The sequence below is a fragment of the Rhizobium sp. 01N48 genome, from assembly GCF_056399145.1.
In genome coordinates, this window is sequence record NZ_JBFTQT010000008.1 from 111,314 (window position 1) to 168,164 (window position 56,851).

General features: G+C 62.9%; 52 protein-coding genes (2 of these 52 cut by a window edge). 20 read left to right on the forward strand and 32 right to left on the reverse strand.

Going from position 1 to position 56,851, the window contains the following annotated elements:
• Window positions 1–243 carry the 3' end of a serine hydrolase domain-containing protein gene (locus AC1DOG_RS16625; protein WP_477929513.1) on the forward strand. The gene continues 765 nt to the left of window position 1, outside the view, so only the last 243 of its 1,008 coding nucleotides appear in the window; its start codon lies beyond the left edge, outside the window; the stop codon is at window positions 241–243.
• A gap of 102 nt (window positions 244–345) precedes the next feature.
• Entirely contained in the window at window positions 346–1,503 is a 1,158-nt protein-coding gene (locus AC1DOG_RS16630; protein WP_477929515.1) for a GGDEF domain-containing protein, read from the forward strand.
• An 11-nt stretch (window positions 1,504–1,514) separates the two neighbouring features.
• Here the strand turns inward: AC1DOG_RS16630 and cysE are convergent, their stop codons facing one another.
• From cysE to AC1DOG_RS16660, 6 genes are all read right to left on the reverse strand, one after another.
• Window positions 1,515–2,324, reverse strand: coding sequence for a serine O-acetyltransferase (cysE, locus tag AC1DOG_RS16635; protein WP_477929517.1), 810 nt, complete (start codon window positions 2,322–2,324; stop codon window positions 1,515–1,517).
• Window positions 2,325–2,510: 186 nt separating this feature from the next.
• Entirely contained in the window at window positions 2,511–3,500 is a 990-nt protein-coding gene (locus AC1DOG_RS16640; RefSeq protein WP_477929519.1) for a WD40 repeat domain-containing protein, read from the reverse strand.
• Window positions 3,500–4,642 (reverse strand): CobW family GTP-binding protein, encoded by a 1,143-nt coding sequence (locus tag AC1DOG_RS16645; protein WP_477929521.1) that lies wholly within the window; start codon window positions 4,640–4,642, stop codon window positions 3,500–3,502. The genes AC1DOG_RS16640 and AC1DOG_RS16645 overlap by 1 nt, the downstream gene beginning before the upstream one ends.
• Before the next feature lie 118 nt (window positions 4,643–4,760).
• Window positions 4,761–5,159 (reverse strand): type II toxin-antitoxin system VapC family toxin, encoded by a 399-nt coding sequence (locus tag AC1DOG_RS16650; RefSeq protein WP_047509652.1) that lies wholly within the window; start codon window positions 5,157–5,159, stop codon window positions 4,761–4,763.
• Window positions 5,156–5,416: a type II toxin-antitoxin system Phd/YefM family antitoxin gene (locus tag AC1DOG_RS16655; protein WP_018901933.1), complete on the reverse strand. Its 261-nt coding sequence runs from the start codon at window positions 5,414–5,416 to the stop codon at window positions 5,156–5,158. The genes AC1DOG_RS16650 and AC1DOG_RS16655 overlap by 4 nt, the downstream gene beginning before the upstream one ends.
• Window positions 5,417–5,488: 72 nt before the next feature.
• Window positions 5,489–6,280: a creatininase family protein gene (locus AC1DOG_RS16660; protein ID WP_477929523.1), complete on the reverse strand. Its 792-nt coding sequence runs from the start codon at window positions 6,278–6,280 to the stop codon at window positions 5,489–5,491.
• A 185-nt stretch (window positions 6,281–6,465) separates the two neighbouring features.
• Between AC1DOG_RS16660 and AC1DOG_RS16665 the strand changes: the two genes are divergently transcribed.
• The 4 genes from AC1DOG_RS16665 (at window position 6,466) to AC1DOG_RS16680 (ending at window position 10,463) form a co-directional block, all read left to right on the forward strand.
• On the forward strand, window positions 6,466–6,978 hold the full coding sequence (locus AC1DOG_RS16665) for a MarR family winged helix-turn-helix transcriptional regulator (RefSeq protein WP_026283624.1): 513 nt from the start codon (window positions 6,466–6,468) through the stop codon (window positions 6,976–6,978).
• A 136-nt stretch (window positions 6,979–7,114) separates the two neighbouring features.
• Complete coding sequence (locus AC1DOG_RS16670) at window positions 7,115–8,137, forward strand: LacI family DNA-binding transcriptional regulator (RefSeq protein WP_018901930.1); 1,023 nt, start codon at window positions 7,115–7,117, stop codon at window positions 8,135–8,137.
• 56 nt (window positions 8,138–8,193) lie between these two features.
• Window positions 8,194–9,141: a 2-hydroxyacid dehydrogenase gene (locus tag AC1DOG_RS16675; RefSeq protein WP_477929526.1), complete on the forward strand. Its 948-nt coding sequence runs from the start codon at window positions 8,194–8,196 to the stop codon at window positions 9,139–9,141.
• Between the two features lie 320 nt (window positions 9,142–9,461).
• Window positions 9,462–10,463, forward strand: a complete 1,002-nt coding sequence (locus AC1DOG_RS16680; protein ID WP_477929699.1) for an adenylate/guanylate cyclase domain-containing protein — start codon at window positions 9,462–9,464, stop codon at window positions 10,461–10,463.
• Between the two features lie 69 nt (window positions 10,464–10,532).
• Here AC1DOG_RS16680 and AC1DOG_RS16685 read toward each other — a convergent pair whose 3' ends face one another.
• Window positions 10,533–11,312 (reverse strand): gamma-glutamyl-gamma-aminobutyrate hydrolase family protein, encoded by a 780-nt coding sequence (locus tag AC1DOG_RS16685; protein ID WP_477929527.1) that lies wholly within the window; start codon window positions 11,310–11,312, stop codon window positions 10,533–10,535.
• A 291-nt stretch (window positions 11,313–11,603) separates the two neighbouring features.
• Here AC1DOG_RS16685 and AC1DOG_RS16690 point away from each other — a divergent pair, with 291 nt between their 5' ends.
• Window positions 11,604–12,710 (forward strand): TRAP transporter substrate-binding protein, encoded by a 1,107-nt coding sequence (locus AC1DOG_RS16690; protein ID WP_477929529.1) that lies wholly within the window; start codon window positions 11,604–11,606, stop codon window positions 12,708–12,710.
• 192 nt (window positions 12,711–12,902) lie between these two features.
• Here AC1DOG_RS16690 and AC1DOG_RS16695 read toward each other — a convergent pair whose 3' ends face one another.
• Window positions 12,903–14,411 (reverse strand): TRAP transporter large permease, encoded by a 1,509-nt coding sequence (locus AC1DOG_RS16695; protein WP_477929531.1) that lies wholly within the window; start codon window positions 14,409–14,411, stop codon window positions 12,903–12,905.
• Between the two features lie 21 nt (window positions 14,412–14,432).
• The gene (locus AC1DOG_RS16700) at window positions 14,433–14,972 is read right to left on the reverse strand and encodes a TRAP transporter small permease subunit (protein WP_113197887.1); all 540 of its coding nucleotides are present in this window, start codon (window positions 14,970–14,972) and stop codon (window positions 14,433–14,435) included.
• Window positions 14,973–15,303: 331 nt separating this feature from the next.
• On the opposite strand from AC1DOG_RS16700, the gene AC1DOG_RS16705 reads away from it, so the two are divergent.
• From AC1DOG_RS16705 to AC1DOG_RS16720, 4 genes are all read left to right on the forward strand, one after another.
• Entirely contained in the window at window positions 15,304–17,610 is a 2,307-nt protein-coding gene (locus AC1DOG_RS16705) for a putative bifunctional diguanylate cyclase/phosphodiesterase (protein ID WP_113009249.1), read from the forward strand.
• 189 nt (window positions 17,611–17,799) lie between these two features.
• Window positions 17,800–18,552, forward strand: coding sequence for an N-acyl amino acid synthase FeeM domain-containing protein (locus AC1DOG_RS16710; protein WP_113009250.1), 753 nt, complete (start codon window positions 17,800–17,802; stop codon window positions 18,550–18,552).
• Between the two features lie 174 nt (window positions 18,553–18,726).
• A complete protein-coding gene (locus AC1DOG_RS16715) occupies window positions 18,727–18,951 on the forward strand; it encodes an aa3-type cytochrome c oxidase subunit IV (RefSeq protein WP_477929534.1) in 225 nt (74 codons plus the stop codon).
• A 226-nt stretch (window positions 18,952–19,177) separates the two neighbouring features.
• On the forward strand, window positions 19,178–19,525 hold the full coding sequence (locus tag AC1DOG_RS16720; RefSeq protein ID WP_477929536.1) for a DoxX family protein: 348 nt from the start codon (window positions 19,178–19,180) through the stop codon (window positions 19,523–19,525).
• Window positions 19,526–19,544: 19 nt separating this feature from the next.
• On the opposite strand, the gene AC1DOG_RS16725 is transcribed toward AC1DOG_RS16720, so the two are convergent.
• From AC1DOG_RS16725 to rpsU (AC1DOG_RS16740), 4 genes are all read right to left on the reverse strand, one after another.
• Entirely contained in the window at window positions 19,545–21,203 is a 1,659-nt protein-coding gene (locus tag AC1DOG_RS16725; RefSeq protein ID WP_477929538.1) for a sensor histidine kinase, read from the reverse strand.
• Window positions 21,204–21,418: 215 nt separating this feature from the next.
• Window positions 21,419–22,480: an NAD(P)/FAD-dependent oxidoreductase gene (locus tag AC1DOG_RS16730; RefSeq protein WP_477929540.1), complete on the reverse strand. Its 1,062-nt coding sequence runs from the start codon at window positions 22,478–22,480 to the stop codon at window positions 21,419–21,421.
• A gap of 32 nt (window positions 22,481–22,512) precedes the next feature.
• On the reverse strand, window positions 22,513–23,376 hold the full coding sequence (locus AC1DOG_RS16735) for a tetratricopeptide repeat protein (RefSeq protein WP_113197885.1): 864 nt from the start codon (window positions 23,374–23,376) through the stop codon (window positions 22,513–22,515).
• Window positions 23,377–23,510: 134 nt separating this feature from the next.
• The gene (gene rpsU / locus AC1DOG_RS16740) at window positions 23,511–23,756 is read right to left on the reverse strand and encodes a 30S ribosomal protein S21 (protein WP_113197884.1); all 246 of its coding nucleotides are present in this window, start codon (window positions 23,754–23,756) and stop codon (window positions 23,511–23,513) included.
• Window positions 23,757–24,166: 410 nt separating this feature from the next.
• Here rpsU (AC1DOG_RS16740) and AC1DOG_RS16745 point away from each other — a divergent pair, with 410 nt between their 5' ends.
• From AC1DOG_RS16745 to AC1DOG_RS16760, 4 genes are all read left to right on the forward strand, one after another.
• On the forward strand, window positions 24,167–24,313 hold the full coding sequence (locus AC1DOG_RS16745) for a hypothetical protein (RefSeq protein ID WP_018899826.1): 147 nt from the start codon (window positions 24,167–24,169) through the stop codon (window positions 24,311–24,313).
• Window positions 24,314–24,452: 139 nt separating this feature from the next.
• A complete protein-coding gene (rpsU, locus tag AC1DOG_RS16750) occupies window positions 24,453–24,692 on the forward strand; it encodes a 30S ribosomal protein S21 (protein ID WP_018899825.1) in 240 nt (79 codons plus the stop codon).
• Window positions 24,693–24,726: 34 nt separating this feature from the next.
• A complete protein-coding gene (locus AC1DOG_RS16755) occupies window positions 24,727–24,951 on the forward strand; it encodes a hypothetical protein (protein WP_112982644.1) in 225 nt (74 codons plus the stop codon).
• Window positions 24,952–25,158: 207 nt separating this feature from the next.
• On the forward strand, window positions 25,159–26,340 hold the full coding sequence (locus tag AC1DOG_RS16760; RefSeq protein WP_477929543.1) for a vWA domain-containing protein: 1,182 nt from the start codon (window positions 25,159–25,161) through the stop codon (window positions 26,338–26,340).
• Window positions 26,341–26,407: 67 nt separating this feature from the next.
• Here AC1DOG_RS16760 and AC1DOG_RS16765 read toward each other — a convergent pair whose 3' ends face one another.
• Window positions 26,408–27,148 (reverse strand): SDR family oxidoreductase, encoded by a 741-nt coding sequence (locus tag AC1DOG_RS16765; RefSeq protein WP_477929545.1) that lies wholly within the window; start codon window positions 27,146–27,148, stop codon window positions 26,408–26,410.
• A gap of 121 nt (window positions 27,149–27,269) precedes the next feature.
• Here AC1DOG_RS16765 and AC1DOG_RS16770 point away from each other — a divergent pair, with 121 nt between their 5' ends.
• Window positions 27,270–28,193 carry a LysR family transcriptional regulator gene (locus AC1DOG_RS16770; RefSeq protein WP_477929547.1) on the forward strand — a complete coding sequence of 308 codons (924 nt, stop codon included), beginning with the start codon at window positions 27,270–27,272 and terminating at the stop codon, window positions 28,191–28,193.
• A gap of 56 nt (window positions 28,194–28,249) precedes the next feature.
• Here AC1DOG_RS16770 and AC1DOG_RS16775 read toward each other — a convergent pair whose 3' ends face one another.
• The 3 genes from AC1DOG_RS16775 to AC1DOG_RS16785 form a co-directional block, all read right to left on the reverse strand.
• Entirely contained in the window at window positions 28,250–28,687 is a 438-nt protein-coding gene (locus AC1DOG_RS16775; protein WP_477929549.1) for a VOC family protein, read from the reverse strand.
• A 14-nt stretch (window positions 28,688–28,701) separates the two neighbouring features.
• The gene (locus AC1DOG_RS16780; protein ID WP_113237479.1) at window positions 28,702–28,968 is read right to left on the reverse strand and encodes a DUF2277 domain-containing protein; all 267 of its coding nucleotides are present in this window, start codon (window positions 28,966–28,968) and stop codon (window positions 28,702–28,704) included.
• A gap of 106 nt (window positions 28,969–29,074) precedes the next feature.
• Entirely contained in the window at window positions 29,075–29,305 is a 231-nt protein-coding gene (locus tag AC1DOG_RS16785; RefSeq protein ID WP_477929551.1) for a DUF930 domain-containing protein, read from the reverse strand.
• A 398-nt stretch (window positions 29,306–29,703) separates the two neighbouring features.
• Between AC1DOG_RS16785 and AC1DOG_RS16790 the strand changes: the two genes are divergently transcribed.
• From AC1DOG_RS16790 to AC1DOG_RS16805, 4 genes are read left to right on the forward strand one after another with little or no spacing between them, the layout of a single operon-like run.
• Window positions 29,704–30,957 (forward strand): sarcosine oxidase subunit beta family protein, encoded by a 1,254-nt coding sequence (locus AC1DOG_RS16790; protein WP_477929553.1) that lies wholly within the window; start codon window positions 29,704–29,706, stop codon window positions 30,955–30,957.
• Window positions 30,958–30,969: 12 nt separating this feature from the next.
• Complete coding sequence (locus AC1DOG_RS16795) at window positions 30,970–31,311, forward strand: sarcosine oxidase subunit delta (RefSeq protein WP_016557053.1); 342 nt, start codon at window positions 30,970–30,972, stop codon at window positions 31,309–31,311.
• Entirely contained in the window at window positions 31,308–34,301 is a 2,994-nt protein-coding gene (locus AC1DOG_RS16800; RefSeq protein ID WP_477929555.1) for a sarcosine oxidase subunit alpha, read from the forward strand. The genes AC1DOG_RS16795 and AC1DOG_RS16800 overlap by 4 nt, the downstream gene beginning before the upstream one ends.
• Window positions 34,294–34,842 (forward strand): sarcosine oxidase subunit gamma, encoded by a 549-nt coding sequence (locus tag AC1DOG_RS16805; protein WP_477929557.1) that lies wholly within the window; start codon window positions 34,294–34,296, stop codon window positions 34,840–34,842. Before AC1DOG_RS16800 ends, AC1DOG_RS16805 begins: the two co-directional genes overlap by 8 nt.
• A 267-nt stretch (window positions 34,843–35,109) precedes the next feature.
• On the opposite strand, the gene AC1DOG_RS16810 is transcribed toward AC1DOG_RS16805, so the two are convergent.
• The 15 genes from AC1DOG_RS16810 to AC1DOG_RS16880 form a co-directional block, all read right to left on the reverse strand.
• On the reverse strand, window positions 35,110–35,235 hold the full coding sequence (locus AC1DOG_RS16810) for a hypothetical protein (RefSeq protein ID WP_402931316.1): 126 nt from the start codon (window positions 35,233–35,235) through the stop codon (window positions 35,110–35,112).
• Window positions 35,232–35,465 (reverse strand): hypothetical protein, encoded by a 234-nt coding sequence (locus AC1DOG_RS16815; protein WP_113197877.1) that lies wholly within the window; start codon window positions 35,463–35,465, stop codon window positions 35,232–35,234. The genes AC1DOG_RS16810 and AC1DOG_RS16815 overlap by 4 nt, the downstream gene beginning before the upstream one ends.
• 31 nt (window positions 35,466–35,496) lie before the next feature.
• Entirely contained in the window at window positions 35,497–35,982 is a 486-nt protein-coding gene (locus tag AC1DOG_RS16820) for a MaoC family dehydratase (RefSeq protein WP_477929560.1), read from the reverse strand.
• An 89-nt stretch (window positions 35,983–36,071) separates the two neighbouring features.
• On the reverse strand, window positions 36,072–38,027 hold the full coding sequence (glgX, locus tag AC1DOG_RS16825; protein WP_477929562.1) for a glycogen debranching protein GlgX: 1,956 nt from the start codon (window positions 38,025–38,027) through the stop codon (window positions 36,072–36,074).
• A gap of 498 nt (window positions 38,028–38,525) precedes the next feature.
• The gene (locus AC1DOG_RS16830) at window positions 38,526–40,157 is read right to left on the reverse strand and encodes an alpha-D-glucose phosphate-specific phosphoglucomutase (protein ID WP_111563428.1); all 1,632 of its coding nucleotides are present in this window, start codon (window positions 40,155–40,157) and stop codon (window positions 38,526–38,528) included.
• A 6-nt stretch (window positions 40,158–40,163) separates the two neighbouring features.
• The gene (gene glgA / locus AC1DOG_RS16835) at window positions 40,164–41,606 is read right to left on the reverse strand and encodes a glycogen synthase GlgA (RefSeq protein WP_047509604.1); all 1,443 of its coding nucleotides are present in this window, start codon (window positions 41,604–41,606) and stop codon (window positions 40,164–40,166) included.
• Between the two features lie 3 nt (window positions 41,607–41,609).
• Window positions 41,610–42,872 (reverse strand): glucose-1-phosphate adenylyltransferase, encoded by a 1,263-nt coding sequence (gene glgC, locus AC1DOG_RS16840; protein WP_018899809.1) that lies wholly within the window; start codon window positions 42,870–42,872, stop codon window positions 41,610–41,612.
• 19 nt (window positions 42,873–42,891) lie between these two features.
• A complete protein-coding gene (gene glgB, locus AC1DOG_RS16845) occupies window positions 42,892–45,099 on the reverse strand; it encodes a 1,4-alpha-glucan branching protein GlgB (protein WP_477929565.1) in 2,208 nt (735 codons plus the stop codon).
• Entirely contained in the window at window positions 45,096–47,558 is a 2,463-nt protein-coding gene (locus AC1DOG_RS16850; protein WP_477929567.1) for a glycogen/starch/alpha-glucan phosphorylase, read from the reverse strand. Before AC1DOG_RS16850 ends, glgB begins: the two co-directional genes overlap by 4 nt.
• 276 nt (window positions 47,559–47,834) lie before the next feature.
• Window positions 47,835–49,106 carry a pilus assembly protein TadG-related protein gene (locus AC1DOG_RS16855; RefSeq protein ID WP_477929569.1) on the reverse strand — a complete coding sequence of 424 codons (1,272 nt, stop codon included), beginning with the start codon at window positions 49,104–49,106 and terminating at the stop codon, window positions 47,835–47,837.
• Complete coding sequence (locus AC1DOG_RS16860) at window positions 49,103–49,237, reverse strand: hypothetical protein (protein ID WP_477929570.1); 135 nt, start codon at window positions 49,235–49,237, stop codon at window positions 49,103–49,105. Before AC1DOG_RS16860 ends, AC1DOG_RS16855 begins: the two co-directional genes overlap by 4 nt.
• Before the next feature lie 98 nt (window positions 49,238–49,335).
• A complete protein-coding gene (locus AC1DOG_RS16865) occupies window positions 49,336–50,307 on the reverse strand; it encodes a TadE/TadG family type IV pilus assembly protein (protein ID WP_477929571.1) in 972 nt (323 codons plus the stop codon).
• Window positions 50,308–50,458: 151 nt separating this feature from the next.
• Window positions 50,459–51,337 carry a transglutaminase family protein gene (locus AC1DOG_RS16870; RefSeq protein WP_477929573.1) on the reverse strand — a complete coding sequence of 293 codons (879 nt, stop codon included), beginning with the start codon at window positions 51,335–51,337 and terminating at the stop codon, window positions 50,459–50,461.
• A 4-nt stretch (window positions 51,338–51,341) separates the two neighbouring features.
• Entirely contained in the window at window positions 51,342–53,759 is a 2,418-nt protein-coding gene (locus AC1DOG_RS16875; protein ID WP_477929575.1) for a circularly permuted type 2 ATP-grasp protein, read from the reverse strand.
• Window positions 53,760–53,779: 20 nt separating this feature from the next.
• Window positions 53,780–56,851, reverse strand: the 3' portion of a protein-coding gene (locus tag AC1DOG_RS16880) for a transglutaminase family protein (RefSeq protein ID WP_477929577.1). 249 nt of this gene lie beyond the right edge of the window; only the last 3,072 of its 3,321 coding nucleotides appear in the window; the start codon falls outside the window, past its right edge; its stop codon occupies window positions 53,780–53,782.

A 56,851-nucleotide genomic window follows, 5' to 3' on the forward strand; every position in this document is an offset into this window, starting at 1 on the left:
CACCGCACCAATTCGCGCTTCTCGGGTGATGACTACGGTTACGGCTGGTTCTCGCGGCAGATCGGTGGCGAGCAAGTGCATTTCGGTTGGGGCTATGGCGGCCAGATGCTCTATATCGTGCCCTCGCTGAAGCTCACCGTCGTGATGACTTCTGACGAGAACGGCCCCTCGGCCAGGACCGGCTACCGCGATGCGCTGCACGGACTTCTCTCCGAGATCATCGCCGCCGCACGCCCTGTCTGAGCGGGGTTTTCAGCGCATTGGTTAAAATGCGACCAAGCGTTCCAATCAAAACGCAATAGCGATCTCGTAACGTGTCCGCGCCGGTGGATTGGAGGCGCGTACATGATTTTGGATCTGCGGACGATCTATGTCGTCTCCGCCATGACGCTCCTGGTTCTCGGAAGCGCGCATTTGGTGAGTTATTGGACCGGGCGGTTCGGCCGTTGGCCGGCATGGTGGGGCGCCAGCTATCTGGTGCTTGGCGTCGGCACGCTGCTTGTCTGCCTGCGCAATTACATCCCCTATGTGCTGTCGATCCAGCTGGGCAATGTGCTGACGATCGCCGGCTACCTGCTGTCGTTCTTCGCCATCCGCGTGCTCGCCGGCCGGCCGGTGTCGATGCTTGCCTGCGCGCTGGCGCTCGTCTGCATCAGCCTCCCGGTCGCGGCTCTACCATCAGGCGACATGGCCGTGTCGACGCGGCTGTTCTATGTCTCGGCCATCTGCTGCCTGTGCGATCTGGCGGTGCTGCGCGAGGGGATCGGCATCTACAGGCGCGAGAAGCTTTTCTCTGCTGGCCTGCTCGCATGGCTCTATCTACCTACGGCGGCGATTTTCCTGGTGCGGAGCGTCATGGCGGCAACGGGGGAGATTGCGGGCCCGGATCCCTACGGCGCAACCGTCGCCCATAGCTGGATGGCATCGACGGCGGTCATCTTCCTGGCGCTGCGCAGCATGCTGATCGTGCTGATGGCGGCCGAGCGCAACAGGAGCGAACTGATCGCGCTGGCGCATCATGATCCGCTGACGGGAGCGCTCAACCGCGGCGGCCTGGCGCAACGGCTGCCGGTGCGCGACGCCCACGCCTTGGCGCTTCTGGTGGTCGATATCGATCACTTCAAGCAGTTGAACGACCAGCATGGCCATCCCGTCGGAGACGATGTGCTCCGGCTGTTTTCAAGTGCGGCGCGGAGCGTGCTGCGGCCAGATGATCTCCTGTCTCGCCACGGCGGCGACGAGTTTCTCGTGGTGCTGAAGAATACCGCCGAAGACGGGGCGATCGCGGTCGCCGAGCGGATGCGGCTGGCGTTTTCGGAGGAGGTTTCGGCGATGGCGGTCTTCGCGTCGCTTCCGACGCTGAGCATCGGCGTCGCTGCCTGCAGCGGCCCGGATGTCGATTTCAAGAAGCTCCTGGAGCGGGCCGATACCGCGCTCTACGCTTCCAAGCGGCGGGGCCGCGACCGGGTCGAGGCGTCGCCGGCGCAGGAGCAGGCCGCCTAGCCCGCTTACGCTCAGATATTCTGATCCATGCTCTCGGCGGGGATTTCGCTGGCCGAATGGATGCGCACCACCGCTGCCGGGACGCCCGCCACCGTGCAATGCGCCGGAACCGGCTTCACCACCACGCTGCCGGCCGCCACCTTGCTAAAGGCGCCGATCTCGATATTGCCGAGGATCTTGGCGCCTGCGCCGATCATCACGCCGCGGCGGATCTTCGGGTGACGGTCGCCGGTTTCCTTGCCGGTGCCGCCGAGCGTAACGCCCTGAAGGATGGAGACCTCGTCCTCGATGACAGCAGTCTCGCCGATGACGATCCCGGAGCCGTGGTCGAGCATGATGCCGGAGCCGATCCTCGCGGCCGGATGGATATCCGGGCCGAAGACCAGTGAGGCGAGATTAGCAAGCCAGCTGGCGACCTCGACGCGGCCGTCGTTCCACAATTTATGAGCGGCGCGGTGGATCTGCAGGGCGTGGAAGCCCTTCAGATTGAGCAGCGCATGCAGATAGGTTGTGCAGGCGGGATCGCGCTTGCGCACCGCCATAAGGTCGGCCTGGATCTCGGTCAGAATATCAGATGTCAGCGTTTCCTGGAGGAGCGTCGTCAGAGCCGCCGTATCGACATCGGCGCGCGAGAGGCGCGCGGCGAGCACGCGGGCAACGATCGTCGCGCTATCCGCAGCCTCGATCACCTGCGATGTCAGGAGAGGCCGCAACACCGGTTCGCGTTCGCAGAGCGCCAGGGCCTCGGCGCGGATCAACACCCATGCCGAGGCATCGTTGGCGGCTGCGGTTTCGGCGATGGCGGTTCTGGTCTGCGACATCTGGTTAGGCTCTCTGTTTCACGCCAATTGTTTTCAAGCGTGTCTTATCCTGAAATCGGTGGCCAGTCTCGGGATATGTGTCTTAAAGCGTGTCGCGATCCTTCGGATTCCCGCGTCACGCTTTAAGTTTTTGTTCTGTCGCATGTCGGTGCCGCAAAACCGCTGCACAGTTTTGCGCGACATGCTTTAGGCGGCGATATCGACCACGCCGCAATCGCCCGCTTCCGAGGCGAAGGCCAGCAGCTTGCCGTTCTTGCTCCAGCTCATGGCCGTGATCGCACCCTTGCCGGGGCGGCGGATCAGCGCTTCCTTGCTGTCGGCGAGGCGAACGGCGAGGATCATGCCGTCGATGAAGCCGATGGCGAGGATATCCTCGGCCGGATGGAACTTGACCGAGGTTGCCATGATGTTGGCGCGGGTGCCGAGTTCCAGCGGCGCCTTGCCCATCGGGCCATCCTTGCCGGAGAACGGCCAGACGATGGCAGCGGGAGCGCCCGAAGACGCCAACCACTTGCCCTTGACCGACCAGGAGAGCGATTTGACCTTGGCGGGGTAGCCGGTCATGCGCATGTGGCGGGCTTCGGAGCCGGGCTTGATGTCGAGCTTCCAGCCGTGCAGCGCGTTTTCCTGCATTGTCGTGACGAGGAAGTTGCCATCCGGCGAGAAGGTGACGCCGGTATGGGCGCCTTTCCATTCGAGATCGACGGGCTTGGCATCACCCGCCACCCAATGCAGCGATACGCCATTATAGCGAGCGGCGGCGACGCGCATGCCCTTGGGCGCGAAGGCAAGGCCTTCGACGGTGCGTTCCTCGGTGAATTCGCGGGTGGTGCCGTCAGAAAGGCGAACGATCGCGCTCTTGCCGTGGGAATAGGCGATGGCGCCCTGCGGGCCGGCGGCGAGCTGCGAAATCCACTTGCGCGGCGCATGCGCCAGCTCGGTGACGCTGCCATCGGCCGCAATCCGCAGCACCTTGCCGTCTTCGCCGCCCGAGATCAGGCTTTCGCTATAGGGATCGCGGATGCAGGTGAGCATGCCCTGATGGGCTTCGGTGACCTTCTCCGAGCCATCCAGCCGGTGAAACGTGCCGGTGGCGCTGGCGAAGAAGGGGGTATCACCTAAAAATTCGACGGCCAGGATATGGCCGTCGATATCAAACGGGGCAACAGTCGGCATCAGGCAGAGGCCTCGCACGCCTTGAAGGAAGCTTCGAGCTTTTCGCGGTCAAGCTCGCGGCCGATGAAGACGAGGCGGGTCTCGCGCTTCTCGCCGTCCTTCCAGGCGCGCTGATGGTCGCCTTCGATGATCATGTGCACGCCCTGAACGACATAGCGCTCCGCATCGTCCTTGAAGGCGATGATGCCCTTGAGGCGCAGGATGTTCGGGCCCTGCGTCTGGGTAATCTTCTGGATCCAGGGGAAGAAGCGGTCGGGGTTCATCTCGCCGCCGCGCAGCGAAACCGACTGCACCGTCACGTCATGGATCGGGGAGACGGCGCCATGGTGATGGTGGTCGTGCCCGTGATCGTGGTGGTGATGGTCATGCCCGTGGTCATGATCATGGTGGTGATGATCGTGATCATGATCGTGCGCATGGTGATGGTGGCCATGGTCGTGGCCGCAATCGGGACCGCAGACATGGTCGGGGTGATCGTGGTCGAGGAAGTGCGGGTCGTTTTCCAGCGCGCGTTCCAGGTTGAAGGCGCCCTGGTCGAGCACGCGGGCAAGATCGACGCCGGAGCGGCTGGTCTTGTAGACGCGGGCCGACGGGTTGATCGCGCGTACGACGTCTTCGATCTGCGCCAGCTCTTCCGGAGTGACGAGGTCGGTCTTGTTGATCAGGACGACGTCGGCAAAGGCGATCTGGTCTTCGGCCTCGCGGCTGTCCTTCAGGCGCAGCGGCAGGTGCTTGGCATCGACTAGGGCGACCACGGCATCGAGCTCAGTCTTGGCGCGGACGTCGTCATCCATGAAGAAGGTCTGTGCGACCGGTACCGGATCGGCAAGGCCCGTCGTCTCGACGATGATGCCGTCGAAACGGCCGGGGCGGCGCATCAGGCCTTCGACGACGCGGATCAAGTCGCCGCGCACCGTGCAGCAGACACAGCCATTGTTCATCTCGTAGATCTCTTCGTCGGATTCGACGATCAGATCATTGTCGATGCCGATCTCGCCGAACTCGTTGACGATGACGGCATACTTCTTGCCATGCGCTTCCGTCAGGATGCGGTTCAACAGCGTCGTCTTGCCGGCGCCGAGGTAGCCGGTGAGAACGGTGACGGGGATGGGCTTGGGTTGCGTCTGGAGAGCGTCGGTCATGAGAACCTCGATAGGTGGGGGCTTGCTCGGGTTTCTATCCCGGGCCTTTCAAATTCGTCGTCTCATATAAGGGGTGCGGCGCGGCAGTTCAAAGGGATTCGTATGTTATAAGATCACATTAGGATGTGGCGCGCGGAATCGCCGATTTCACGTCGGTCTTTGAGAAGTCGTTGCCGATGTAGAGCAGCGGGCAATCGAACTCCTTGGCGGTGGCATAAGAGAAGCAATCGCCGAAGTTAAGATAGGCTGGGTGAAAGCCTTTGCCCCACGAGCGATAGGCGTCCGCTGCAAGTTCGGCGCGGATTGATGTCAGCTCCACGATCTCAGTGACTGATGTCTCGATGATATAGCGCATATCGGCTGAGATGCCTCGCCCTTCAGCCACGATCAGCGCCTCCGTCACGGTTGCCGCTGACATCAGTATCTCCCGCTCTCGCTCCAGGATAGCCTGGCACTGTTCTGCGGCCGGCTCGCTCGCGATGAAGGCCATGAGTGCTGATGTGTCGACCACAATCACTTCGGCAGACCGTACTCGTCATACAGAAAGTCCTGGCTGTGAGCGGCGTCGGGACCCGGGGGAAGATCCATCTTTCTGACGCGCTCCCTGACCTCATTGAAGATTCGTGACTTCTCTTCTGCGCTAAGGGGCTTTTTCAACGGTGTTATACGCGCGCTAGGGCGACCATCCTGCGTCAACACAATCTCTTCGCCCTGATTGGCTAGGCGGACCAGTTCTGTCAGCTGTCCTTCAGCCTCTTTCACGGAAATACGCATGCGGGCCTCCTGTGTCAGCCACTGCGATTGCAATCAATATGATGAAAACATCGGGCCGATACAAGCGGCCCGCTATGTCAGCGTGTCCACGTCGAAGGCGTCCACATCCTCCAGCAATTCCACCAGGCCCTTCACCGCGTGGGCGATCAGCGCGTCGCCTTTTTCGGCCGTTGCCTTGGCGGAGTTGCCGGCGACGCCTTTATCGTTGAGGTCGGACATCTTCCAGCCGAAGGCGTGGGGGCCGTAGGCGCGCAGGTGCTTGTAGCGGGCGGCGAAGTCGGATTGGCGGGAGGGGAAGTTTTCGGCTTTCGACATGTCCACCTTGTCCGGGTGCAGCGCCAGCATCACCGAGGTCTCGATATCGCCGCCGTGGATGTCGATCGCCTTTTCTTCCGGCGAGATCACCCCAGCGGGCAGGCCAAAGCGGGTCCAGCTGGTGGCGACGGCGAGCATGTTGAAGCGCACGCGGGCTTCAGTCGCGACAACAGTCATCAGCGGGGAGTTGCCGCCATGAGCGTTGAGCATGACGAACTTGCGGATGCCCTGCCGCGACAGTTTCCCGGCGATGCCGAGCCAGCGCTCGATCGCCTCGCCGTAGGATAGCGTTTGCGTTCCTGTCACATCCATATGCTCGATTGAGTAGCCGACTGATTCCGTCGGCAGGAAGGTCACCGGAAGCTTTTTAGGAAGCGCGGTTTTGAGCCTGCTAACGATGCCGTTGGCGATCAGCGTATCCGTGTCGGAGGGAAGGTGGGGGCCGTGCTGTTCATGGGCGCCGAGCGGCAGGACAACGATGTGCCGGTCGCGCTCCGCACCAGAAAATTGCGGATCGTGGTCGTCGAACTCGGTCGCTGGCGCGTTCATCCGGCTAAGGCCTCTTGTTTATGACGAGATCATGCGCAATGTCATAACGCAACGATCTCAATGCTTAATGCATAAGCCTTTAAATCAAAATGGATTTGGAGGAAGGCTTAGGCGCCAAATGAAACTGTTGCCGTCCCTCACAACCTCAATTGGGTGCAGGGCGCGGCAAGATCAAAGGGACGGCAATGGGTAAGAAGCACAAGGACGGCAAGAAGCAGAAGTCGAAGAAGAAGGACCAGACCGAATATACGGTGGTCGATCTTTCGCCGGCTTTGACGCAGGCCGCCCGCTCCATGCGCACCGTGCTTTCCCGCAACCTTCTGGAGAGCGGGCTCTATGCCGGGCAGGATGGCGTCATCACGTCTCTCGCCGAAAGCGACGGCATGACGGCGGGCGCGCTGGCGCACAAGCTCGGCGTCAAGGCGCCGACCATGACGCGCACGATCGGCCGCATGGAGGCGCAGGGCTTTCTCGAGCGCAAGGCCGATGCCGACGACGCGCGCCTCACCAAGGTTTACCTCACCGATCTCGGCCGCGGCAGTGTTGCGGCCATCGAGCAGGCCGCGACAGCCTGCGACCGGCTGGCGACGCTCGATTTTTCCGAGAAGGAAATCCGCAATCTGGTGCGGCTCCTGAAGGCGATCGACGGCAATCTGCAGGCCGATGCCATCGTGCTCGACGAGCCGGATGAAATCTGACGGTTTTGTGAAATTAGAAATTGCCTGCTCCGGTTTAATCTTTTAATTAAACATTTTAAGGACGCTCGGCTCACAGCTGGCCGGGTGCATATGTTCATCGCGCGTCACAGTCCTTCCGCGCGATCCGGGAGGCACAGTGGCGCAGAAGATCAAGCTTTCGACGATCGCCGAAACGCTCGGCATTTCCACCGCAACCGTATCCCTTGCGCTTCGCGACAGCCCGCTGGTCGCCGGCGCCACCCGCGACAAGATCAAGGAACAGGCGCGCGCTCTCGGCTATATCTACAATCGCCGCGCCGCCAGCCTGCGCACCTCGCGCTCGGGCATCATCGGCGTCGTCGTGCATGACATCATGAACCCGTTCTACGGGGAAATCCTGAAGGCGATTGAAAGCGAGCTCGACCGCAGCCGGCACACTTTCATTCTCTCTAATCATTACGATTCCGTCGAAAAGCAGCGCACCTTCATCGAGACGCTGCTGCAGCTCGGCGGCGATGGCGTCATCATGTCGCCGGCGATCGGTACGCCGCCGGAGGACATGCAGCTTGCCGAGGATAACGGCATGCCGGCCATTCTCGTCGCCCGCTCCATGGACGGATCGGAGCTGCCGACCTATCGCGGCGACGACAGCTACGGCATCTCGCTTGCCACCAACCATCTGATCGGCCTCGGCCACCGCTCGATCGCCATGATCGGCGGCACCGACCAGACGTCCACCGGCCGCGACCGTTACCAGGGTTATGTCAACGCGCTGCGCAAGGCGGAGATCGAGGTCGATCCGGGCCTGCGCATTCCGGGCCCCCGCTCGATGCAGGGCGGCTTCGAGGCGGCGGTGCACTTCCTGTCGCTGCCGCAGAAACCGACTGCCGCCGTCTGCTGGAACGACCTGGTCGCCATCGGCCTGATGAACGGCATCGCCCGCGCCGGCCTGGTGCCAGGCACCGACATTTCCGTTACCGGCTATGACGATCTCGAGGAGGCGTCGATCTCGATGCCGGCGCTGACAACCGTGTGGAACGGCCAGGCGGAAGTCGGCCGGCTCGCCGCCCGCGCGCTGCTCGATCGCCTCGCCGGCAGCCACGAACCCGACGGCATCCATCTCATCAAGCCCGAGATGCGCATCCGCCAATCGACCAGCCCCTTCCGGCCCCGGTCATAATCCCCGCCCTTTATCCCAAGCTCCAAGGGCGCGCGACAAATCGAAGAGGAAAAGCAATGTCCCGTACCGCTGTTCTCGTTCCGGGGAAAATGCACGAGCGCGTTCTGGCACGCCTGAAGGAAGGCTTTGACGTCATCGAGGCTGACGCCAAGTCGCTCGACGCGCAGACCGCAGGCCGCATTCGCGGTGTCGCCGTATCCGGCACCTTCTCCGCCGCCGATATCGATGCGCTGCCCAATCTGGAGCTGATTTCCAGCTTCGGCGTCGGCTATGACAATGTCGATGCCAAGCATGCGGCGACCAAGGGCGTGGTGGTGACGAACACGCCTGACGTCCTCAACGACGAAGTGGCCGACACAGCGATCGGGCTGCTGCTCAACACCATCCGCGAATTTCCGCGCGCCGAAAACTGGCTGCGCGCCGGCAACTGGAAGCCGGGGCAGGGCTATCCGCTGTCGCGCTTCTCGCTGAAGGGCCGCCATGTCGGCTTCTACGGCCTTGGCCGCATCGGCCAGGAGATCGCCAAGCGGCTGGAGCCGTTCAAGGTGAAAATCAGCTACCACACGCGCTCGCGCAACGAGGCGCTGCCTTATGATCACTATCCGACGCTGGAAGGTCTCGCCGAAGCCGTCGATACGATGATCGCGATCGTCCCGAAGACACCGCAGACGCACAGAACCGTCAATGCCGATATCCTGAAGGCGCTCGGGCCGGATGGCGTATTCGTCAATGTCGGGCGCGGCTGGACCGTCGATGAGGATGCGCTTGTTGAGGCGCTGTCCTCCGGTGCCTTGGGTGCTGCGGGTCTCGATGTGTTCTACGACGAACCGAACGTTCCAGCGGCTCTGATGGCGCTCCCCAACGCCGTGCTCTTGCCGCATCTCGCCTCGGGCTCGGTTCCGACCCGCAATGCGATGGCTGATCTGGTGGTCGACAATCTGGTTGGGTGGTTCGATGCGCGCAAGCCGCTGACCCCCGTGGCCGAGACGCCTGTCAAGGGTTGATGGGTTTGGGGCGGTGCTTGCTACGAGCCCGCTCACCTCTCCGCCTTCATTCTCGCCCTTGTGGCGGGAATCCAGCCGACGCGCGTCCGCGCGGCGGGAGACTCTTTTTCTGACACGGCATGGGTTGGTTATTCACGGCGCAGACGCGCCGTGGCTGGATCCCCACCACAAGGGTGAGGATGAGGGCGTTTGGGGTTGCCGTTTGCGCACAACGCTCGCCTAAGCCGTTCACCAAGCGCACAAGAGTGGGCTCCGTGCGCGTTTGCCTCCGGCGCGCCGTGGTGTGTAAGATGCAGCGCCAGGATTCGACGCACGAAACCATGCGAGAGGGAGCCGAGGTGGCGGATAGTTCGGGTGAGACGCAGCGCAAGCTGACGACGATCTTTTCGGCGGATGTGCAGGACTATACGCGGCTGATGGGCGTCGACGAGGAGGGGACGCTCGATACGCTGAAGCGGTATCGCGACCGGATGTCCCGGCTGATTGAGGCGCATGGCGGACGGGTGGTCAATACCTGGGGCGATGGGCTGATCGCCGAGTTTCCGAGCGTGGTCGAGGCGGTGCGCGCCGCCGTCGACGTGCAGAACGAGCTCGCTGGGCTGAATGYCGCCCGGCCCACCGATGGCCGCATGCTGTTTCGCATCGGCATCAACCTTGGCGACGTGATCGTCGAGGGCAGCGATATCTATGGCGACGGCGTCAATATCGCCGCGCGGCTGCAGGCACAGGCGCCGGCCGGCGGCGTGGTGATTTCGAACACGGTTTACGACCAGGTGCGCAACAAGGTGGCGGTCGGGTTCGATTTCCTCGGGCCGCTTAACGTGAAGAACGTGGCCGAGGCGGTGCCGAGCTATGCCGTCAGGATCGGGGAAGGTGCTGGCGATGCGGCGGCGGGGCATGTGCGGGCCGTCGGGTCGCCTTCGGGTTCTGCGGCTCAATCGGCGGGGCCGGGGCCGTTGGCCGGTGATCGACCGGGTCCGTTGGCCGGCGTGTTGCCCGGTCAGCGCGGGGGGCAGAGCGTAGATCAACGGCGGAACCTTGCGGTGCTCGGCGTGATCGCGGCAGCACTCGTCGTCATCAACACGCTGACATGGCACGGTGTCTTCTGGGCCGCTTGGCCGCTCTTGGCGTTGGCCTATGTCGCGGCCATGCGCTGGGCGCATCTACAGGAGCGGTTCGATCCACGGCTTGTGTCGCTCGCCATCTCGGCGCTCGGGCTGATCGGCATCAACCTTCTCTCCTGGCACGGCAATTTCTGGGCAATCTGGCCGCTTCTTGCCATCGCCGTCGTGGCTGGTCTGCGCTGGGCGCGGCGGGGCTAAAGCATGTCGCGCAAAAGTGTGCAGCGTTTTTGCGGCGACGACATGCGATGAAAAAGACTTTTTCTCGGCCTACGCCACCACCTTCGCGGCCTTGGCCGGCAGCTTGGTCGCTGCATAGTCGCGGACGGCGTCCCCGAAGGCGGTGAAGAGCTGGTTGGAGGGCTTGTCGGTTTCGGCCCAGTATTCGGGATGCCATTGCACGCCGACGGCAAAGGCTTTTGCGTCGATGACGGAGACGGCTTCGACCGTGCCGTCTTCGGCGACCGCTTCCACGGCAAGGCGGGGCGCTGTCTCGGCGATCGCCTGGCGGTGTAGCGAGTTCACCTTGATCTCGCCCGATCCGACGATGCCAGCAATACAAGAGCCTTCGCGAACGATGACGTTCTGGCGGATGGCGTACATGCCGTCTCGGTCGACATTATCGGGCTTGCGGTGGTCCCAGATGCCGGGCTGGTCCTGGATTTCGCTGGCGAGCGTGCCGCCGAGCGCGACGTTCAATTCCTGGATGCCGCGGCAGATGGCGAGCAGCGGAATGGCGCGGTCGATGGCGCGGCGGATGAGCGGCAGCGAGGTGGCGTCGCGGGCCGGATCGAAGGGGCCGTCGGCTTCGGTCGCTTCCTTGCCGTAGCGCGCGGGGTGGACGTTGCTGGCCGAGCCGGAGACCAGCACGCCGTCGACGCGGTCGAGAATGGCGTCGATGTCGTAACCTTCCTCGAAGGCCGGGATGATGAAGGCCATGACGCCCGAGGCGTTGAGAGCCGCGCGGACATATTGGTGCTGCACGGCATGCCAGGTGGCGCCGTCAAAGCTGCGGATATCGGCGGGAACGGCGACGATAGGCTTGGTCATTGTCTATCCTGAGGGCGATCATCTCTTGCCAATGAGAGAAACCAGAACGGCTTTCCTGTCAACGTGTGCCTGATGTGCCCGGCCAAATTGCGGCAAGGCCGTGCGCCGGCCTCGCTCCATCCATGGCTAAGCGGCTGATTCCGATCGAAATGCTGTACTCGCCATATTGGTGTCGTGATCCCAAAGACTAATAGGCCGGCGCTTGAATCACCTGCGTCCGCATGCTTAGCTTCCCTCGTTCCGCGGGTGGGGAGAGTTTGGCCCCGCAGAACCAACAATGGGAGGTTTTTGATGGATCGTCGTTCATTCTTCAAGAAGGCAGGAACAGCGGGCGTCGGCGCCGTTGCTGCCTCGGCTCTGGCGGCCCCCGCCATCGCCCAGGAAAATCCGAAGATCGCCTGGCGCATGACGTCGTCGTTTCCGAAGAGCCTGGACACGATCTATGGCGCAGCCGACGATATCGCCAAGCATCTGGCCGCATCGACCGACGGCAACTTCACTATCCAGCCCTTTGCCGCCGGCGAGATCATTCCCGGCCTGCAGGCAGCCGATGCCGTCAGCGCCGGAACGGTAGAAGCGGCGCACACCTGCTCCTATTACTTCGTCGGCAAGGACCCGACCTACGCGATCGGGACCGCCATCCCCTTCGGGCTTAACGGGCGCCTCACCAATGCCTGGTTCTACGAGGGCAACGGCAACACGCTGATGAACGAATTCTACGCCACGCAGGGCATTTACGGCCTGCCGGCGGGCAATACCGGCGCCCAGATGGGCGGCTGGTTCCGCAAGGAAATCAATACGCTGGATGATCTGAAGGGCGTGAAGATGCGCATCGCCGGCCTCGCCGGCCAGGTGATCAGCAAGCTCGGCGTCATACCGCAGCAGATTGCCGGCGGCGATATCTATCCGGCGCTGGAAAAGGGCACGATCGACGCTTCCGAGTTCGTCGGCCCCTATGACGATCTGAAGCTCGGCCTGCACAAGGTCGCGAAGTATTACTACTATCCCGGCTGGTGGGAGGGTGGCCCGACCGTGCACGCCTTCTTCAACCTGGAAAAGTGGAACAGCCTGCCGAAGCACTATCAGGCAGCGCTCACTGACGCCTGCGCCTTCGCCAACACCAACATGATGGCGAAGTACGACATGAAGAACCCGCCGGCGCTGAAGCAGCTGGTCTCCGAGGGCGCGACGCTCAGGCCGTTCAGCCAGGAGATCATGGAAGCCTGCTTCCAGGCTTCGCTTGGGATCTACGCCGAGATTTCGGCGTCCAATCCCTACTTCAAGAAGATCTACGAGGACCAGACGGCGTTCAAGCGCGATGCGTATCYATGGATGCAGCTGTCGGAATATACGTTCGATACGTTCATGATGATCCAGCAGCGGGCTGGGAAGATTTAAGCTGAATTCCTGAAAAGTCCCCTCCCCAACCCCTCCCCACAAGGGGGAGGGGCTTAACTCGTTGCGCCCTCTTGCCCTACCATAAGCGCCCTTTTTGCGGAGACGTTGAATCTTGGTTAGCCCCTCCCCCTTGTGGGGAGGGGTTGGGGAGGGGACTTCTTGAAGGTTGGGGAGGGAACTTCTGTCAAATCCCTACTTGATCACCGGCGGCTGGCTCAAATCCGGCTGCGCAGGCTTCACCTGTGCCGGCGGTTGCCCCGGCAATCCATTCATCGGCGGCAGCGACAGGCCGGGCATGCCGGGTGGGGTGCCAAACCCGTTGCCGCCAAAACCGGGGACCTCGATCTTGATCGTGTTCAGATCCACCTCCGGCCCCTTCTTCAGCCAGTAGGTTACCGATTGCGGCCAGAAGATCACGATGGCGACGAGGATGAGCTGCATGCCGACCCAGGGCAGGGCGCCCATGTAGATGTCCGAGGTCTTGACGCTGCGGTCGGCGATCGAGCGCAGATAGAAGAGCGCGAAGCCGAAGGGCGGGTGCATGAAGCTCGTCTGCATGTTGACGCAGATGAGGACGCCGAACCAGATCAGGTCGATGCCGAGTGCGGAGGCAACCGGGGCCAGCATCGGGATGACGATGAAGGCGATCTCGAAGAAATCGAGGAAGAAGGCGAGCACGAAGATGAAGATGTTGACGAAGATCAGGAAGCCCACCGGGCCGCCAGGGATGCCAGACAGCATGTGCTCGATCCAGCGCGAGCCATCCATGCCCTGAAACACAAGGCTGAAGCAGGTGGAGCCGATCAGGATCATCACCACCATGGACGTGATGTGCATGGTGGAGCGCATCGCCTCCTGCATCAGCGGCCAGGTCAGGCGGCGGTGCATGGCGGCGAGTGCCATGGCGCCGACGACGCCGAGCGCGCCGGCTTCGGTCGGGGTCGCGAGACCCATGAAGATGGTGCCGAGGACGAGGAAGATCAGCACGATTGAGGGCACCATGCCCGACAGCACCTTGAAGAGCAGCGCCCAGGTGAAATCGCCGCGCACCTCCTTGGGAAGCGGCGGCACGGAGGCGGGTTTTACGATCGACAGGATCAGGATGTAGATCATGAAGATCGCCACCTGCAGGATCGAGGGGCCGATGGCGCCGAGATACATGTCGCCCACGGACTTGCCGAGCTGGTCGGCGAGAACGACGAGGACGAGCGAGGGCGGGATGACCTGGGTGATAGTGCCGGATGCGGCAATCACGCCGGTGGCGAGCCTCGGGCTATAGCCGTAGCGCAGCATGATGGGCAGCGAGATGACGCCCATGGTGATGACGGAGGCGGCGACCGTTCCGGTGATGGCGCCGAGCACCGCGCCGACGAGGATGACCGCATAGGCGAGGCCGCCGGGGATGCGGCCGAAGAGCTTGCCCATGCCCTCGAGCAGATCTTCCGCCAGGCCGCAACGCTCCAGGATCGCGCCCATGAAGGTGAAGAAGGGAATGGCGAGCAGGAGATCGTTGGAGACGATGCCGAAGAAGCGCAATGGGAGCGCCTGCAGGAAGGCTTCGCTGAAATGGCCGGTGGCGACGCCGATGATGCCGAAGAACAGGCCGACGGCGGCCAGCGAAAAGGCCACCGGGAAACCGTAGAGCATGAACAGGACCATGCCTACGAACATGGCCGGCGGAATGATGCCGAAATCGAACAATGGCTTTCCTCCCGGTCGCGGTTACTGCAGCGGCTTTTCGTACTTGGTCTCGACGACCAAATGACCCGTCAGCGCGGCGATGCGCTTGATCAGCTCGGAGAAGCCCTGCAGCGTCAAAAGGCCGAAGCCCGCGACAAGGATGAGCTTGACGGGCCAGCGGATCAGACCGCCGGCGTTAGAGGAGACCTCGTGCTGGACATAGGAGAGCCAGAAGAAGGGCCAGCAGAGCCATGTGAGGAAGATGCAGGCCGGAAGCAGGAAGACGATCAGCCCGATCGTATCGATCCACAGACGTGCCCGGTCGGACACCGAGCCGTAGATCAGGTCGACGCGGACATGTTCGTTCATTCTGAGCGTGTGGGCGGCACCGAGCACGACGACGAAGGCGAAGAGATACCACTGGATTTCAAGCCAGCCGTTGGAGCTGTAGTTGAAGGTGTAGCGGATCAGTGCGTTGGCGGCGCTGATCAGGCAACAGAACAGCACCATATATTCGGACAGCTTGCCCATGAACTGGCTGACAGCATCGATCAGCCGGCTGGCGGCTAGAAAAACCGGCATGCCTTTCCCCCTCCTATTTCATGGGTTTTACCCCATGCTCTCCCACCTCAAGTGGTAGATCAGGGACCCTGAAATTGAAAGCGGAAAGCCCGGATGTTGGATTATAGTCTTATATCGCGGGCGAACCGCCAGCCGCACTTGCTGGCTGCAAAGACGACAACCTGTGGATGGGCCGCCTCATTGTGAAACATCCCCGGGAAGCTGCAAAAACTGCCGATTCCCGCCCATGTTCTCGCTAAGATTGTAGAAAAATCAACAAAATGTGTGGGTGACCTGAAATCAATTTTTAAAGGGTTGGCGGTAGGGTGCTGCGGTACAGGGAAAATATTGGATGAAGCCAGATAGCCCGAGCAGGGTCCCTACGGATGTATATCTCTCGTTTGTGAGTTCCCTCTCGGGAAACCGCATGACGCTGCTCGCCGGTGTCATCGTTCACATCGCGACCTGCCTGGCCATTGCCTTCAAGACCGGCACCACCCTCTACCTCTGGCTTGCCGCGGGCTTTCTCCTCGTCTTCTGCGCACGCATGATCATTTTCCGCCAGTTCGACCGCGTCGACAAGCAGACGCTGACGCATGCCGGCATCGAGCATTGGGAGCGGATCCTGGTCGCCGGGGCTGCCTGCACGACGACGTTGCTCGGTATCTGCAGCGGCTATGCGATCTTCATGGTGCACGACAGCTTCTCGGAGCTCGCCAGCATCTCGGTGACGATGGCGACGATGGTCTCGGTCGTCGGGCGCAACTACGGGTCGCGCATGGCGGTCGACCTGCAGACCTTCTCCTGCTGCCTGCCGATGATCATCTGCAGCCTGATGGCGATGGATTTCTATCGCGGCATCCTGTCCATCTTCCTCGTTCCCTTCTGGCTGACCACCCGGGCAATGGCCAACGGCGTGCGCGAGTTCCTTTACGAGAACGTCATCGCGCGGCGCGAGATCACCTCGATCGCCGACCGGTTCGACACCGCGCTCAACAACATGCCGCACGGGCTTGTCATGGTGGACGCGGAAAACCGTATCCAGGTGGTGAACCGCAAGGCCTGCGAACTCCTGAAGATCGGTGCGCCGGACCGGTTGAAGGACCGCGATCTCGGCGCCGTGCTGCGCTATGGCGCACGCTACAATTTCATGGATTCCTCGCAGCCGGAGCTTATCCTGCGGCAGATGACGCATGTCGCCGAGGGCAAGCTGTCGCGCATGCTCATCCATTTTCCGGAAGACCTGTCGCTCGAGTTCTCCGCCAGCCGCCGCGCCGATGGCGGCGCCGTGCTGATCTTCGAGGACGTGTCGAGCCGCGTAAAGGCCGAGCAGAAAATCCTGCACATGGTGCGCTACGACGCGCTGACAGGCCTGCCGAACCGCGAATATTTCAGCCACCTCGTCCAGGATTACCTGAACAAGCATCCGAAGAAGCGCGGCCCGCTCGGCTTCATGGTTCTCGACATCGACGAGTTCAAGCATGTCAACGACATGCGCGGCCACATCACCGGCGACCGGCTGCTCTGCGCCATCGCCAACCGCATCGAGGAGCGCTCGCGCAAGGCGATCGTCGGCCGCCTGATGGGCGACCAGTTCATCCTGTTCTTCCCGCACGCCAAGGATGCGGAAGCGATGGATGCGGAGATCCGCCGCGTTCATGCCGAAATCCAGGGGAACTACGAGGCCGACGACGTCACCTTCCTGGTGTCGCTCTCGGCCGGCTTCGCCATCCTCGAAAGCGATGCCTTCGCGATGGACGAATGGAGCATCAAGGCGGATCTGGCGCTGTTCGAGAGCAAGTCCAAGGAGCGCGGCGGCATTTCCGGCTTCGAGCGCGAGATGGACGGCCGCTATATCGAAAAGCAGAAGCTGAAGGCGGACCTGCGCGAGGCTGTGGCTGCCGGCGGTCTCAACATCGCCTACCAGCCGATGTTCAAGGCCGATGGCTCGCGCATCGAATGCGCCGAGGCGCTGGCGCGCTGGGTGCATCCGGAGAAGGGGGCCATCCCGCCGGATGTGTTCATCCGTCTTGCCGAGGACATGGGCATCATCTCCGACATCACGCGCTTCATCCTCATGAAGGCCTGCATGGACTGCATGACGTGGCCGGATCACATCGCGGTTTCCGTCAACCTTTCGGCGCGCGACCTGCGCGACAACGATATTCTCGCCGTCGTCTCGCAAGCACTGAAGAATTCCGGCCTGAGCCCTGATCGGCTGCACCTCGAAATCACCGAGAGCTGCCTGATCGACGAGCCGGCAGCGGTGCGGGCGATCCTGGCGGAACTGCGCAACAGCGGTATCACCATCGCCATCGACGATTTCGGCACCGGCTTCTCCAGCCTCAGCTACCTCGACACGCTGCCGCTCGACATCATCAAGATCGACCGCTCGTTCCTGCGCAACATCGTGGAGGACGGCCGCCGTCTGAAGCTTCTGCGCGGGACGGTCAACCTTGCCCGCGAACTCGGGCTCAAGATCGTCACCGAAGGTGTCGAGACCACCGAGCAGCTGGCGTTGCTCAACAAGTACCGGGCGACCGATCTCGTCCAGGGCTACGTCTTCTCGCCGCCAGTGCCGTCGCAGAACATCGCGCTGCTGCAGGAGGCGATTGGCCGCCGTACGCCGGTGCCGCGCCGCCGCAACAACGTCGCCTGATCCTTCATCCCACCACTTCTGATAGCCGCTGACGCCGTCCGCTTTGCAACCGGGCGGCTTTTTAGTCATTCCTTAATGATTGCGGCACGTTAACCTTAACAACTTAAATACGATTAAATTTATCTTAAAATCTTGCGTTCCGGGCCGTAATCGTATGATTAATAAGCCGTTAACGAACGGACGGGCAAAATGTCAGGATCACATTCCAACGTAAGTGATTTCAGCCGCAAGATTCTTGAAGTTCTCGATAATGTCGAATACCGCCGCGTTGAAAGCAACGAGGACCTGGCACAGGTGGAACGCCTGCGCTACAAGGCCTACAAGGCGCACGACGTGCTGGCGCTGGCTCCCAAGGGCCTGCTCGACGACAGCGATTTCGACAGCCATGCCTATGTTTTCGGACTGTACTATTATGGGGAGATGGTGAGCACCGTCAGGATACATTATGTGACACCCGACCATCGGCTCAGCCAATCGGGCGGAGCATTCCCCTGGGCGATGGATGCGATGCTCGACGCCGGGCTGACGCTGATCGACCCGGCGCGCTTCGCCGCCGATCCCGAGATGACGGCGGATCTCTCCTGGATCCCCTATCTCACGCTGCGCCCCTCGATCGTTGCCGCGGCCTATTTCCGCGCCAGCCGGGTGCTGCAATTCTGCCGACCGCCGCATGCCGCCTTCTACAAGCGCGTCTTCTATGCCGACACCATCGTGCCCGGCCAGCTGGCGAAGAACTACGGCATCGACATGACGCTGATGGCAACGAACGTGATCGAGGTCGGGCGCAAGCTTTTGACGCGCTATCCGTTCTTCATCTCCAGCGCCAGCGAACAGCGGATGATGTTCTCGCGCAACCCGAACGACACGCTGCCGCCGCTGACCATCATTCCGACGGCGCGCTTCGTGCCCGCGGGCCAGTTCGGCACCGATCTGCCGCTCTGAGGCAATCCAACACGATGCATGGGAAAGCCGCGTGGCCGCGGCATTCTCATGCATTGCGCTTTTCCAGGCTTTGTGTAATTCCTCTAGCGGAACATTTGCGCGTGGGAGCGCGCGGATGAGAAAGTCATGCGGCCGCATCGTGATGCGGGCCGGGGTTTCAGGGAGATGACAAGCATGGCCGAGCACAATACCGGACCCGCAGAAGTCGGCGCGCCGATGGACTATCCAGCGCACGAGCAGACCTACAACATGTTCCTGGCGGCCGGGAAGTTCGGCACGCTGTTCCTCATTGCGCTGCTGCTCGGCATGACCGCCGGCTTCTTCGCCGGCGCCGGCCTGCTCGGCGGCATCGTGGTGCTGTTGATCGTGTTCATCGCCGGCCTCGTGCTGCTGCGCTAATCAGCCACCGACATCAGATCGACGTATCGAGAGCAAGGCGGGAATGCGTTTCCCGCCTTTGCGCGTGTATTCGCTTGCCAATTATTGCAACATGCGGTTTCATTCGTCATTGCGGCATCGTTCAAGTGCATTCCTTGCAAAGCAACTCGGTTTTGATGGGTGTCACAGATGGCTTTTACACATGGATCGTGAAGTCTCTATCTTCAGTGTCATTGCTGGGTGGGGCTTGAGCGCGCTTGTTTGCGTGGCGTTGCTTGCCGATGCCGGCATCAATCTGTTTGCGCCGCAGATGCTGGCGACCGACATGGCCGCATCAGGGTTCCCGCCCGAACTCGCGACCACGCTCGGGCTTATCATCCTCGTCTGCGTCGTGCTTTACGCCATTCCGGCAACGGCTGCGCTCGGCGCCGTCATGATAACGGGGTTTCTCGGCGGAGCGATCAGCATTCACTTCCGGCTCGGCGAAATCTTCTCGCCGCCGCAGCTGATATGTCTGATGCTTGGCGTGCTGGCGTGGGGTGGTCTCTATCTGCGTGATGCGCGGATCAGGAACATCATTCCTATCCGCCTTTGAGGCTGTGTACGATCGGGCTTCAGTCCCGCTGCAGCACGCGGCGCGGCGCCGTCAGTTCCCAGCGCAAGCCTTCTGGGCGGAAGTCGACATGGACGCTGCCGCTGAAGGCAGCGGCGGCATGGTTCTTGATGACTGTCGTGCCGAAGCCGGAGCGCTCGGGTGCTGTGACAGGCGGGCCATTTCGCTCGTCCCAGACGACGCGCAGCATCTCCTCGGTGTGCTCGTCTTCCTGGATGCTCTGCCAGTAGAGCCGGACACGGCCCTGAGGGACCGAGAGCGCACCGTACTTGATCGAGTTGGTGGCGAGCTCATGCAGGGTGAGGCCGAGGTTCTGCACGGCCTCGGGCTTCAGCATGAAATCGGTGCCGGTCACCTCGATCTGCTGCAAAGCGTGCGGGAAGGCTTCGAGGTGGATATCGATGACGCGGCGCAGCGACGCGCCTGCCCATTGCTCGCTGGTCAGAAGCTGGATGGAGCGCGCCAGCCCCTCAAGGCGATCGGCGACGGCTGCCTGATATTCCTCGACCGAGCTCGCCTGCCGGGCGATCTGGCGCATCATCGCCTGGGCGAGCGCAAGCAGGTTCTTGGTGCGGTGGACAAGCTCGTTCATGACGAAATGCAGCCGGTCTTCCGTCTGGCTGCGGTCGAAGGAGGCGTTGGAGAGCGCCACGGCCACGCGGTTGGCCTCGATCACGCTGGTTTCGATCGGGGCCACGATGTGGCCTTCGCCCATGCGGTTGGCCATATCGGCGATGGCGCGGATGGTGGTGCGCACCTGCCGGGCAACGATATAGGCGCCGAAGATGGCGACCAGAAGCAGGGCGATGCCGCCGATGATCAGGAAGCGCCATGTCGTGAGGATCGAGGCCTGAGCTGTGGCGACCGGTCCCCAGACCACGGCCTTCCACGACCAGCCGGGGATCTGCGCATAGCCGAGCAGAGCCTTCGGCATGACGACGCTGTCTTCGTAGACGCCGCTCGAATTGATCAGCTCAGGGAGGATGCGCGGGTCGAAAGGCTTGCCGAAGGCGAGATTGGTGGCGCCGGCCGAGGCGACCACATGGCCGCTCTGATCGAGGATCGCCGCCGACCAATCGGCCGCCAATCCTTCCGTCGAGACCAGCTTGGCGAGGTCCTTTGCATTCTGCGTGATGATCAGGGCGGCGACGTCGCCGACTTTGACGGGCATGGCGACGTTATAGACCCACTCGCTGCTGGTGCGGCCCATGAAGACGTCGGACGCCTCGATGCGGCCTGAGCGCATCACCGATTCGATAGATGGCATGTTGCCCACCTTGCCGAGCGGCGTGCCGTAATCGACGCGGGTGTTGAGGAGGAGCTGGCCAGATTTGTCCACCGCCAGCACATAGAGCGTATCGGCGCGCATCGCGGTTTCGGTGCGGTTGTGGAAGGCGGCGAAATCGTCGTGCTCGAGTTCGGGCGAGGTCGAGAGCAAGCGCAGCGTTGTCGCCATGTCCTGCAGCTGGCGGTCGACAGTGCGGGCAAGGGCGGTGGCGTCCTGCGCGGTCTCGCGCTTCAGGATCGAACGCTGGCTGTCTTCCAGCTGGCCGAGCAGCAGCGCCACCAGTGCGAAGATCGGCAGCGCCACGGCAACGGCCATCGCGATCAGGTATGTACCGATCGATGCCTTGGGGAAAAACCGCAGGCTACGCTTCATCGGCACCGGCATCGCTCGCAGGGCAAGCGGATGGCCGGGGACGCACGTTTCCAACCGGGAACAGCAAAGACTTCAATCACGACATCCGCCCTCAACGCGCCTTTTTACTCCCAATAGCCTGCTATCGACCCAGGGCATGTTAGGGGCAGGGGGAAATGGTTGCAACACACTAAAACATGCCAGAGGGCATTTGTCGGAAAGCGTGCTTTAGGGTGTCAGAGGAAGCGGGTGGGCCGGAAGGGCGTGAGCATCGGATCGTTCTCGCCCTGCAAAATCTCGCTGGAGGCGAGCAGGCCAGCCAGCGGCGCCAGTGTCACTCCTGAGTGCATGACGGCGATATAGAGGCCGTCGCAGGCGTCACCGATCACAGGAAAACCGTCCTTCGGTGTCGGGCGGTAGCCGACGGTGAAGAAGTCCATGGCGAGCGACTGGCTGTCGGCAAGTGCTGCCTTCACCTTGGCGAACAAGGCTCGCGCCGTCGCATGCTGGTCTTCGCCCGGCTGAGCACCGCCGAAATCGCTGCCGGCGATGATGCGGCCCTCAGCGGTCTGGCGCATGTGCAGTTCCGGCGCCATGACGAGGCCGTTCAGCCGTCTTGCATGCGGGCGGGAGTGGACGATGAGGCCGGCGGGCGTTTCGATCTGAAGCGTGATGCCGATGCTTGCGGTCAAGGGTGCTGTGCCGGCGCCGGATGCGAGGACGACATGATCGGCCTCCATCACGCCTGCCGACGTCACCACGCCGGAGATGCGCTCGCCGGTGCGCAACAGCCCGCGCACGGCGGCGTCGATGACGGTCGCGCCGCGCGTCTTGGCATCGGCGAGCATCATGCGGGCGGCGGCGACAGGCTCGACGGCGCCTTCCTCGGCAACGGCGACGGCATGGTCGGGATGATTGGCGAGATGAGGCTCGCGCTTACGGATCGCATCGCCATCGACGCGTTCGATGCCGTAGCCCCAGGCGCCATGCTCCGCGATGAAGGCTTCCAGCCGCTCCGGCGGCAGGTCCCAGGAGAGGCTGCCGCACCATTCGAGCGGCAGGCCGGGCAGTTCGCCGGCCAATCTCTTCCACTCGGCCATCGAGCGGCGGCGGAAGCGATAATAGAATTCGGGATTGCCCCAGCTGGCGTTGATCCAGGAGAAGGAGCAGGGGGTGGCGACGCCGCCATTGTCCTCGGCGACGACGGTGACCCTGGCGCCATCGCGGGCAAGATGCCAGGCGATGGAGGTGCCGATGATGCCGGCGCCGACGACGATCACATGCGGTTTGGCAGCCATCGTCGTCTTCATCCTTCGCTGATTAGGCTGGATCAGCCGGCGGCGCTGACGCGGGCGAGGCCGTCCTTGGCAGGCTGGTACTTCGGGCTGAGGCCGATGGCGTGGCGATAGGAGCGGGCGGCCTTCTGCTTGTCGCCGCGACGCTCATAAACCAGCGCCTGGTTGGCCCAGCTCTCGGCGATGTTGCCGTTCAGCTCGATCGCGTGGTTGAAGTCGGCGAAGGCGTTGTCGTCGTCATTGAGCGCGATGTAGGAGATGCCACGGCCGTTATAGGGCTCCGGCGAGTTCGGCGACAGCGAGATCGCCTTGGAGAAATCGTCGATCGCCTTGTCCTGCTGGTTGCGCTTCTGGAAGATCAGGCCGCGATTGTGGTAGGCGCGGCCGTCGGTGGTGCCGTTCTGGATCGCCTTGTTGAAATCGTTGAAGGCGGCGTCGTCCTGGCCGGCGGTGCGGTAGACGTTGCCGCGGCCGATCAGAGCCACGTCGTAGTTCGGGTTGATCTGCAGTGCCGCGTTGTAATCCTGGATCGCCTGCTGCTGCTGGCCCATGTTGCGGTAGACGAGCGCGCGGTTGGCGTAGGCCTGGTAGAACTTCGGATTGATCTGCAGGGCGGTGTTGAAATCGTTCAGCGCCGCGCGGAAATCGCCACCGCGACCATAGGCGGAACCGCGAACGTTGTAGCCCTCGGGGTCGCGCGGGTTGGCGTTGATGACCGAGGTCAGCGATGCGATGTTTTCCTGCGAGCCCTGGGCCTTGTCGATGCGGATGACGGCATCGGAGGTGCTGTTCGTGGTGCAGCCGGCGAGGCCGAGAGCGGCGACCAGCGCCAACACGGGCAGGGCGGTCATTTTCGTCGACGAACGCAAGGATCGGGCATTCAACATCGTATCAGCCATGCGGGCTCGTTTTCCCCATTACGGCCGGCCGGTCTTGAGACGGGCAGGCTAAGCAGCAAACAAAAAAGGCGGTGGCGACCAGATCGCCCCCGCCAACATGCATCTGAAAACGTCGAAATAACGACGGGAACGCCTTAGCGCGCGGAAGAAGCTCCACGCGACGGAGCAACGCCGCTTTCGCGCTGAAGGCGCTTGCGGGCCAGCTTGCGAACGCGACGAACAGCTTCGGCCTTTTCGCGAGCGCGCTTTTCCGAAGGCTTTTCGTAGTAGTCGCGCATCTTCATTTCGCGGAAAATGCCTTCGCGCTGCATTTTCTTCTTGAGAGCGCGGAGAGCCTGGTCAACATTGTTGTCGCGGACGAGTACCTGCACGAGAATCACGTTCCTTTGGTTCGGTTGATGCCTGGGTCATCCCAATGACAGAGGCAAAAAATGTTCATTCCGCGCGGCAGCGCCTCGCGATTGGTGTGCGGGATAGCAGATCACTTGGCCGAAGTCCATATGGATCAGCGGGTTTCAGCCGAAAAAACCCTGCAATCCAGGCTCGCATTGGCGCAAAAGGTATTTTCCCCCTCGCATCGCGCCACAAGCGGCCGATGCGACGCCCGAAAGCCCGTGACGGCAGGGGGTAGAGGCTAATTCCGGTTCGTTCCTTGCATCGGCTGCCGTTTGCACTATAATTGCGCCATCGACTATTGCTTGTGACCTTTGTCAAAGAGCCCAATCGCTCCGTCAGATCTCCTCTCAAAATCGATCATGCCCGGCACGCAATTGCTGGGAAATGCCTCGCATTGGAAGTGATCATTGGTATCGCTGCGAGGATCGGCTTTTTGCCGGTCGCCTCAGGATTTCGATCCTCCGGCGCAGCAGTACAGACCGTTTCGGGGCCCTGGGTCTCGATTGTTGAAATTGCCGGCGGCGATTTCGGCACCACTTAGCCGGCATCCTCGATGCCAGACACGAAACCGCGACGATTGCCGTCAAGACATCCCGGCCTCGCTTATGGCGCCAAGGGCGGGAAACAGTTTTCGGCTCGTCACAAACCGGCAATTCGTTGCCGCAAGAAAGGAATACAATTTGCAGGTTCTCGTCAGGGATAACAATGTCGACCAGGCGCTCCGCGTCCTGAAGAAGAAGATGCAGCGCGAAGGTCTCTTCCGCGAATTCAAGGCGCGCAGCGCCTATGAAAAGCCGTCGGAAAAGCGCGTGCGCGAAAAGGCCGAAGCCGTTCGCCGCCAGCGCAAGCTGACCCGCAAGAAGCTGCAGCGCGAAGGCCTGCTTCCTGCACCGAAGAAGGCCGTGCGTCCGGCCCGCTAAAGGCTGGCCCAACGCTTAGATGTAGAGAGCACAGATGACTTCAGACAATGAATTCTTCAACCAGGCCAAGCTCTCGTCTCGCGATAAGGCTGTCGTGACCGACACGACGGCCCGTGCGATCATTTCAGCCGAGGCCGCGGCTCGCGAATTGAAGACGGAGAAGCTCAAGGCTCTCCGCCTGCAACGCGCTGCCGAGGCCCCGCCTGAGGCCGAACCCGTCAAGAAAAAGCGGGCAACGTCCAAGACCGCGTCGTCCTGATCTCGGAGCCCCCGATCGGGCACGCGTCATTCCTCCCGACCATCGGTTGATTGTGCACATCGGCATCGGGCCCCTTTGGGTCTGTGTCGCCGATCTGCGTTTTATTCCTCTGTTCTAAAATGACCCGGACTTCTCGGTAGGCTTACCTCCGGTTAAGTGCGATTCAACGTGCGATGGCACTTTTGCGCCGCGTGCTCGTTTTTGAGCATGCTGTACGTTCAAGAGATAAAGCGTCTCCTGAGGCGCCGGGATGGAAACTTCGGCATCACCACCGCGCTCGTGCTGCCTATTCTCGTCGGTGTGGCGGGGCTGGCGGTCGATACCGCAAACCTTTCCCTGTCGCAGCGCCAGCTGCAGGAGGCGACGGATGCGTCGGCGTTGGCCGTCTCGACCGCGCTTGCAAAGGGAACTGCCGACGAGACCTCGGGCAAGACGCTGGGGCTCGATTTTCTCTCCGGTCAGGTGGCTAGTGTCGCCGGCAGTACGGCTGCGGCCGCCGCCAAGCAAGCGGCCACGGTGGCGATCACGACGACGACCACCGCAGCCGGCAAGAATTTCGTGGTGGCCGTGAATGCGTCGATGCCGGTGACCCTGTCGCCGCTGAGTGCGCTTATCGCCGGCAATACGAAGACCGTGTCCGCCGGCAGCAAGACCACCAGTGGCTCAGGCACAACGAAGAACGGCATCTCGATCGAGCTTTTGATCGACGCATCGACATCGATGGCCGACGATGTGAACGGTTTGAAGTGCACGCTCGGCCTGCTTGGCATCTGCCTCATCACCCCGCCTGGCTATTACGCCAAGATCGACGCGTTGAAGAGTGCCGCGGGCAAGCTGTTCGACTCGCTCGACAAGTACGATCCGACCCCTCGCTATGTGCGAAGCGGCGCGATCTCCTATACCAGCAGCATCAAGGGGCAATCGGCGATGGCCTGGGGCACGACAGACGCCCGCAACCACGTCAAGAACATCACAATCGTAGGAAATAGCGGCACCGACGCGACGGCGGCTGTGAAAACGGCGAATGCAAATATCGCCCAGAACTCATATGGCACGGACAAGGAAAGCGTCGAGCAGGCGAAGAAGCTCAATACGAGTTCAGACCGCATCATCGTGTTGATGACCGATGGCGACATGACCGGCGACAGCAGCACATGGAACAGCAATCTCGATCAATCCGTGCGCAATGAATGCACCAACGCCAAGGCGGCCGGCATCAAGATCTACACGGTGGCGTTCATGGCGCCGGACAAGGGCAAGGCGCTCTTGAAATTCTGCGCCTCCACCGAAGCAAACTATTACGAGCCGAACACGATGGATGCGCTGACGGCGGCGTTCAGTTCGATCGGCGAGGCGGCGACCAAGACGATGAGCCGGCTGACGAATTGAGAAACGGAAACGGCTCGCCGCTCAGTTTAAGAAGAGGCGAGCTGCGGCATCACAACATTGATATCGATCAGAATTCCTGGGCGGTCGGGCGCAGGACGATCTCGTTGATATCGACATCGTCGGGCTGTGAGATGGCATAGGCGATGGCGCGGGCGACGGCGCTTGCCGGAATGGCGATCTTGTAGAAGTCGAGCACGGTCGATTGCGCGGTACCCGTCGTGTTGTGCTTGAGCTCACTGTCGACGGCGCCGGGCTCAATCGAGGTGACGCGAACCTTGGAGCCGACTTCCTGGCGCAGACCATCAGAGATGGCGCGGACGGCGAACTTGGTGCCGGAATAGACGGTGCCACCCGGCGCGAAGACCTTGATGCCGGCAACCGAGCTCAGGTTGATGATGTGGCCGCGGCTCTTCTCGAGGAAGAAGGGCAGGGCGGCGGCGATGCCATAGAGCGTGCCCTTGATGTTGACGTCGATCATCGCGTCCCATTCCTCGGTGTTGACCTCGGCCATCGGACGGATCGGCATGATGCCGGCATTGTTGATCAGCACATCCAGCGTGCCGAAATCGGCGATCACGGCGTCGGTGACCTGCTTGACCTGGTTCTTGTCTACGACGTCGAGCTGGTAGGCGCGAGCTTCGCCGCCAGCCTTGGTGATTTCGGCGACAACGTCATCGAGCTTGTCCTTGCGGCGGGCGGCGATCGCGACGCGGGCGCCGTTGGCTGCCAGATGGCGCGCGGTTTCAGCGCCGAGGCCGGTGCTGCCACCGGTGATGAGTACGACTTTACCCTTGATGTTCTCGCTCATGATCGTTCTCCTTGTTTCGGCCAGACTGTGTCGGCCTTCGATGAGGGGATCATGCGCCTCGGATATCTATTTCAGAAATTTATTTGTTTGATCCTAGATATTCACCGTGCATTATAACTGCATGCGATACGACCTCAATCTGCTGCCCGTCTTCGTGACCCTGATGGAAGAGCGCAATGTCACGCGCGCCGCCGACCGCCTGGGGATCACCCAGCCGGCGCTCTCCAACGCGCTGGCGCGGCTGCGCGTCGTCATGCGCGATCCGCTGTTCGTGCGCGAGCGCTATGGGATGCAGCCGACGCAGATGGCGCTGGAGTTGGCGCCCGTCATCGCCACCGCGCTGGCGGCGATCGACGGGGCGGTGCTCGGGCAACAGGAGTTCGATCCCGCAGAGGCCGATCTCTCCTTCACCATCGCGCCCAACAGCTATGTCGAATATGTGCTGATGCCCGCCATCGTCGCCAGGCTGCGCGAGACGGCGCCGGGGATCAGGCTTCGGCTGACGCCCTATGGCAACGACCTCATCGAGACCGGTGTCATGTCGGGCACGACGGCCATGGTGCTCGGCCGCATCGTCGAGCCGCCGGACAATCTGGTGGTGCAGCATCTGATGGATGAGGGGCTCGCCTGCGTGATCAGGGCCGATCATCCGGAGGTCTCCGGTAGCCTGTCGAAGGAGCAGTACGAGCGTATGCGGCATGTGAATGTCGTGCCCCATGGCCGCTTGCGCGTCGGGTTGTTCCAGGCGCTGGAGCAGCGCGGGCTACGGCGTGAGGTGGCGGTGTCGGTGACGCATTTCCTGGCCGTGCCGGAGATGATCGCGGTCACCGACTATTGCGCGACGCTGCCGAGGCTGATCTGCCGGCACCTGGCGGCCGACCCCAGGCTGAAGATCGTGCCGGCGCCCGTCGATCTCGGCAGCTTCCCCGTCGATCTCGCCTGGCACGTCCGCCACCGCAACGACCCCGCCCACCGCTGGCTGCGCTCGCTGATTGCGGATGTGGCGCGCGAGGTCTCGGAGGTGCGGTGGACGCCGGGAGGGTGAGGGGAGCGGCCGGCTTGAGGCTGCGTGGGCGACGGCTCAAGCCGAGATCGGTGCCCTCAATCCAGTTCCTGGGCAAGACCGATCAATAGCCCTCCGGGACCCCTGATATAGCAGAGCCGATAGGCGTCCTTGTATTGCACCAGTTCGCCTTCAAGCCGGGCGCCGCGTTTGCCGAGGCGTTCGAGCGTGTCATCGATGTCATCGACGGCGAACATGACGCGGAGATAGCCGAGAGCGTTGACCGGGGCGTCGCGGTGATCGGCGATGATGTCAGGCGAGATGAAGCGGGAGAGTTCGAGGCGGCTGTGGCCATCCGGCGTGCGCATCATGGCGATCTCGACTTGCTGGTCGCCGAGCCCGGTGATGCGTCCGGCCCACTCGCCCTCGACCATGGTACGGCCCTCCAGCTCAAGGCCGAGTTCGCGGAAGAAATCGATCGTCTCGTCGAGGTCGTCGACGACAATGCCGACATTGTCCATGCGCTTGACCGCCATGCGTCAGGCCTCCTTCACGCGAAACGGAGTGCCGATTTCGCACGCGCCTTGGCGGCCACTTCCTCGCGGTCGCGGGGTGGCTGCGAGGTCTCCAGCGTGTCCAGCAGCTCACGGGCGCAGGCGGCGATCGACGCGACGGCGGCCTCGAAGGCTTCCTCGTTGCGTTTCGACGGCTTGTTGGTGCCGCTCAGCTTGCGCACGAACTGGAGTGCCGCATCATGGATTTCCGCGTCGGTTGCCGGCGGGTCGAAATTGAACAGGGGTTTGATATTCCGGCACATGCCTTGCCTCCCTTTTCTCGTCATGCCGCCCGGTTGGCTGCGGCGTGACCTATAAGGGAAGCTAGGCGAGGGGGCGGCGATTGCAACCGCAAGCGATGTCAGCCGCTTATGGATAAAGATAGTAGCGCGTCCAGTCCTTGCGGGCGATGATCGCGCCGCGCTTGAAGGCGAAGGCGACGATGGACAGGTGGTCGGGGCTTGTCGTGCAGGCATAGGACAGGCGGTACCAATCGCCGTTGCGGCGGAACACCGCGCCATCCGCATCGACATGCACCGCCGTGCGCTTGGGATGCGAGAAGGTGTAGGAGATGACCTTGTCGGCCTGCAGGCGATCCATCGCCTCGATGTCGCAACGCTGGTCGAGCTGATCTGCCGGGGTGACTTCTTGATCTGGGTGATCGTTCTGCCGTCGAGCGCGAGCGCGTTGGTCGAAAGGGCCGAGATCGCGAAAAGGGCGAGGCCCATCTGGGGGAGTAGCTTTGCCATGCGGCGCGACTAGCATGCGCTTCAAAGCCCGATCAAGGGCGGAGCCGGACGTTTGTGCCCAGATCACGACATTGCTATTTCGGTGTCATCTCGCTCGTCCGGTCGAGTTCATCCGTCGCATCCGCTGCAATCGCGCGCGTGTCAAAACAAAAGCGCATCGGCGTCGCAAAAGAAACGTTGTGCCGCATTTCGATTTGCGATTTGTATGGCCGACGACAGGGGATTTTCCCCGCAAGGAGATCAAGGCGGATGCGCAGATATTCGGTTTTTGCCGTGGCACGTGAGGCTCTGAGGGGCCACAAGGGCTGGGACAAGCAATGGACGTCGCCGGAGCCGCGCGCCGAATACGACGTCATCATCATCGGTGGCGGCGGACATGGCCTGGGCGCGGCCTATTATCTGGCCAAGGAGCATGGCATCACCAATGTCGCGGTGCTCGAAAAGGGCTGGCTCGGCGGCGGCAATACCGGCCGTAACACGACCATCATCCGCTCGAACTATCTCTATGAAGAGAGCATGCACATCTACGAGCATTCGATGAAGCTCTGGGAGAACCTCTCGCAGGATCTCAACTACAATGTCATGTACTCGCCGCGCGGCGTGATGATGCTGTCGCACAATGTGCACGACCAGCAATCCTTCAAGCGCCATATCCATGCCAATCGCCTCTACGGCATCGACAATGAATGGCTGACGCCGGAGCAGGCCAAGGCTTATTGTCCGCCGCTCGATATCTCCGCCAGTGCCCGCTATCCGATCAATGGTGCCGCCCTGCAGCGTCGCGGCGGCACGGCGCGCCACGATGCGGTTGCCTGGGGCTATGCGCGTGCTGCGTCCGATCGCGGCGTCCACATCATCCAGAATTGCGAAGTGACCGGCATCCGCCGTGGCCCCGACGGTCGCGTCACCGGTGTCGAGACGTCGCGCGGCTTCATCGGCGCCAAGAAGGTGGGCGTTTCGGCCGCCGGCCACACGACCACGGTCATGAATATGGCCGATGTGCGCGTGCCGCTGCAATCAAGCCCGCTGCAGGCGCTGGTATCGGAACCGCTGAAGCCGATCTTCCCCTGCGTGGTCATGTCCAACACGGTGCATGCCTATATCTCGCAGTCCGACAAGGGCGAGCTCGTCATCGGCGCCGGCACCGACCAGTACAATTCCTACAGCCAGACCGGCGGCCTGCAGATCATCACGCATACCCTCGATGCCATCTGCGAGCTCTTCCCGATGTTCCGCCGCGTCAAGATGATGCGCCAGTGGGGCGGTATCGTCGACAATACGCCTGATCGTTCGGCCATCCAGTCGAAGACGCCGGTTCCGGGGCTCTACGTCAACTGCGGCTGGGGCACCGGCGGCTTCAAGGCGACGCCCGGCTCGGCCAATCTCTTCGCGCACCTCATTGCCCGCGACGAGGCGCACAAGTTCAATGCCGGCCTGACGCTGGACCGCTTCCGCACCGGCCGTCTGATCGACGAAGCCGCCGCCGCAGCCGTCGCGCACTGACACGAGGACATCATGCTTCTTATCTATTGCCCATACTGTCAGGAAGAGCGCTCAGAGCTCGAATTCCGCGGCGCCGGCGATGCGCATATCGCCCGCCCGACCAATATCGCCGAGATCTCCGACGAACAGTTCGAGGAGTTCTTCTTCCTGCGCGACAACCCGAAGGGTCTGATCTTCGAACGCTGGCGCCACCAGCACGGATGCGGCCGCTTCTTCAACGCAGCGCGCGACACGATCAGCGACAAGTTCATCATGACGTACAAGGCCGGCGAGCCGAAGCCCGATATCGGTGCCGCGGCCGCGCCCCATGCTCCCGTCGAGACCTATGAGCAGCTCGAAGGAGAAGCGAAATGAGTGCTGCGAACCGCATATCAGGCAAGGGCCGCCTGACGCCCGCCAAGACCGCGCGCTTCACCTTCGACGGCAAGACCTATACCGCGCTCGAGGGCGACACTGTCGCCTCGGCGCTGATTGCCAACAACATCCATCTGGTCGGCCGCTCGTTCAAGTATCACCGCCCGCGCGGCATCTTGTCTGCCGGCGCCGAGGAGCCGAACGCGCTGATCGACGTGTCACGTGACGCCGCCCGCAAGCAGCCGAACGTGCGCGCCACGGTGCAGGAAGTGTTCGACGGCATGATCGTCGAATCGCAGAACCGCTTCCCGTCGCTCGCCTTCGATATCGGCGGCATCAACAACCTGCTCTCGCCGTTCTTTGCGGCCGGCTTCTACTACAAGACCTTCATGTGGCCGAAGGCCGCCTGGAAGAGCCTCTACGAGCCGATCATCCGCCGCGCGGCCGGCCTCGGCGTTGCGCCGAAGGAAGCCGACCCGGATCATTACGCCGGCCGTTACGCGCATTGCGACGTGCTTGTCGTCGGCGCCGGCGTGGCTGGCCTTTCGGCGGCATTGGCTGCGGCGCAGACCGGCGCAAAGGTCATCCTCTGCGACGAGCAGGCCGATGTCGGCGGCGCTCTGCGCTACGATAGCGGTGTCACGATCGACGGCCTTTCCGGCTACGAGTGGGCGCAGAAGACGGTTGCTGCTCTGAAGGCGATGGACAATGTGCAGGCGCTGACCCGCACCACCGCTTTCGGCTACTACAACCACAATTTCGTCGGCCTCGCCGAGCGCGTGACCGACCATGTCGCGAACCCGAGCCGCCATCTGCCGCGCGAGCGTCTGTGGCAGCTGCGCGCCAAGCGCGTCATCCTCGCCAACGGCGCCATCGAGCGCCACATGGTGTTCCCGAACAACGACCGTCCCGGCATCATGCTGGCATCCGCCGCGCGCATGTATCTCAACCAGTACGGCGTTGCCGTCGGCCAGAAGGTCGGTGTCTATACGGCGCATGACTCGGCCTATGAGGCAGCCTTCGATCTGAAGCGCGCGGGCGTCGAGATCGCGGCGATCGTTGATTGCCGGCAGACGCCGGGTGCGGCCGTGTTGGCCGAGGCCCGTTCGCTCGGCATCGATGTTCTGTCGGGCCAGTCGGTCGTCAACACATCCGGCAAGCTGCGCATCTCGTCGATGACGGTTGCCCGCAACGGCGGCGGCTCGCCACGCAAGATCGCGGTCGATGCTCTGCTGGTCTCCGCCGGCTGGACGCCTTCCGTGCACCTGTTCTCGCAGTCGCGCGGCAAGGTGAAGTTCGAGCCGGAAACGCAGCGCTTCCTGCCCGGCACCTATGCCCAGGATTGCCTCTCCGTCGGCGCCTGCAACGGCACCGACGACCTGCAGCGCACGATCGAGGAATCGCTGGCGGCAGGCGAGCTGATGGCGCAGGCCGCCGGCAAGACGTCCGCTGGCAAGATCAGCATCTCGGCCGAGCAGGCGCATCAATGGACCGGCGGCATGATCGGTGCGGCCGAAGGGGCGGGTCCGGAGACCAGCGCCAAGGCCTTCATCGATTTCCAGCACGACGTCTGCGCCAAGGATATCCGCCTTGCCGTGCGCGAGGGGATGCACTCGATCGAGCACATCAAGCGCTTCACGACCAACGGCATGGCCTCCGACCAGGGCAAGCTCTCCAACATGCACGGTCTGGCGATTGCCGCCGAGATGCTGGGCAAGGAGATCCCGCAGGTCGGTCTCACCACCTTCCGCGCGCCCTACACGCCTGTCACCTACGGCACGCTGATCGCGCATTCGCGTGGCGAGCTGTTCGACCCGACGCGCAAGACGCCGCTGCATCAGTGGGAAGAAGCCCAGGGGGCGGTGTTCGAGGATGTCGGCAACTGGAAGCGTGCGTGGTTCTACCCACGCGCCGGCGAAACCATGCACCAGGCGGTCGCGCGCGAATGCAAGACGGCGCGTGATGTTGCCGGCGTGTTCGATGCCTCGACGCTCGGCAAGATCGAGGTCGTCGGACCTGACGCGGCCGAGTTCATGAACCTGATGTATACCAACGCCTGGGACACGCTGAAGCCGGGCAAGTGCCGCTACGGCATCATGACCCGCGACGATGGCTTCGTTTATGACGACGGCGTCGTCGGGCGTCTGGCCGACGATCGCTTCCACGTGACGACGACGACGGGCGGCGCGCCGCGCGTGTTGAACCACATGGAAGACTATCTGCAGACCGAATTCCCGCATCTGAAGGTGTGGCTGACGTCTGTGACCGAGCAGTGGGCGGTCATCGCCGTGCAGGGTCCGAAGGCGCGCGAGATCATAGCTCCGCTGGTGGAAGGCGTCGATATCTCCAACGAGGCCTTCCCGCATATGAGCGTTGCCGAGTGCACGGTCATGGGCGTTCCGGCGCGTCTCTTCCGCGTGTCGTTCACCGGCGAGACCGGCTTTGAAATCAACGTGCCGGCCGATTACGGCCGGTCGGTTCTCGAAGCCGTCTGGGCCAATGCAGAGCCGCTAGGCGCCTGCGTCTACGGCACGGAGACGATGCACGTGCTTCGCGCCGAGAAGGGCTATATCATCGTCGGCCAGGACACGGATGGCACCGTGACGCCTGACGATGCCGGCCTCAACTGGGCGGTGTCGAAGAAGAAGACCGACTTCGTCGGCATTCGCGGCCTGAAGCGGCCGGATCTCGTCAAGGAAGGCCGCAAGCAGCTGGTCGGCCTCGTCACCAAGGACCCGACGCTGGTGCTCGAAGAGGGCGCGCAGGTCGTGGCCAACCCGAACGAGCCGAAGCCGATGACGATGCTCGGTCACGTCACCTCGTCCTACTGGTCGGAAAACCTTGGCAAGTCGATCGCCTTCGCGCTGGTCGCCGGTGGCCGCAAGCGGATGGGCGAGACGCTCTATGTGCCGATGCCGGACAAGACGATCGCGGTCGAGGTGACGGATATGGTGTTCTTTGACAAGGAAGGAGGCCGCATCAATGGCTGATACGGCAGTTCGCACATCCGTTCTCACGGGCAAGCAGGGCGGCTCCGCCAGCGTACGGCTGACGGCGGCGCCTCACGCCACGCGCGTTGCGCTTCGCGCACCGGCGGAATCGCTTTCGGCTATTTCGTCGGCGCTCGGCGTCACCATTCCCGACGCGCCGAAGACCTCGGGTCGCAAGGGCGGCCGCGCCGCTCTTTGGCTTGGGCCGGACGAATGGCTGGTCATCGACGAGAGCGGCGCCGACCTCATGGGCGCGCTGAAGGACGTGGGCGTCGTGCATTCGGCAACCGACGTCTCGCACCGCAACGTCGCGATCATCGTCTCCGGCCCCGGTGCCGAAACGACGATCTCCACCGGTTGCCCGCAGGATTTGTCGCTCGAAGCCTTCCCCGTCGGCGCCTGCTCGCGCACGCTGTTCGGCAAGGCCGAGATCGTGCTCTTCCGCACCGAGGAGGACACGTTCCGGGTGGAATGCTGGCGCTCCTTCGCGGACTTCGTGTTCGGCCTGCTCGCCGAGGGCGCTGAGGATGCGGGGCACTGAGCTTCGCCGTGTTGTGATTATGAGATCGGGGATGGTGCGAGGGCGCCGTCCCCGATTTGCTTCCCCTTGCGCGACGTCCTCCTCTGGCTTGTCCCGAGGATCTAAGCACGTCTCCGAGGGTTCAACGGTTATGGCTCAAGGCTGTGAGGGCCGCAGCCTCAGCCCGCCGTCGTGTAACGGCAATTCACGTCCAGTGCTGATTGACCCAAGGCAGATGCTCGGCACAAGACCGAGCATGACGTCGCGTGCGGGGCTGGCGTAGCCGACCTACTCGCCCGGCTGATCGCGATGCTTGCGCCACTCGCGTTCGTGCCAAAGAACAACGGCATAGGCGAGGATGCCGATAATAGCCGGTAGGCCGAATGATATGAACAGCAAGGCGCCAGTGTTCATGGCTTCAATCCCTTCAGCGTTCGTCTCGCCAGAGAATGTAGTATCGCAGCAATCAAAAGCCAACCTGCAAGATAGCAGACAAGCCACAGGCTGGGTGTCTGAATGAAATTGCCGATCCCGTAGAGCACGCCTGCGATCGGGGTGACGATGCCGACCGTGAAGCAGGCGGTGGATGCCCGGTCCAGCGCGTTGGCCAGGAGCTTGATCTGTTCATTCTCAACCAAGCTCATCGCCGCCCTCCGCGCGCTATATCCGTCCCGCCTAGTGGTCCTCCGGCCGATCCTTCGGGTCGAACTGGATGATCGTCGTCCAGCGGGCTGTCAGCGCCGGCTTGCGTTCGTTTTCGATCTCGATCGATACGTCGTAGGTGGTCATCAGCATGCCGCCGCCGCGGAAGCGGGCTTCGGCGAGGATGAAGTGGCCGCGGATGCGGGCGCCGGATTTGACCGGGGCGACGAAGCGGACGGTGTCGAAGCCATAGTTGATGCCCATGGTCTGTTCGCGCACCTTGGGCAGGCAGTCGTAGTTCATCGCCGACAAGAGCGAGAGCGTCAGGAAACCATGGGCGATCGTGCCGCCAAAGGGGCTGTCGGCGGCGCGGGCCGGATCGACATGGATGAACTGGTGGTCGTGGGTGGCGTCGGCGAAGGCATTGATCATCGTCTGATCGACGACGATCCAATCAGAAAGGCCGGCTTCCGTGCCGACCAGCCCGCGGACATCCGCGAGCGAGATTTCCTTGACCATCAATTCCTCTTGAAAAAAGCTGCTTCGAAAAGACTTACAATGGCTTCGTGACAATTACGACAAGGATATTAGTACAACTTACGGGCGCGTCAATTTCCTACAAGAAAAGAAACGGATCGGGCCGCCACGCGCGCCTGGTTCTGCGGCTCGGAGCCTTCCTCTTCTTCAGCCCGGCGCCATGTCGCATCGGCGGGCAGCGAAAACGTCTGTTGTGATTGGGCGCGGTTGAAGAGCACGGCCAGCCTGATTTGTTTGCCGGTGTGTACGTCCTCGGTTTGAACGATCATGCCGAGCGTGGCGAAATCTGGCGTTTCCCAATCCGACACGGCCATCGGCTGGCCTGAGGGCGCGATCCAGGTGACGTCGCCATCGCCCTTGAAGAAGGCGAACTGCGCGAAGACATCGAAGCGTTTGCGCAGTGCCGAGACGAAGGCGGTGTGGGCGATCAGATCTTCGTCGAGTGCTGCCCAGTCGACCCAGGTGATGGCGTTGTCCTGGCAATAGGCATTGTTGTTGCCGCGCTGGCTGCGGCCGCCTTCGTCGCCGGCCGTCAGCATCACCGTGCCGCGCGTCGTGAATAGCGTGGAAATGAGAGCTTTCAGGTCGGAGCGGCGGCGCGCGATGATTGCGGGATCGTCGGTCTCGCCTTCGATGCCGTTGTTCCAGGAGTGGTTCTCGTTGTGGCCGTCGCGGTTGTCCTCGCCGTTGGCCTCGTTGTGCTTGCCGGCGTAGGAGACGAGGTCGTTGAGCGTGAAGCCGTCATGGGCGGCGAGGAAGTTGACGCTGCGGGTGGCGGTGGCGCCGCCCCGGGCGAAGATGTCGGAGGAGCCTGACAGTGCCGAGGCCAGAGCGCCGGTCTTGTAGTGGTCGCCGCGCCAATAGCATCTGAGGTCGTCGCGGGCGCGGTCGTTCCATTCGAGGAAGGGGGCGGGGAAGTTGCCGAGCTGGTAGCCGCCGGGGCCGATGTCCCAGGGTTCGGCGATCATGATGCGGTCGCGCAGAACCTCGTCGTCGAGCATCGCCTTCAGCGTTTCGCCGTGGGCCTCGAAGCCTGATGCGGTGCGGCCGATGATCGGCGCGAGGTCGAAGCGGAAGCCGTCGATGCCGGCGTTAGCCACGAAATGGCGGAGCGTGTCGACGATCAGCTGGCGGACATAGGGGTGGTCGCAGGCCACCGTGTTGCCGGTGCCGGTGTCGTTGACCAGCGTGCCGGGTTGGCCGGGGACGTGGCGCAGCAGCGATCGGTTGTCGAGGCCGCGCATGGAGAGCGTCGGGCCGAAGCGGTCGCTTTCGCCGGTGTGGTTGAAGACGAGGTCGAGGATGACGCCGATGCCTGCCTCATGCAGCTTGGCGACGGTGTCGCGCAGCTCTGTCATGCCGCCCGGGGCGAGGCGCGGGTCGAGCGCCATGAAGGTGACGGGGTTGTAGCCCCAGCCGTTGGTGAGGCCGAGCGGGGGGAGGTGGCGCTCGTCGATCCAGGCGGTAATCGGCATCAGCTCGATGGCGTCGACGCCGATGCGCTTGAGGTGGGCGATGACCGAGGGGTGGGCAAGGGCCGCGATGGTGCCGCGCTGTGCCTCCGGCACGTCCGGGTGTTGCATGGTGAAGGGGCGGACGGCGACTTCGTAGATGAAGCCGCCGGGGCGGAAGATGGGGGCTGCGGGCTTGACGGCGGTGTCGCGGGTGACGATCGCGCGGGGGACGAGGTGTTGCGTGTCGGCGCCGAATTTCGAGAGCAGCGGGTCGTAGCGGAAGGGGCGGTCGACCTCCGTCGCGTAGGGGTCGACAAGGAGTTTGGCGGGGTCGAACCAAAGGCCGTCGTCGGGGGCGTAGGTGCCTTTGGCGCGGTAACCGTAGCGGGCGCCGGGGGCGATGCCCTCGACGAAGAGGTGGTGGAGGTCGTCTTCTCCTCGCGTCATCGGCAGGCGGTCGGTTTCGCGGCCGGTCTGGTCGAAGAGGCAGAGGTGGAGCTTCGTGGCCTCGCTGGAGCGCACGACGAAGATGGCGCCTGTGGCGGTGAGGGTTACGCCGGAAGCGAAGGGCATGGGGAGCTAGGTCCTTGTTCCGGGGGGATGGTTGATGGGGGTGGGTTTAATAAGGTTGACGTGGTGCCTGTGGCCCCCTCATCCGCCCTACGGGCACCTTCTCCCCGTTGGGGCGAAGGGAAGATGGAGCGAGCGGCCCGCTCCGGGTCTCTTCTCCCCAGCGGGGAGAAGGTGGCGGCAGCCGGATGAGGGGGCTGCACGGTAGGAGGTACGAGGTAAAAGTTAGCTAGGGTTGCGCTGTGTTTTTGGGCAAATAGGGAGGTCGGCATGTGGTGTTACCCCCCTCTGCCCTGCCGGGCATCTCCCCCACAAGGGGGGAGATCGCAAGCGGCTAGCGCTCGCCCAGCTTGAAAGGTTGCCTTGGCGGAAACGCTAAGTTCGAGGAAGGATACCGATCGGTGCTCCCAGCCGATCTCCCCCCTTGTGGGGGAGATGCCCGGCAGGGCAGAGGGGGGTAGAGGCATCCGCTGCTCCCGATCGGGCATTAGAGAGGCTATCTCAGGTGATCACCGAAGGGGCGTCGCGGCCGGTGCGGGACTTGATGTCAGCGATGGTTTCGGCGGCGGCGATGAGGTCGGCCAGCGCTTCCTGGGTCTCGATGTTGTGGCGGCTGGAATCGGGCTCGTAGCGCTCGATGTAGACGCGCAGCGTGGCGCCTGACGTGCCGGTGCCCGACAGGCGGAAGACCACGCGGGAGCCGCCTTCGAACATGATGCGGATACCCTGGTGTTCGCTCACCGACTTGTCGACCGGATCGTGATAGGCGAAATCGTCGGCCTTTTCGACCTTCAGCGGGCCGAAGGTCTTGCCGGGCAGGCTGGAAAGCTGGGCGCGGAGATTATCCACCAGGCCGTTGGCGGCTTCAGTGTCGACGCCTTCGTAGTCGTGGCGCGAATAGTAGTTGCGGCCGTAGGTCTGCCAGTGCTGGGTGACGATGTCCTGAACGCTCTCGCCGCGCACGGCCAGGATGTTCAGCCACATAAGGACCGCCCAAAGGCCGTCCTTTTCGCGCACGTGGTTGGAGCCGGTGCCGGCGCTCTCTTCGCCACAGATCGTCGCCATGTTGGCGTCGAGCAGGTTGCCGAAGAACTTCCAGCCGGTCGGCGTTTCATACATGCCGATGCCGCGCTTTTCGGCGACGCGGTCGGCTGCACCCGAGGTCGGCATGGAGCGCGCGATACCGGTGAGGCCGCCGGAATAGCCGGGGGCGAGGTTGGCGTTGGCGGCGATGATCGCCAGGCTGTCGGATGGGGTGACGAAGATGCCGCGGCCGATGATCAGGTTGCGGTCGCCGTCGCCGTCGGAAGCCGCGCCGAAATCAGGGGCGTCGTCGCCCATCATCTCGTCGTAGAGTTCCTTGCAGTGAACCGGGTTCGGGTCCGGATGGTGGCCGCCGAAATCGGGCAGCGGCATGAAGTTGCGGACCGAGCCGGACGGGGCGCCGAGGCGGTTTTCGAAGATTTCCTTGGCGTAGGGGCCGGTAACGGCGCTCATCGCATCAAACGCGATGCGGAAGCCGAGGCTTATCAGGTTGCGGATGGCGCCGAAGTCGAACAGCTCTTCCATCAGCGCCGTGTAGTCCTCGACGGAGTCCAGCACCGAAAGCAGCATGCCGCCGGGCAGCTCGTCCTTGCCGATACGGTCCAGATTGACGTCGGGGAAATCGGCGATCTTGTAGGTGTCGATCACCTTGGTGCGCGCATAGATCGCGTCGGTGATCTTTTCCGGCGCCGGGCCGCCATTGCTGATGTTGTACTTGATGCCGAAGTCTTCGGTCGGGCCGCCTGGGTTATGGCTGGCGGAGAGAATGATGCCGCCGAAGGCCTTGTATTTGCGGATCACGTGCGAGGCAGCCGGGGTCGAGAGGATGCCGCCCTTGCCGACGATGACCTTGCCGAAGCCATTGGCGGCGGCCATCTTGATCGCCTTCTGAATGACTTCCTTGTTGTAGTAGCGTCCGTCGCCGCCGATGACGAGGGTCTTGCCCTGAAACCCTTCCAGCGAATCAAAAATCGACTGGATGAAGTTTTCCGCATAGTTCGGCTGCTGGAATACCGGAACCTTCTTTCGGAGCCCCGAGGTGCCGGGCTTCTGATCCTGATAGGGGGTGGTGGATACGGACTTGTTCATTTTCTGTCACTTGCCTTTCGGGGCGAGGCTTGAATAGAGGGCAGCATAGCGCTCGGCGCTTTTCTCCCACGAAACATCCGATTTCATGCCCTGCTTTTGCAATTGGGTCCAGACCTTTTGATCGGTATAGAGATGTAGCGCACGGCGGATTGCCTGCAACAGACCGGAAGCGGTCACCGGAGAGAATTGTATCCCGGTTGCCACTTTGGCTGCAAGTGCGGCGTGATTGGCATCGATGACGGTATCGGCAAGGCCGCCCGTATGGGCGACGATCGGCACGCAACCATAGCGCAGGCCATAAAGCTGTGTGAGGCCGCAGGGCTCGAAGCGCGAGGGGATGATGATGGCGTCGGAGCCTGCCTGCATCAGGTGCGACATCGGCTCGTTGTAACCGATCGAAACGCCGATGCGGCCGGGATGGCGGGCGGAGGCGGCGAGCAGCGAGCCCTCAAGCGCCGGATCGCCGGAGCCCAGAATGGCGAGCTTGCCGCCCATGGCGACGATCTCGTCGGCGCAGGCGGCGATCAGGTCCATGCCCTTCTGCCAGGTCAGGCGGCTGATGATGCAGAAGATCGGCGCGTTGTCGTCGTGCAGGCCGAAGAATTCCTGTACGGCGGCGCGGTTGGCGGCGCGGTTCTTCAGCGTCGCGCCGGTGTAATGGGTCTGCAGCACGGCGTCGGTTGCGGGGTCCCAGACCTCGTGGTCGATGCCGTTGACGATGCCGTGCAACGCCTCGATGCGGCTGGCGATGACGCCTTCGAGGCCCATGCCGAATTCGGAGGTCAGGATCTCGCCGGCATAGGATGGGCTGACTGTGGTGATTGCGTGCGCGGTCTTCAGGCCACCCTTCAGGAAGCCGATATTGCCGTAATATTCCAGCGCTTCCACCGAGAAGGCCTGCGGGGGAAGGCGCAGGCCGGAGAAGATCTCGGCGCTGAACTGGCCCTGGAAGGCGATGTTGTGGATGGTAAGGATGCTGGGAAGTTCGGGCGTCGGGTAAAAACGCATGTAGACGGGCGTCATCGCCGCCTGCCAGTCATGCGCATGGACGACGTCCGGGCGCCAACCGGGCATCAGCCCGGCGGCGATCTCGGCGCCGGCAAGCGAGAGCGCGGCAAAGCGGCGCCAGTTGTCGTGGTAGTCCTTGCCTGTTGCGTCCAGATAGGGGCCGCCGGAGCGGTCGTAATAGGCGGGCGCGTCGAGGACGAGGATATCGAGCCCCTCGTGATTGACCTCCAGAACCGTTGCCGGTTCGCCGAGCAAATCGTCGAAGCGCATGCGCACGACGGGGTCGCGTATGACCTTCATCACCGCGGGATAGCCGGGCATCAGCGTCTTGGTTTCGATGCCGAAGCGCTTCAGCGCGATCGGCAGGGCGCCGGCCACATCGGCCAGGCCCCCTGTCTTTATCAATGGGAAGACTTCGGACGAAACCGAAAGAACTTTCATCGTTTACATATCCAGCTTGTCGATCATCGGCTGCGTGATGAGGCAAATCCCGCCTTCGGAGCGGCGGAAACGCTTGGCGTCCAGAACCGGGTCGTCACCAACAACAAGGCCTTCCGGAATGACGACGCCGTGGTCGATCACGACATTCGTCAGCTGCGCGTGGCGGCCGATCTTTACGCTCGGGAGCACGACGGCGCCCTCAAGCTTTGAGTAGGAGTTGGCGCGCACACCGGTAAAGAGCAGGCTGTTGTTCAGCGTGGCACCGGAGATGATGCAATCGCCGGCGATGACCGAGGAGGTCGCAGAGCCGCGGCGGTTTTCGTCGTCGTGGACGAACTTCGCCGGCGGCGAGATCTCGGCATAGGTCCAGATCGGCCAGGACTTGTCGTAGATGTCGAGTTCGGGAACGATCGCCGTCAGGTCGATATTGGCCTGCCAGTAGGCATCGATGGTTCCGACGTCGCGCCAGTAGGGCTCGCGCTCGAAATCGGAGCGCACGCAGGAATTGGCGAAGCGGTGGGCGACGGCCTTACCGTTCTTGACGATATAGGGAATGATGTCCTTGCCGAAGTCGCGGCTGGAATTCGGGTCGGCGGCGTCCCGGCGCAGTTCCTCGATCAGGAACTTGGTGCGGAAGACGTAGATGCCCATCGAGGCGAAGGCGCTGTCCGGCTTGCCGGGAATGGCCGGCGGATCGGCGGGCTTTTCGACGAAATCGATGATGCGGTCGGTCTCGTCGACATGCACGACACCGAAGCCCACGGCTTCCATGCGCGGCACTTCGAGGCAGCCGATGGTGACGTCGGCGCCGCTGTCGACATGCTGCTGCAGCATGTATTCGTAGTCCATCTTGTAGACATGGTCGCCGGCGAGGATGACCATGTATTCGACGCCGTAGTCCTGGATGATGTCGATGTTCTGGTAGACCGCGTCGGCCGTGCCTTCATACCACTGCGTCTCGGAGACGCGCTGGGAGGCCGGCAGGATGTCGAAGCTCTCGTTGCGCTCGGGGCGGAAGAAGTTCCAGCCGCGCTGCATGTGGCGGATCAGCGAGTGCGCCTTGTATTGCGTCGCGACGCCGATGCGACGGATACCGGAGTTCAGCGCGTTGGACAGCGCGAAATCGATGATGCGCGACTTGCCGCCGAAATAGACCGCGGGCTTGGCGCGTCGGTCGGTGAGTTCCTTCAGACGGCTCCCCCGGCCGCCGGCGAGAACATAGGCCATTGCATCGCGGGCAAGTGGCTGAATGCGTTTTTCTACCATTGTCTTCCTCCCACCAGTCTCAAGTCTCAGGTTCAAGCATGATAACCGCCAAAGGCGGCAAGGTCAGTGATGCGACGATGGTGCCGCCGGCGTTGACCGCCTGGACACGACCGCCATTGCCTTTGCCGCTGCCGCCATAGATGTCGGCATCGGTATTCAGGATCTCGCGCCAGCGGCCCTCGGTGGGCAGCCTGACGGCGTAGTTCTCGCGGTATACAGGCGTCATGTTGCAGATGACGGCGACCGGCTTTTCACCCGGCGACTTGCGCAGCCAGGCAAAGACCGAGTTCTCGTGGTCGTCGGCAACCAGCCATTCGAAGCCTTCACCCTCGCAGTCGCGGGCGTGCAGCGCCGGCTTGCTGCGGTAGGTGAAGTTGAGGTCGCGCACCAGGCGGCGCATGCCCTCGTGCATGCGGTACTGAAGCAGGTTCCAGTCGAGCGAGCCGGCCTCGTTCCATTCGCTCCACTGGGCGAATTCCTGGCCCATGAACAACAGCTTCTTGCCGGGATAGCCCCACATCAGCGCGTAGTAGGCGCGCAGATTGGCGAACTTCTGCCAGTCATCGCCGGGCATCTTGGCGATCAGCGAGCCTTTGCCGTGCACCACTTCATCGTGGGAGAGCGGCAGTACGAAGTTTTCCGAGTAGGCGTAGAGCAGGCCGAAGGTCAGCTCATTGTGGTGATGCTTGCGATGCACCGGCTCGCGGCTCATGTAGCTCAGCGTGTCGTGCATGAAGCCCATGTTCCACTTGAAGCCGAAGCCAAGGCCGCCTTCATGCACCGGCTGCGAGACCTTGGGCCATGACGTCGATTCCTCGGCGATGGTCATGACGCCGGGGTGCTCGGCATAGATGCGGGTGTTCATGTTCTGCAGGAAGCGGACGGCCTCGAGGTTCTCGTTGCCGCCATATTCGTTGGGGATCCACTCTCCGTGCTTGCGGGAGTAATCGAGGTAGAGCATCGAGGCGACGGCATCGACGCGCAGGCCGTCGAGATGGAATTTTTCCGACCAGTAGAGCGCGTTGTTGACGAGATAGGACACGACCTCGGTGCGGCCGAAATTGTAGATCGCCGTGTTCCAATCCGGGTGGAAGCCCTTGCGCGGGTCCTCGTGCTCGTAAAGCGCTGTGCCGTCGAACCAGCCCAGCCCATGCGCGTCGGTCGGGAAATGCGCCGGCACCCAGTCGAGGATGACGCCGATGCCGACCTTGTGGGCGCCGTTGACGAAGCGCGCGAAACCCTCCGGCTCGCCGAAGCGGGCGGTGGGGGCATAGAGGCCCGTCGTCTGGTAGCCCCAGGACGGATCGTAGGGGTGCTCGGTGATCGGCAGGAACTCAATATGGGTGAAGCCCATGTCGACACAGTAGGGGATCAGGCGGGCGGCGAGCTCGTCCCAGGAGAGGAACGTGCCATCGTCGCGGCGCTGCCAGGAGCCGGCATGCACCTCGTAGATGGAGATCGGCTGGCGGCGCTTGTCGATCTCGCTCCAGTGCTTGAGATGCGCTTCGTCCTCCCATTCCTGCAAAAGCTCAGGGGTGGTGACCGAGGCGTTCTTCGGGCGCAGCTCGCTGCGGCGGGCGAAGGGGTCCGCCTTGAGCGGCAGCAGCACGCCGTCCTGGCCACGGATCTCGAACTTGTAGGCCACGCCCGTCGGCACATCGGGGGCGAAGATTTCCCAGATGCCGGCGCCTGATCGAAGCCGCATGACATGGCGGCGGCCGTCCCAATTGTTGAAATCGCCGACGACGGAGACGCGCTGCGCATTCGGAGCCCAGACGGCGAAGTGGATTCCTTGAGCGCCCTCGTGCTTGATCCAGTGCGCGCCCATCTTGTCGAAGAGGCGCAGGTCGGAACCCTCGCGGGCGTAGTAATCGTCCATCGGCCCGAGAACGGGGCCGAAGCTATAAGGGTCGGTGACGGCCCATTCGGCGTCGCCACGGCGGGCGCGATAGCGCACCGGCACCTGCTTGTTGACCGAGATGGTGCCGGCGAAGAAGCCATCGGGATGCTGGAGCGACAGATCGCCGATCGCGGTGCCGTCGAGCGACATCGCGGTGACCTCTTCGGCGCCGGGAATGAAGCATCGGGCAACGTAAAAGCTGCCCGATTTGTGGACGCCCAGAACGGCAAACGGATTGGAATGCGCGCCGGCAAGGATCGCCGCTATTTCATCTGCCGAAATTTCCCAGGGAAGCTTGACTTCAGGGGTCGCCTTCGGCGTTTTCATCCGGCTCTCCAGATTTCCTTGGCATACTGCCGGATCGTGCGGTCCGACGAGAACCAGCCCATGCGGGCGGTGTTGCGGATGGTCTTTTCGCTCCAGGCGGCCTTGTCGTTCCAGAGGTCGTCGACTTCGCGCTGGGCCTGGGCGTAGGCATCGAAATCGGCGGCGACCATGAACCAGTCGTGCGAATAGATGCCGTCGATCAGCTCGGAATAGCGGTTGCGGTCATCCGGCGAGAAGACGCCGGAGCCGATGGCCGAGAGCGCCTGCGCGAGCTCATGCGAGCCTTCGATGATGGCGCGCGGGTTGTGGCCGTCAGTGCGCAGGTTGGCGACCTCATCGGCGCGAAGCCCGAAGATCTTGATGTTGTCCTCGCCGACATTGTCGCGCATTTCGACATTGGCGCCATCGAGCGTGCCGATGGTGAGCGCGCCGTTGAGGCCGAACTTCATGTTGCCGGTGCCCGACGCTTCCATGCCGGCGGTCGAGATCTGCTCGGAGAGGTCGGCGGCCGGAACCATGACCTCGGCCAGCGAGACGTTGTAGTTCGGCACGAAGACGACCTTGAGCAGGCCGCGCACGGCCGGGTCGTTGTTGATGGTGCGGGCAACGTCGTTGATCAGCTTGATGATCAGCTTGGCGTTGTGATAGCTCGGCGCCGCCTTGCCGGCGAAGAGTTTTACGCGCGGTACCCAGTCCAGCTCGGGACGCGAGCGGATCTGGTCGTAGAGCGCGACGGCCTCGATGACATTCAGGAGCTGGCGCTTGTATTCGTGGATGCGCTTGATCTGGATGTCGAACATCGCTGACGGATCGATCTTCACGCCCATGCGCGATGCAACCAGATTGGCGAGCGCCATCTTGTTGTTGCGCTTGACCGCCGCGAACTTCTCCTGGAAGGCGCTGTCGGTGGCGAATTTGTCGAGCGCGCGCAGCTTTTCGGCGTCGTCGAGGAAATCGTCGCCGATCGCCTCGCGGATCAGGCCCGTCAGACCCGGATTGCACTGCTGCAGCCAGCGGCGCGGGGTGATGCCGTTGGTCTTGTTGTTGATGCGGTCGGGATAGAGCTTGTGCAGGTCGGCGAAGACGGTGACCTTCATCAGGTCGGTGTGCAGCGCCGAGACGCCGTTGATCGAATGCGAGCCGACGAAGGCGAGGTTGCCCATGCGCACCCGGCGGCTGCCGCCTTCCTCGATCAGCGAGATCGAGCGGATTTCGGTGTCGGAGAAGTTCTTGGTCTTGCGGGCCTCGAGCAGAACCTTGGCGTTGATCGCGTAGATGATCTGCATGTGGCGCGGCAGGAGACGCTCGAACAGCGGCACCGGCCAGCTTTCCAGCGCTTCGGGCAGAAGCGTGTGGTTGGTGTAGGCGATGGTGCCGCGGGTGATGTCCCAGGCCTGGTCGAACTCCAGCCCGTGAACGTCGCAGAGCAGGCGCATCAGTTCGGCGATGGAGACAGCCGGGTGGGTGTCGTTCAGCTGGATCGCCACCTTGTCGGGCAGCGAGGTGAAATCGTCATACTGCTGCAGATGGCGGCGCAGGATGTCCTGCAGCGAGGCGGACGAGAAGAAGAACTCCTGGCGCAGGCGCAGCTCCTGGCCGGCGGGCGTCGCGTCTGCGGGATAGAGAACACGGGTCAGGCTTTCGGCCTTGTTGCTCTCGCGCAGCGCGCCGATATGGTCGCCGGCGTTGAAGGCATCGAGCAGGATCGGGTCGATCGGCTGGGCCGACCAGAGGCGCAGCGTGTTGACACGCTTGCCGCGCCAGCCGACGACCGGCGTGTCGAAGGCGGCGGCGATGACGCGCTCGGCCGGCTTCCAGACATAGCGCGGCTCGCCATCGGCGCCGTTGGCGACATCGACCGAGCCGCCGAAGCCGATTTCATAGGCGCTCTCGCGACGTTCGAATTCCCACGGGTTGCCGTGGGCGAGCCAGCTTTCCGGCAGCTCGACCTGCCAGCCATCGGCCATCTGCTGGCGGAACAGGCCGTGGACATAGCGAATGCCGTAGCCATAGGCGGGTACGTCGACGGTGGCCATGCTTTCCATGAAGCAGGCGGCGAGACGGCCGAGACCGCCATTGCCGAGCGCTGCATCCGGCTCGAGGCCTGCGATGACTGACACATCGACGCCGAGCGAAGCGAGCGCGTCACGTACCTCTTCCATCAGGCCGAGGTTGGACACGGCATCGCGCATCAGGCGGCCGATGAGGAATTCCAGGGATAGATAGTAAACGCGCTTGGCGCCGGTCGAATACACCTTGCGGGTCGAGTCCATCCACTTGTCGATGATGCGGTCGCGGATGACGAGGATGGTTGCCGTCAGCCAGTCATGCGGCTTGGCGACCTTGGCATCCTTGCCGATGCGGTAGGTCAGGCGCTCGATGATTTCTTCTGCGAGAATTTCCGGCTTGGAACTGCGCGGTGCGGGAGAGGGGATGGTGGGCTTCGAAACGGTGGTCATCGTCAGGGCTCGCCAATTCTGTTTTGGTTTCAGTAGGTTATACGTACTTCAATCGATTTACTCACGCACTAGCGATGCAGTTTATGCACCGTTACTACGCACTTGCAACAAGGGAAAACCAGCAAACGGAAAAATTGACGCGGGGCACCCGTGGACGACGGAAAGAACTTGATTTTTATCGGCTTTCTGATTTTGATAGACGCGATTGCACAACAACGAAAAGCCGCTCCGGTTTGTTCCGGAGCGGCTTTTTTGTTTTGCTGGGATCGGACCGGCTTACTGGGTCAGCAGGGTCTTGTCGGAGGCTGCGTCCTGACCGATCTTCTGGAACGCTGCGACCAGATCGCTCATACTCTCAGCCTGGAAGTAATAGCTGGGGCTCGATGCGCAGCTTCTCAGCAGCGCCTGCCCACGACCACCGGCAGGGGCCATGAAGGCAACCGAGTAGATCTTGATATTGTCGGTGTTCTTCGCAGTCGTGCATTCGTTGAGCGTGTTTGTGTCCGAGCTGGTGGCGTTGTTGTTACCATCCGTCATGAAGACGATGTATTTCGTCAATTTGGTGTTACCAGCCGCCGCCTGTACCTTGGCTTCAGAACCTGCTGGGCTATCCAGTAGGCCCGCGTGAGCCGCCTTCATCGGGGCGTAGGATTCTGTGCCGTTGCCGCCGGACAATCCATTGACCAAGGTGCGCGTATCTTTCGTGCCCCATACAAAATTACTGGAACTGCGAACAATGTTGTTCCAACCGATTGCGTTGGTGCGGCTATATTTGGCGGGCTTGGATGGATCAGCCTTTTCCAGTTCGTCCAACAGCAGATTGGCGGCGGTCTTCAGCGCGTCGATCTTCTTGATGTAGCACGGGCTGAACTCGGTAATGGTCGTCCAGCCGCTCCTCTCTGTGATCTGCGTGCCGGATTCGTCCCATTTGGCGCATTTGCTCTTGTTGGGATCCAGCGTCGAGGTGTCGGCCAGCATCGAGCCGGACTGATCGAGGATCATGGTCATGGAAACGGCGCTTCGCTGTTCGCTGATGCCGCTGGTGGAGGTGCTGTTGCTTGCAATGGCGACACTGTCCTGACCGAGGACCTTCATGAGCGGCGTCAGGCTCATGCTGTAGCCTGCGTTCACATTGACCTTGTAGCTCTTGCTGGTCGCGGTCGTCGTCGTCGTGATGGTGACGGTCGTGGAGTTTTTCAGTGCCGTCGTATCGGAGGCGCTGATAGAATTGGCCATTTGTCCGACAACGAAATCCTTTGCCAGTGCCTGAGCCTGTGCATCCGTGGTGACCTTGCCGTTGGCCAGCGCCGTCGCGGCTGCCAAGGCTGCCGAGTCAGCAGCGTCCTGAAGCTGACGCTTCTGCATGGTCATGTTCGAAAGGTCGATGGCAACACCTGCGCTGCCAATCAGTACCGGTAGTACAATGGCCGTGACCATCGCGAAATTTCCGTCCCGATTGGAGATCAATCGGGAAATGCCATTCATCATAAATAGCAAGGTGTTCATCATGCTCACCCAAATAGTTGCTTTTGACAATGTGGCAGTCATGCGCCCAATTCATTGAGCTTGTTTTTACGGGTTTGCTTCAATTTTAACGGAATGTCACTTTCCAACACGAATTCCGGCGGCGTCTGGCTTTCCGCTACATTGTGTCCGGCGCTGTTGCTTTCATGCATCATGATCGCGTCGCGCGACGTGGCCGTCCTCAGGTTTCACGACAGCAAAAAGCCGCCCCGGATCGGTTCGGGGCGGCTTTTCCGTTGCGATGAAATCGATGTTACTGCGTCAGGCGAACGTAAGTGGTGTCCGAGCCGCTGCAGTCGGCGCTGACGGTGTAGAAGAAGTCCTGGGTGGGGCCGCCGCCGCCGTCTTCCCAGGCGTGGCTCTGCTTGGATGCGCAACCGAAATAGGCTTCAAGCGGATAGGCCGTGCCCTTCTGGAGCTGCTTGCCATCGACATAGAGCGAGTCCATCTGGTTGGGGTTGTCCGTGCGCAAGGTGCTGTCATAGACCTGCTTCGATGACTGGTTGCTGGCCGTGCAAAGGACGGTTCGATTGGGGGCGACTTCCTTGCCGGAGTATCCGGTCGGGCAGTAGTCCTTCTTGATCTCCATCTTCAGGATCAGCTTGGTGTAGTTGTCAAGGTTGATGGTCCCCGTCGCCGGTAGCATCGTCATGGTGCCCTTGCCGTCGTCGTTTAGTGTGGTGGGCTGGTAGACGATGGTCGCCAAGGTCGTCTCGGCGGTGCTGCCGGGACGGACGACCATGACGGAGATCTTCTTGTACCAGAAGCCCTTTGCATAGGTCGGGTCGAACGTGATCTTCGTCGGCTTCACCGGGGCGATGGCGGCTGCGTTGACGCCAATCGGAATCGAGTTGTAGTTGGCGATCTTCATCAGCGAGGTATCGACCGTCGCATTCAGGGCAACCTTGAACGTCCGGCCATCGGCGGTCATGCTCGACGTGACATTGCTTGGCATCTGCGCGGAATAGCCCTTGAGGAAGGCCTGGGCCTTGGTGGTGGCTGCAGCAAGATTGGTGCCGTCGAAGACCTTGCCACCTTCCAGCGCGGTTGCGTCGGCAATTTCCTGCAGGTTCGTCCTTTGCGCTGACGCGTTGGAAAAGTCGATCGCGACGCCTGCCGCCAGCAGCAACGGGGTGGCGATCAACGCCGTCACCATGGCGAAGTTGCCGCCACGGTCGTTCGAGAAACGGGCGATCGTGGTCTTAAGCAGGGACAAGGCGCGCATCATGTTCACCGAGATGGTTTTCCAAAGTATGCGAATATCCTTGGACCATCTTTATTTAGGTCAGCTTTATGAGTCTGATCTAATTTTAGCGAATTGTCGCTTTATCGTGCGCTTCGGCTTGATGTCGGCCGCTGGACCTGTTTCGCCGGCCCTACTTCACCGGAATCACATCCACGGCCTGAACCGCCCGCTGGCCGCCGTAGCTCTTCAGCACGCCGATGACGGGGGCGACGTCGGAGTAGTCGCGGCCGTAGCCGACGACGATGTGGTCGGTGCCGGCGGGGATGTTGTTGGTGGGGTCGAGTTCCACCCAGCCGGTCGTCTCGCCGCACCAGACGCGCACCCAGGCATGCATGGCATCGGCGCCTTCCAGCCGCTCCTTGCCCGGTGGCGGGATTGTGCGCAGGAAGCCGGAGACGTAGCCTGCGGGAATGCCGAGGCTGCGCAGCGCCTGGATCATCACATGGCTGAAATCCTGGCAGACGCCGCGCTTCAGCCGGAAGGCCTCGATCGGCGTGGTGTCGACGTTGGTCGCCTCGGCGTCGTATGTGAAGTCCTTGTGGATCGCGGCGCAAAGGGCGGTCGCGATCTCCAGCACGGTCAGCCGGGGCTGGACGACGCTCTGTGCGTAATCCGAAATAACAGGGGTCTCGATCAGGCGCGGGCTGTTGCCGAGGAAATGATGCGGCGAGCCCGGCTTCAGCGACCAAACGCCTGCGATCTCTTCCGGCAGATCGGCGAGCACGGGCGAGAAATCAGCCGTGATCGAGTGGCTCTCGACCTGGACGCGGGCGTGCATGCGGATGTCGAGCTTCTCGTGCGGCGCGCGGACCATGAAGGAGGTCGCGGGATGCTCGAAGAAATCGACGAAATTCGACTGCTCGTCCGGCGTCGGCGATACCTTGATCGAGCCTGCGATCAGGCGCTGGCGATCGGGCAGCGACAGAGGTAGCAGGCGCATGATGTGGCGGGCGCCGGAGGCCGGCCAGTCGTAGCTATAGCCCATGTGCAGCGACAGATCGTAGAGCACAACATCACCCCAGATAGGTTTGCGCGAGGAGATCGGAGAGGTTTTCGAGCTCGCGTTCGAGGCTGCGATAGACGTCGTCGGTCATCGTCTCGGGCGTCATGACGGCGAGGCCGGAGCGCAGGCGCATGGATTCGCGGTAGAAGGGCGACATCTGGCCGTTGGTGAGCGCATTCGGCAGCTGCTCGACCTCGCGCAGGATCTCGTTCATCTGGAAGAGGATCGAGCGCGGGTTGAGCGGGTCGAGCGCCAGAAGGTCGGTGACGGTCAGCCGCGCGGTGTTGACGTTGTAGCGGCGGCGGTGGGTCATGACGCTGTCGCCGATTTCAAGCAGCATGTCGAGCGCGCCATCGGGCGCTTCGGGGCCGGACATGTGGCCGAGCAGGCGGGTCATGTGCAGGGCGCGCTCGATATGGCGGCCGAGCGAGAGGAAGCGCCAGCCGGTGAAGCGATACATGTTTTCATGCACGAGACCGGCGAAGCCCGCGAGCTTGCGCAACAGGATCGTCATCGCATGGCTGGCGTCGTCGCCCGGCGACACTGTCGCGTGGAAGCGGCGGGCGGTCTTGGCGAGGTCTGTCAGCGCCAGCCAGCCATCCGGCGAGAAGCGGTCGCGGATGTTGCTCGCCGAATAGACGGCGCTGTCGATGTTGCGCAGCAGCGTGTCTGGCACCGCGTCCTCGGTGTCGATATCGACGGCGTCGAGATAGGCGCTGACATCGGCCAGCAGCGGCTGGTTCGGATCGGCGGCCTCGGCGAAGCGGGCGTGCCAGGCGCGCAGGATGCGCAGCGCCCCTTCGGCGCGCTCGATGTAGCGGCCGAGCCAGAAGAGATTGTCGGCGGCGCGGCTGGGCAGGCTGCCCGGCATGTTGCGGGTGAAGCTAGCCTCTGTCGGCAGCAGCGTGTGGCGCTCGACGGGCTTGTCAGAAACGATCCAGACGTCGGCGGCCGCACCACCCGACTGCATGGCGATCGCCGCTACGTCGTCGCCGGCGCCGATGCGGGCGAAACCGCCGGGCATGATCTGCCAGCCGTTCTTTGTGCGGGCGGCGAAGACGCGCAGCGACATCGGCCGCGGCACCAGCTTGCCGTTCACCCAGCTTGGCGTGGTCGAGAGCGTCACGGCTTCCTGGCCGACGAGCTTGGGGCCATCGGTGTTCAGCCAGTCGCCGATGGAATCGCGGGCGGTGGCGCGCAGCGCCGAGCCGAGCACGGATTCACCATTGTCGTCGAAGAAGGGCGCGCGCGAATAGGCCGGGCCGATCACCATCTTCTCGATGTTCTGGGCGACATGATCGCGCTCGCTCTTCTGGCCGCACCACCAGGTGGCGATCGACGGCATCTTCAGCTCCTGGCCAAAGAGGCGGCGGCAGATGGTGGGCATGAAGGCGAGCAGCGCGCGCGTTTCGATGATGCCGCTTCCGAGCGCATTGACGATGGTGACGCTTTCGGCGCGCAGCGCTTCCACGAGGCCCGGCGTGCCGATGTGCGAGGTCTGGTTGAGCTCGAGCGGATCGGCATAGGCGGAATCGAGGCGGCGCCAGAGCACGGTGATCGGCTTCAGGCCGGAGACGGTGCGCACCATCACCTTGCCGTTGACAACAGTCAGGTCCTCGCCCTCGAGCAGCATGAAGCCGAGATAGCGGGCGATATAGGCGTGTTCGTAATAGGTCTCGTTGGCGGGGCCGGGGGTCAAGACGGCGATGCGGTCGTCGCCGCTGTGCTTCATGCCCTGCAGCGCATCGCGGAAGGCGCCGAAGAAGGAGGCGAGGCGGTGCACCGGGGTTTCCGCATAGATATCGGAAAAGGCGCGGGTGGTCGCCACCCGGTTTTCCAGCGCGAAGCCGGCGCCTGATGGGGCCTGGGTGCGGTCTGCCAGAACCCACCAGTTGCCGTCTGGGCCACGGCCGACCTCGAAGGCGCAGAAATGCAGATAGTGGCCGCCGGCCGGCTTGACGCCGACGAGCGGGCGCTGAAACTCCGGATTGGAGGCGATCAGCGCCGGCGGCAGCACGCCATCCTCGACCAGCCTGTTGTCGCCATAGATATCGGCGACGATCGCTTCGAGCAGATCGGCGCGCTGGACGAGGCCTTCCGACAGGCTCTCCCATTCGCGCTCGTCGATCAGCACCGGGATGGGGGATAGCGGCCAGGAACGCTCGGCGCTGCCGGTGCTGCCATAGGCGCGGTAGAAGACGCCGGCATCGCGCAGATAGCGGTCGGCGCGGGCGAAGCGCTCGGTCAGGTCCTTTTCCGGCATGCCGCTCAGATGCGCCATGAAGCGCTGCCAGACCGGGCGGATCGCGCCGTTCTGGTCGACCATCTCGTCGGCGACGCCAGGCGGCGGGCGATAGCCGAGCACCGCCTCGTTGCCGATGCGCTCGCTCTTCTGCTGCCGCAGCTCTCTTGCCGGTTTCTTGCCCATGAACCCCTAGTCTAATGCGTCTAAATGCCTGCCGGCCGTCTCAGGTCCAGCGTCAGCGGGAACTCCGGCGATCCGGTCTCGATCGCGGGGATATAGCCGCCCGATGTATGTCCCCATGGCTCGAATCGCGCCAGACGTCTGGCTTCGGCTTCGTTACCATTGACCGGGAAGGTGTCATAGTTACGCCCGCCCGGATGGGCAACATGATAGATGCAGCCGCCGATCGAACGCTTCGACCATGTATCATAAATGTCGAAGGTCAGCGGCGTGTTGACCGGCAGTAGCGGGTGCAATCCCGACGCCGGCTGCCATGCCTTGAAGCGGACACCGGCCACTGAGATGCCGGCGGTGCCCGTCGGCGTCAGCGGCACGGTGCGGCCGTTGCAGGTGACGGTGTAGCGGGAGGAATTGCTGGTTTCGAGCCTGACCTGCAGGCGCTCGACGGAGCTGTCGACATAGCGCACGGTGCCACCGATCGCGCCTTCCTCGCCCATGACGTTCCAGGGCTCCAGCGCCTGGCGCAGCTCCAGCTTCGAGCCCTCGTATTCGACCTCGCCGCAGAAGGGGAAGCGGAATTCGAGCTGGGCCTTGAACCATTCCGGGCTGAGGTCGAAGCCGTTCTGTTTGAGATCGGCGAGCACGTCCTGGAAATCCTGCCAGACGAAGTGCGGCAGCATGAAGCGGTCGTGCAGCGTGGTGCCCCAGCGCACGAAGCGGCCATCGGCGGGGTTCTGCCAGAAGCGGGCGATGAGGGCGCGGACCAGAAGCTGCTGGGCAAGCGACATGCGCGCGTTCGGCGGCATCTCGAAGCCGCGGAACTCCACGAGGCCGAGGCGGCCGGTCGGGCCGTCGGGCGAAAACAGCTTGTCGATGCAGATCTCGGCGCGGTGGGTGTTGCCGGTGACGTCGATCAGCAGGTTGCGGAACAGGCGGTCGGTGATCCAGGGCAGGGGCGTCGGTCCACGGCCGGGCGCGGGGATCTGGGCGAGTGCTGTTTCCAGCTCGTAGAGGCTGTCGTGTCGGGCCTCGTCGATGCGCGGCGCCTGGCTGGTCGGGCCGATGAACATGCCTGAAAACATATAGGAGAGCGAAGGATGGCGCTGCCAGTGCAGCACCAGGCTCTTCAGCAGATCCGGACGGCGCAGGAACGGGCTGTCGCCGGGATTGGCGCCGCCGACCACCACATGGTTGCCGCCGCCGGTGCCGGTGTGGCGGCCGTCGATCATGAACTTGTCGGCGCCGAGCCGCGACTGGCGGGCTTCCTCGTAGACGACGCTGGTGATCGCCACGCAGTCCTGCCAGTTCGACGCCGGGTGGATGTTGACCTCGATGACGCCGGGGTCCGGCGCGACGCGGATGACGTTGATGCGCTCGTCCTGCGGTGGCGAGTAGCCCTCGATATGGACGGGCAGGCCGAGCTCGGCGGCGGCGTTTTCGGCGGCCGCGATCAGCTCGAGATAGTCCTCGATGCGCTCGACCGGCGGCATGAAGACGCAAAGCCGGCCATCGCGCGGCTCCACCGAGATCGCGGTGCGCACGGCGCCGCCGATCTCGCCCAGCGTCTGCTCGACGCGGCTCTGGCCGGCCTCTTCGCTGTGGCGCGAGGCTTCCGGCATGGCGCGGCCCGAGGGTACGAAGACATCGGGCAGCGGCCTGCGGGGAATGGATGGGTCGGCGGGGTGGATATAGGGGAAGCGCGCGGGGGGGACGTAGGGCAGGGTTCCGAGCGGCAGGCGGTAGCCGACGGGGCTGTCGCCGGGCACGAGGAAGATCTTGCCGCGACGAGTCTTCCAGCGTTCGCTCATCCAGCGCTGGCCGGATGCCTGGGCGTTCCAGGCCTGGACGGGGAGGATGTAGCCTGTCGGCGTCGTCAGGCCGCGCTCGAAGACGCGGGCGATGCGGTTGCGTTCTTCCGGGTCCTTCAGCTTGGAATTCGAGGGATCGACATTGTCGGGGAGGCTGCCTTCCTTGAGGATCCATTCTGCCGGGTCCTCATAGGCCGGGAGCACCATGTCGGGTTCGATGGCGAGTTCGCGGGCGATGGCGCCGAGGAGGTTGGCGGCGTCGTCGGCCGCGACACCGGTGTCCTTGCCTTCGCCGGCGATGAGATCAGGATCGCGCCAGATCGGCTTGCCGTCCTTGCGCCAATAGAGCGAGAAGGTCCAGCGCGGCAGGCTTTCGCCGGGATACCACTTGCCCTGGCCATAATGCAGGAAGCCGCCGGGGGCGAAGCGCTCGCGCAGCTTGCGGATCAGGATATCGGCCTTTTCGCGCTTGGTCGGGCCGACGGCCTCGGTGTTCCATTCGGCGGATTCGAAATCGTCGATCGAGACGAAGGTCGGCTCGCCACCCATGGTGAGGCGGACGTCTTCGGCCAGCAAAATGCTGTCGACCTTGGCGCCGAGGGCGTTGAGCTCGTCCCAGCTGTCGTCGGAGAAGGGCTTGGTGATGCGCGGATGTTCGGCGACGCGCGTGACCTTCATGTCGAAGGCGAATTCGGTGTTGGCGTGGCCGTAGAGCGCGCCGGATATGGGCGCGGCGTTGCTGTAGTGCGGGGTGGCGGCAAGGGGGATGTGGCTTTCGCCGGTCAGGAGGCCGGAGGTCGGGTCGAGACCGATCCAGCCGGCGCCGGGGATGTAGACTTCCGCCCAGGCATGCAGATCGGTGAAATCGACCTCGGTGCCGGAGGGGCCGTCGAGCGCCTTCAGATCGGGCGTCAACTGGATGAGATAGCCGGAGACGAAGCGGGCGGCGAAGCCGAGATTGCGAAGGATTTCGACCAGCAGCCAGCTACTGTCGCGGCAGGAGCCGAGCGCCAGCCTCAGCGTCTCCTCCGGCGACTGCACGCCGGGCTCCATGCGGATGACGTATTCGACGTCGTTCTTCAGCCGGGCATTGAGGCCGACGATGAAATCGGTGGTGCGCATCGGGGTGCGGTCGATGCCTGAGAGATAGGCTGCCAGCGCCGGCTCCACCGGCTGCGGCTGCATGTAGATCTTCAGGTCGTCCCTGATTTCCTCCGGATAGGAGAAGGGCCACATCTCGGCGCTCTCCTCGATGAAGAAATCGAAGGGGTTGTAGACCGTCATGTC

What these genes read in the sequence shown, in the direction of transcription:
- glgB (WP_477929565.1), bottom strand. Translation starts at nt 45,099, where the DNA reads ATGAAAACGCCGAAGGCGACCCCTGAAGTCAAGCTTCCCTGGGAAATT.
- AC1DOG_RS16715 (WP_477929534.1), top strand. Translation starts at nt 18,727, where the DNA reads ATGGCCGAGCACAATACCGGACCCGCAGAAGTCGGCGCGCCGATGGAC.
- AC1DOG_RS16640 (WP_477929519.1), bottom strand. Translation starts at nt 3,500, where the DNA reads ATGCCGACTGTTGCCCCGTTTGATATCGACGGCCATATCCTGGCCGTC.
- AC1DOG_RS16710 (WP_113009250.1), top strand. Translation starts at nt 17,800, where the DNA reads ATGTCAGGATCACATTCCAACGTAAGTGATTTCAGCCGCAAGATTCTT.
- AC1DOG_RS16860 (WP_477929570.1), bottom strand. Translation starts at nt 49,237, where the DNA reads ATGATGCATGAAAGCAACAGCGCCGGACACAATGTAGCGGAAAGCCAG.
- cysE (WP_477929517.1), bottom strand. Translation starts at nt 2,324, where the DNA reads ATGTCGCAGACCAGAACCGCCATCGCCGAAACCGCAGCCGCCAACGAT.
- AC1DOG_RS16735 (WP_113197885.1), bottom strand. Translation starts at nt 23,376, where the DNA reads ATGGCTGATACGATGTTGAATGCCCGATCCTTGCGTTCGTCGACGAAA.
- AC1DOG_RS16805 (WP_477929557.1), top strand. Translation starts at nt 34,294, where the DNA reads ATGGCTGATACGGCAGTTCGCACATCCGTTCTCACGGGCAAGCAGGGC.
- AC1DOG_RS16810 (WP_402931316.1), bottom strand. Translation starts at nt 35,235, where the DNA reads ATGAACACTGGCGCCTTGCTGTTCATATCATTCGGCCTACCGGCTATT.
- AC1DOG_RS16850 (WP_477929567.1), bottom strand. Translation starts at nt 47,558, where the DNA reads ATGACCACCGTTTCGAAGCCCACCATCCCCTCTCCCGCACCGCGCAGT.
- AC1DOG_RS16875 (WP_477929575.1), bottom strand. Translation starts at nt 53,759, where the DNA reads ATGGGCAAGAAACCGGCAAGAGAGCTGCGGCAGCAGAAGAGCGAGCGC.
- AC1DOG_RS16785 (WP_477929551.1), bottom strand. Translation starts at nt 29,305, where the DNA reads ATGGATCGCCTGCAGGCCGACAAGGTCATCTCCTACACCTTCTCGCAT.
- AC1DOG_RS16790 (WP_477929553.1), top strand. Translation starts at nt 29,704, where the DNA reads ATGCGCAGATATTCGGTTTTTGCCGTGGCACGTGAGGCTCTGAGGGGC.
- AC1DOG_RS16815 (WP_113197877.1), bottom strand. Translation starts at nt 35,465, where the DNA reads ATGAGCTTGGTTGAGAATGAACAGATCAAGCTCCTGGCCAACGCGCTG.
- AC1DOG_RS16725 (WP_477929538.1), bottom strand. Translation starts at nt 21,203, where the DNA reads ATGAAGCGTAGCCTGCGGTTTTTCCCCAAGGCATCGATCGGTACATAC.
- AC1DOG_RS16755 (WP_112982644.1), top strand. Translation starts at nt 24,727, where the DNA reads ATGACTTCAGACAATGAATTCTTCAACCAGGCCAAGCTCTCGTCTCGC.
- AC1DOG_RS16660 (WP_477929523.1), bottom strand. Translation starts at nt 6,280, where the DNA reads ATGAACGCGCCAGCGACCGAGTTCGACGACCACGATCCGCAATTTTCT.
- AC1DOG_RS16730 (WP_477929540.1), bottom strand. Translation starts at nt 22,480, where the DNA reads ATGGCTGCCAAACCGCATGTGATCGTCGTCGGCGCCGGCATCATCGGC.
- AC1DOG_RS16760 (WP_477929543.1), top strand. Translation starts at nt 25,159, where the DNA reads ATGCTGTACGTTCAAGAGATAAAGCGTCTCCTGAGGCGCCGGGATGGA.
- AC1DOG_RS16770 (WP_477929547.1), top strand. Translation starts at nt 27,270, where the DNA reads ATGCGATACGACCTCAATCTGCTGCCCGTCTTCGTGACCCTGATGGAA.
- AC1DOG_RS16765 (WP_477929545.1), bottom strand. Translation starts at nt 27,148, where the DNA reads ATGAGCGAGAACATCAAGGGTAAAGTCGTACTCATCACCGGTGGCAGC.
- glgA (WP_047509604.1), bottom strand. Translation starts at nt 41,606, where the DNA reads ATGAAAGTTCTTTCGGTTTCGTCCGAAGTCTTCCCATTGATAAAGACA.
- AC1DOG_RS16655 (WP_018901933.1), bottom strand. Translation starts at nt 5,416, where the DNA reads ATGCGTATTTCCGTGAAAGAGGCTGAAGGACAGCTGACAGAACTGGTC.
- AC1DOG_RS16685 (WP_477929527.1), bottom strand. Translation starts at nt 11,312, where the DNA reads ATGACCAAGCCTATCGTCGCCGTTCCCGCCGATATCCGCAGCTTTGAC.
- glgX (WP_477929562.1), bottom strand. Translation starts at nt 38,027, where the DNA reads ATGCCCTTCGCTTCCGGCGTAACCCTCACCGCCACAGGCGCCATCTTC.
- AC1DOG_RS16830 (WP_111563428.1), bottom strand. Translation starts at nt 40,157, where the DNA reads ATGAACAAGTCCGTATCCACCACCCCCTATCAGGATCAGAAGCCCGGC.
- AC1DOG_RS16865 (WP_477929571.1), bottom strand. Translation starts at nt 50,307, where the DNA reads ATGCGCGCCTTGTCCCTGCTTAAGACCACGATCGCCCGTTTCTCGAAC.
- AC1DOG_RS16820 (WP_477929560.1), bottom strand. Translation starts at nt 35,982, where the DNA reads ATGGTCAAGGAAATCTCGCTCGCGGATGTCCGCGGGCTGGTCGGCACG.
- AC1DOG_RS16705 (WP_113009249.1), top strand. Translation starts at nt 15,304, where the DNA reads ATGAAGCCAGATAGCCCGAGCAGGGTCCCTACGGATGTATATCTCTCG.
- AC1DOG_RS16855 (WP_477929569.1), bottom strand. Translation starts at nt 49,106, where the DNA reads ATGACTGCCACATTGTCAAAAGCAACTATTTGGGTGAGCATGATGAAC.
- AC1DOG_RS16630 (WP_477929515.1), top strand. Translation starts at nt 346, where the DNA reads ATGATTTTGGATCTGCGGACGATCTATGTCGTCTCCGCCATGACGCTC.
- glgC (WP_018899809.1), bottom strand. Translation starts at nt 42,872, where the DNA reads ATGGTAGAAAAACGCATTCAGCCACTTGCCCGCGATGCAATGGCCTAT.
- AC1DOG_RS16775 (WP_477929549.1), bottom strand. Translation starts at nt 28,687, where the DNA reads ATGGCGGTCAAGCGCATGGACAATGTCGGCATTGTCGTCGACGACCTC.
- AC1DOG_RS16800 (WP_477929555.1), top strand. Translation starts at nt 31,308, where the DNA reads ATGAGTGCTGCGAACCGCATATCAGGCAAGGGCCGCCTGACGCCCGCC.
- AC1DOG_RS16700 (WP_113197887.1), bottom strand. Translation starts at nt 14,972, where the DNA reads ATGCCGGTTTTTCTAGCCGCCAGCCGGCTGATCGATGCTGTCAGCCAG.
- AC1DOG_RS16795 (WP_016557053.1), top strand. Translation starts at nt 30,970, where the DNA reads ATGCTTCTTATCTATTGCCCATACTGTCAGGAAGAGCGCTCAGAGCTC.
- AC1DOG_RS16665 (WP_026283624.1), top strand. Translation starts at nt 6,466, where the DNA reads ATGGGTAAGAAGCACAAGGACGGCAAGAAGCAGAAGTCGAAGAAGAAG.
- AC1DOG_RS16675 (WP_477929526.1), top strand. Translation starts at nt 8,194, where the DNA reads ATGTCCCGTACCGCTGTTCTCGTTCCGGGGAAAATGCACGAGCGCGTT.
- AC1DOG_RS16645 (WP_477929521.1), bottom strand. Translation starts at nt 4,642, where the DNA reads ATGACCGACGCTCTCCAGACGCAACCCAAGCCCATCCCCGTCACCGTT.
- AC1DOG_RS16780 (WP_113237479.1), bottom strand. Translation starts at nt 28,968, where the DNA reads ATGTGCCGGAATATCAAACCCCTGTTCAATTTCGACCCGCCGGCAACC.